The sequence below is a fragment of the Afipia sp. GAS231 genome (assembly GCF_900103365.1).
Classification (GTDB): Bacteria; Pseudomonadota; Alphaproteobacteria; order Rhizobiales; family Xanthobacteraceae; genus Bradyrhizobium.
In genome coordinates this window covers 7330896-7383601 of sequence record NZ_LT629703.1, presented here as the reverse complement: position 1 = coordinate 7383601, position 52706 = coordinate 7330896, and the positions used below count along the sequence as shown (strand labels likewise).

65 protein-coding genes and 2 tRNA genes (1 of these 67 only partly in view) are annotated in these 52706 nt (G+C 62.4%); 31 read left to right on the top strand and 36 right to left on the bottom strand.

Annotation, left to right across the window (positions count from 1 at the left end):
• From BLS26_RS34685 to BLS26_RS34665, 5 genes are all read right to left on the bottom strand, one after another.
• Positions 1–7092 carry the beginning of a leukotoxin LktA family filamentous adhesin gene (locus tag BLS26_RS34685; RefSeq protein ID WP_092517143.1) on the bottom strand. The gene continues 15456 nt to the left of window position 1, outside the view, so 7092 of the gene's 22548 nt are visible here — the first part of the coding sequence; the start codon lies at positions 7090–7092; its stop codon lies off the left edge, out of view.
• 66 nt (positions 7093–7158) lie between these two features.
• Positions 7159–7887: a hypothetical protein gene (locus tag BLS26_RS34680; protein WP_244541789.1), complete on the bottom strand. Its 729-nt coding sequence runs from the start codon at positions 7885–7887 to the stop codon at positions 7159–7161.
• Between the two features lie 512 nt (positions 7888–8399).
• The gene (locus tag BLS26_RS34675; RefSeq protein ID WP_371360721.1) at positions 8400–8669 is read right to left on the bottom strand and encodes a hypothetical protein; all 270 of its coding nucleotides are present in this window, start codon (positions 8667–8669) and stop codon (positions 8400–8402) included.
• Positions 8670–8784: 115 nt separating this feature from the next.
• Entirely contained in the window at positions 8785–10317 is a 1533-nt protein-coding gene (locus BLS26_RS34670; RefSeq protein ID WP_244541788.1) for a hypothetical protein, read from the bottom strand.
• Between the two features lie 378 nt (positions 10318–10695).
• Positions 10696–10887: a hypothetical protein gene (locus BLS26_RS34665; protein WP_092517139.1), complete on the bottom strand. Its 192-nt coding sequence runs from the start codon at positions 10885–10887 to the stop codon at positions 10696–10698.
• A 123-nt stretch (positions 10888–11010) separates the two neighbouring features.
• Between BLS26_RS34665 and BLS26_RS36445 the strand changes: the two genes are divergently transcribed.
• Both BLS26_RS36445 and BLS26_RS34660 read left to right on the top strand, forming a co-directional pair.
• Positions 11011–11175, top strand: coding sequence for a hypothetical protein (locus tag BLS26_RS36445; protein WP_172804758.1), 165 nt, complete (start codon positions 11011–11013; stop codon positions 11173–11175).
• A 222-nt stretch (positions 11176–11397) separates the two neighbouring features.
• Positions 11398–11814 (top strand): septal ring lytic transglycosylase RlpA family protein, encoded by a 417-nt coding sequence (locus tag BLS26_RS34660; protein ID WP_157676678.1) that lies wholly within the window; start codon positions 11398–11400, stop codon positions 11812–11814.
• Between the two features lie 694 nt (positions 11815–12508).
• On the opposite strand, the gene BLS26_RS34655 is transcribed toward BLS26_RS34660, so the two are convergent.
• Complete coding sequence (locus BLS26_RS34655) at positions 12509–12751, bottom strand: hypothetical protein (protein ID WP_157676677.1); 243 nt, start codon at positions 12749–12751, stop codon at positions 12509–12511.
• 204 nt (positions 12752–12955) lie between these two features.
• On the bottom strand, positions 12956–13150 hold the full coding sequence (locus tag BLS26_RS34650) for a hypothetical protein (protein ID WP_092517131.1): 195 nt from the start codon (positions 13148–13150) through the stop codon (positions 12956–12958).
• Positions 13151–13361: 211 nt separating this feature from the next.
• On the opposite strand from BLS26_RS34650, the gene BLS26_RS34645 reads away from it, so the two are divergent.
• Complete coding sequence (locus BLS26_RS34645) at positions 13362–13571, top strand: hypothetical protein (RefSeq protein ID WP_092517129.1); 210 nt, start codon at positions 13362–13364, stop codon at positions 13569–13571.
• Between the two features lie 87 nt (positions 13572–13658).
• Here the strand turns inward: BLS26_RS34645 and BLS26_RS34640 are convergent, their stop codons facing one another.
• Positions 13659–13841, bottom strand: a complete 183-nt coding sequence (locus tag BLS26_RS34640) for a hypothetical protein (protein WP_092517118.1) — start codon at positions 13839–13841, stop codon at positions 13659–13661.
• Positions 13842–13961: 120 nt separating this feature from the next.
• On the opposite strand from BLS26_RS34640, the gene BLS26_RS34635 reads away from it, so the two are divergent.
• The 5 genes from BLS26_RS34635 to BLS26_RS34615 all read left to right on the top strand — a co-directional run bounded on the left by BLS26_RS34635 (position 13962) and on the right by BLS26_RS34615 (position 17913).
• Positions 13962–14318 carry a DUF6481 family protein gene (locus BLS26_RS34635; RefSeq protein WP_092517116.1) on the top strand — a complete coding sequence of 119 codons (357 nt, stop codon included), beginning with the start codon at positions 13962–13964 and terminating at the stop codon, positions 14316–14318.
• A gap of 446 nt (positions 14319–14764) precedes the next feature.
• Positions 14765–15787, top strand: a complete 1023-nt coding sequence (gene dctP / locus BLS26_RS34630) for a TRAP transporter substrate-binding protein DctP (protein ID WP_092518987.1) — start codon at positions 14765–14767, stop codon at positions 15785–15787.
• Entirely contained in the window at positions 15784–16356 is a 573-nt protein-coding gene (locus BLS26_RS34625; RefSeq protein ID WP_092517114.1) for a TRAP transporter small permease, read from the top strand. The genes dctP and BLS26_RS34625 overlap by 4 nt, the downstream gene beginning before the upstream one ends.
• Positions 16353–17711: a TRAP transporter large permease gene (locus tag BLS26_RS34620; protein ID WP_092517113.1), complete on the top strand. Its 1359-nt coding sequence runs from the start codon at positions 16353–16355 to the stop codon at positions 17709–17711. The genes BLS26_RS34625 and BLS26_RS34620 overlap by 4 nt, the downstream gene beginning before the upstream one ends.
• Before the next feature lie 4 nt (positions 17712–17715).
• Positions 17716–17913, top strand: coding sequence for a hypothetical protein (locus BLS26_RS34615; protein ID WP_092517111.1), 198 nt, complete (start codon positions 17716–17718; stop codon positions 17911–17913).
• On the opposite strand, the gene BLS26_RS34610 is transcribed toward BLS26_RS34615, so the two are convergent.
• From BLS26_RS34610 to BLS26_RS34600, 3 genes are read right to left on the bottom strand one after another with little or no spacing between them, the layout of a single operon-like run.
• On the bottom strand, positions 17910–18821 hold the full coding sequence (locus tag BLS26_RS34610; protein ID WP_092517109.1) for a hydroxymethylglutaryl-CoA lyase: 912 nt from the start codon (positions 18819–18821) through the stop codon (positions 17910–17912). The two genes, BLS26_RS34615 and BLS26_RS34610, sit on opposite strands and share 4 nt — an antisense overlap.
• Complete coding sequence (locus tag BLS26_RS34605) at positions 18821–20833, bottom strand: acetyl/propionyl/methylcrotonyl-CoA carboxylase subunit alpha (RefSeq protein ID WP_092518985.1); 2013 nt, start codon at positions 20831–20833, stop codon at positions 18821–18823. Before BLS26_RS34605 ends, BLS26_RS34610 begins: the two co-directional genes overlap by 1 nt.
• A 5-nt stretch (positions 20834–20838) precedes the next feature.
• A complete protein-coding gene (locus tag BLS26_RS34600; RefSeq protein WP_092517107.1) occupies positions 20839–22443 on the bottom strand; it encodes a carboxyl transferase domain-containing protein in 1605 nt (534 codons plus the stop codon).
• Positions 22444–22874: 431 nt separating this feature from the next.
• Here BLS26_RS34600 and BLS26_RS34595 point away from each other — a divergent pair, with 431 nt between their 5' ends.
• Positions 22875–23567 (top strand): TetR/AcrR family transcriptional regulator, encoded by a 693-nt coding sequence (locus BLS26_RS34595; protein WP_092517105.1) that lies wholly within the window; start codon positions 22875–22877, stop codon positions 23565–23567.
• 11 nt (positions 23568–23578) lie between these two features.
• Complete coding sequence (locus BLS26_RS34590; RefSeq protein ID WP_092518983.1) at positions 23579–24076, top strand: Lrp/AsnC family transcriptional regulator; 498 nt, start codon at positions 23579–23581, stop codon at positions 24074–24076.
• A gap of 62 nt (positions 24077–24138) precedes the next feature.
• Here the strand turns inward: BLS26_RS34590 and BLS26_RS34585 are convergent, their stop codons facing one another.
• Positions 24139–24444 carry an ETC complex I subunit gene (locus BLS26_RS34585; protein WP_092517103.1) on the bottom strand — a complete coding sequence of 102 codons (306 nt, stop codon included), beginning with the start codon at positions 24442–24444 and terminating at the stop codon, positions 24139–24141.
• 276 nt (positions 24445–24720) lie between these two features.
• Here BLS26_RS34585 and BLS26_RS34580 point away from each other — a divergent pair, with 276 nt between their 5' ends.
• Positions 24721–25872, top strand: a complete 1152-nt coding sequence (locus BLS26_RS34580) for an OpgC domain-containing protein (protein ID WP_092517101.1) — start codon at positions 24721–24723, stop codon at positions 25870–25872.
• A 15-nt stretch (positions 25873–25887) separates the two neighbouring features.
• Here the strand turns inward: BLS26_RS34580 and BLS26_RS34575 are convergent, their stop codons facing one another.
• Positions 25888–27708, bottom strand: coding sequence for a carbamoyltransferase C-terminal domain-containing protein (locus BLS26_RS34575; protein WP_092517099.1), 1821 nt, complete (start codon positions 27706–27708; stop codon positions 25888–25890).
• 349 nt (positions 27709–28057) lie between these two features.
• Between BLS26_RS34575 and BLS26_RS34570 the strand changes: the two genes are divergently transcribed.
• Positions 28058–28339 (top strand): hypothetical protein, encoded by a 282-nt coding sequence (locus BLS26_RS34570; RefSeq protein WP_092517097.1) that lies wholly within the window; start codon positions 28058–28060, stop codon positions 28337–28339.
• Between the two features lie 139 nt (positions 28340–28478).
• On the opposite strand, the gene BLS26_RS34565 is transcribed toward BLS26_RS34570, so the two are convergent.
• The 3 genes from BLS26_RS34565 to BLS26_RS34555 all read right to left on the bottom strand — a co-directional run bounded on the left by BLS26_RS34565 (position 28479) and on the right by BLS26_RS34555 (position 31844).
• Complete coding sequence (locus tag BLS26_RS34565) at positions 28479–29579, bottom strand: amidohydrolase family protein (RefSeq protein ID WP_092517095.1); 1101 nt, start codon at positions 29577–29579, stop codon at positions 28479–28481.
• Positions 29580–29620: 41 nt separating this feature from the next.
• On the bottom strand, positions 29621–30397 hold the full coding sequence (locus tag BLS26_RS34560; RefSeq protein WP_092517093.1) for a cyclase family protein: 777 nt from the start codon (positions 30395–30397) through the stop codon (positions 29621–29623).
• 457 nt (positions 30398–30854) lie between these two features.
• The gene (locus BLS26_RS34555) at positions 30855–31844 is read right to left on the bottom strand and encodes a fumarylacetoacetate hydrolase family protein (RefSeq protein WP_092517091.1); all 990 of its coding nucleotides are present in this window, start codon (positions 31842–31844) and stop codon (positions 30855–30857) included.
• Between the two features lie 119 nt (positions 31845–31963).
• Between BLS26_RS34555 and BLS26_RS34550 the strand changes: the two genes are divergently transcribed.
• From BLS26_RS34550 to BLS26_RS34530, 5 genes are read left to right on the top strand one after another with little or no spacing between them, the layout of a single operon-like run.
• Positions 31964–32854, top strand: a complete 891-nt coding sequence (locus BLS26_RS34550; protein WP_092518973.1) for an ABC transporter substrate-binding protein — start codon at positions 31964–31966, stop codon at positions 32852–32854.
• 10 nt (positions 32855–32864) lie between these two features.
• Positions 32865–33563: a GntR family transcriptional regulator gene (locus BLS26_RS34545; RefSeq protein WP_092517089.1), complete on the top strand. Its 699-nt coding sequence runs from the start codon at positions 32865–32867 to the stop codon at positions 33561–33563.
• 34 nt (positions 33564–33597) lie between these two features.
• Positions 33598–34386: an ABC transporter ATP-binding protein gene (locus BLS26_RS34540; protein ID WP_092518971.1), complete on the top strand. Its 789-nt coding sequence runs from the start codon at positions 33598–33600 to the stop codon at positions 34384–34386.
• A complete protein-coding gene (locus BLS26_RS34535) occupies positions 34383–35147 on the top strand; it encodes an ABC transporter permease (protein ID WP_092517087.1) in 765 nt (254 codons plus the stop codon). The genes BLS26_RS34540 and BLS26_RS34535 overlap by 4 nt, the downstream gene beginning before the upstream one ends.
• Positions 35144–35911, top strand: a complete 768-nt coding sequence (locus BLS26_RS34530) for an ABC transporter permease (protein ID WP_092517085.1) — start codon at positions 35144–35146, stop codon at positions 35909–35911. Before BLS26_RS34535 ends, BLS26_RS34530 begins: the two co-directional genes overlap by 4 nt.
• A 4-nt stretch (positions 35912–35915) precedes the next feature.
• Here BLS26_RS34530 and BLS26_RS34525 read toward each other — a convergent pair whose 3' ends face one another.
• From BLS26_RS34525 to BLS26_RS34515, 3 genes are all read right to left on the bottom strand, one after another.
• Positions 35916–36158, bottom strand: coding sequence for a hypothetical protein (locus tag BLS26_RS34525; protein ID WP_157676676.1), 243 nt, complete (start codon positions 36156–36158; stop codon positions 35916–35918).
• A 161-nt stretch (positions 36159–36319) separates the two neighbouring features.
• Entirely contained in the window at positions 36320–36535 is a 216-nt protein-coding gene (locus tag BLS26_RS34520; protein WP_092517081.1) for a hypothetical protein, read from the bottom strand.
• A 166-nt stretch (positions 36536–36701) separates the two neighbouring features.
• Entirely contained in the window at positions 36702–37049 is a 348-nt protein-coding gene (locus tag BLS26_RS34515) for a hypothetical protein (protein ID WP_092517079.1), read from the bottom strand.
• Positions 37050–37750: 701 nt separating this feature from the next.
• Between BLS26_RS34515 and BLS26_RS34500 the strand changes: the two genes are divergently transcribed.
• On the top strand, positions 37751–37936 hold the full coding sequence (locus tag BLS26_RS34500; protein ID WP_092517073.1) for a hypothetical protein: 186 nt from the start codon (positions 37751–37753) through the stop codon (positions 37934–37936).
• A 155-nt stretch (positions 37937–38091) separates the two neighbouring features.
• On the opposite strand, the gene BLS26_RS34495 is transcribed toward BLS26_RS34500, so the two are convergent.
• The 5 genes from BLS26_RS34495 to BLS26_RS34475 all read right to left on the bottom strand — a co-directional run bounded on the left by BLS26_RS34495 (position 38092) and on the right by BLS26_RS34475 (position 40993).
• Positions 38092–38168 (bottom strand) — tRNA-Pro (locus tag BLS26_RS34495).
• 64 nt (positions 38169–38232) lie between these two features.
• On the bottom strand, positions 38233–38679 hold the full coding sequence (locus BLS26_RS34490) for a DUF192 domain-containing protein (RefSeq protein WP_092518969.1): 447 nt from the start codon (positions 38677–38679) through the stop codon (positions 38233–38235).
• Positions 38680–38913: 234 nt separating this feature from the next.
• Positions 38914–39576: a cold-shock protein gene (locus BLS26_RS34485; RefSeq protein ID WP_092517071.1), complete on the bottom strand. Its 663-nt coding sequence runs from the start codon at positions 39574–39576 to the stop codon at positions 38914–38916.
• Positions 39577–39781: 205 nt separating this feature from the next.
• Positions 39782–40540, bottom strand: coding sequence for a Sir2 family NAD-dependent protein deacetylase (locus BLS26_RS34480; RefSeq protein WP_172804757.1), 759 nt, complete (start codon positions 40538–40540; stop codon positions 39782–39784).
• 201 nt (positions 40541–40741) lie between these two features.
• Positions 40742–40993: a hypothetical protein gene (locus BLS26_RS34475; protein WP_092517067.1), complete on the bottom strand. Its 252-nt coding sequence runs from the start codon at positions 40991–40993 to the stop codon at positions 40742–40744.
• 184 nt (positions 40994–41177) lie between these two features.
• Between BLS26_RS34475 and BLS26_RS36440 the strand changes: the two genes are divergently transcribed.
• Positions 41178–41345, top strand: coding sequence for a hypothetical protein (locus BLS26_RS36440; protein WP_172804756.1), 168 nt, complete (start codon positions 41178–41180; stop codon positions 41343–41345).
• A gap of 53 nt (positions 41346–41398) precedes the next feature.
• Here BLS26_RS36440 and BLS26_RS34470 read toward each other — a convergent pair whose 3' ends face one another.
• The 4 genes from BLS26_RS34470 to BLS26_RS34455 all read right to left on the bottom strand — a co-directional run bounded on the left by BLS26_RS34470 (position 41399) and on the right by BLS26_RS34455 (position 43333).
• Complete coding sequence (locus tag BLS26_RS34470) at positions 41399–41683, bottom strand: hypothetical protein (protein ID WP_092517055.1); 285 nt, start codon at positions 41681–41683, stop codon at positions 41399–41401.
• 452 nt (positions 41684–42135) lie between these two features.
• Positions 42136–42321, bottom strand: a complete 186-nt coding sequence (locus tag BLS26_RS34465; protein WP_092517053.1) for a hypothetical protein — start codon at positions 42319–42321, stop codon at positions 42136–42138.
• A 234-nt stretch (positions 42322–42555) separates the two neighbouring features.
• Complete coding sequence (locus tag BLS26_RS34460; RefSeq protein ID WP_092517051.1) at positions 42556–42903, bottom strand: GrlR family regulatory protein; 348 nt, start codon at positions 42901–42903, stop codon at positions 42556–42558.
• Positions 42904–43090: 187 nt separating this feature from the next.
• Positions 43091–43333 carry a DUF2171 domain-containing protein gene (locus tag BLS26_RS34455; protein ID WP_172804755.1) on the bottom strand — a complete coding sequence of 81 codons (243 nt, stop codon included), beginning with the start codon at positions 43331–43333 and terminating at the stop codon, positions 43091–43093.
• A gap of 175 nt (positions 43334–43508) precedes the next feature.
• On the opposite strand from BLS26_RS34455, the gene BLS26_RS36165 reads away from it, so the two are divergent.
• From BLS26_RS36165 to BLS26_RS34445, 3 genes are all read left to right on the top strand, one after another.
• A complete protein-coding gene (locus BLS26_RS36165) occupies positions 43509–43655 on the top strand; it encodes a hypothetical protein (protein WP_157676675.1) in 147 nt (48 codons plus the stop codon).
• A gap of 180 nt (positions 43656–43835) precedes the next feature.
• The gene (locus tag BLS26_RS34450) at positions 43836–44030 is read left to right on the top strand and encodes a hypothetical protein (protein ID WP_092517049.1); all 195 of its coding nucleotides are present in this window, start codon (positions 43836–43838) and stop codon (positions 44028–44030) included.
• A gap of 125 nt (positions 44031–44155) precedes the next feature.
• Positions 44156–44386, top strand: coding sequence for a hypothetical protein (locus BLS26_RS34445; protein WP_157676674.1), 231 nt, complete (start codon positions 44156–44158; stop codon positions 44384–44386).
• 24 nt (positions 44387–44410) lie between these two features.
• Here BLS26_RS34445 and BLS26_RS34440 read toward each other — a convergent pair whose 3' ends face one another.
• On the bottom strand, positions 44411–44707 hold the full coding sequence (locus tag BLS26_RS34440) for a putative quinol monooxygenase (RefSeq protein WP_092517045.1): 297 nt from the start codon (positions 44705–44707) through the stop codon (positions 44411–44413).
• 214 nt (positions 44708–44921) lie between these two features.
• Here BLS26_RS34440 and BLS26_RS34435 point away from each other — a divergent pair, with 214 nt between their 5' ends.
• Positions 44922–45083 carry a Flp family type IVb pilin gene (locus BLS26_RS34435; RefSeq protein ID WP_092517043.1) on the top strand — a complete coding sequence of 54 codons (162 nt, stop codon included), beginning with the start codon at positions 44922–44924 and terminating at the stop codon, positions 45081–45083.
• A 46-nt stretch (positions 45084–45129) separates the two neighbouring features.
• Here BLS26_RS34435 and BLS26_RS36160 read toward each other — a convergent pair whose 3' ends face one another.
• Positions 45130–45285, bottom strand: a complete 156-nt coding sequence (locus BLS26_RS36160) for a hypothetical protein (protein ID WP_157676673.1) — start codon at positions 45283–45285, stop codon at positions 45130–45132.
• A gap of 112 nt (positions 45286–45397) precedes the next feature.
• Positions 45398–45637, bottom strand: a complete 240-nt coding sequence (locus BLS26_RS34430) for a hypothetical protein (protein WP_157676672.1) — start codon at positions 45635–45637, stop codon at positions 45398–45400.
• A gap of 85 nt (positions 45638–45722) precedes the next feature.
• On the opposite strand from BLS26_RS34430, the gene BLS26_RS34425 reads away from it, so the two are divergent.
• Positions 45723–45908, top strand: a complete 186-nt coding sequence (locus BLS26_RS34425; protein ID WP_244541785.1) for a DUF3072 domain-containing protein — start codon at positions 45723–45725, stop codon at positions 45906–45908.
• Positions 45909–45991: 83 nt separating this feature from the next.
• Here the strand turns inward: BLS26_RS34425 and BLS26_RS34420 are convergent, their stop codons facing one another.
• Positions 45992–46336 carry a DUF805 domain-containing protein gene (locus tag BLS26_RS34420; protein WP_092517039.1) on the bottom strand — a complete coding sequence of 115 codons (345 nt, stop codon included), beginning with the start codon at positions 46334–46336 and terminating at the stop codon, positions 45992–45994.
• 237 nt (positions 46337–46573) lie between these two features.
• Between BLS26_RS34420 and BLS26_RS34415 the strand changes: the two genes are divergently transcribed.
• Both BLS26_RS34415 and BLS26_RS34410 read left to right on the top strand, forming a co-directional pair.
• Complete coding sequence (locus BLS26_RS34415) at positions 46574–47026, top strand: VOC family protein (protein ID WP_092517037.1); 453 nt, start codon at positions 46574–46576, stop codon at positions 47024–47026.
• A 366-nt stretch (positions 47027–47392) separates the two neighbouring features.
• Positions 47393–48040: a glutathione S-transferase family protein gene (locus tag BLS26_RS34410; RefSeq protein ID WP_244541784.1), complete on the top strand. Its 648-nt coding sequence runs from the start codon at positions 47393–47395 to the stop codon at positions 48038–48040.
• A gap of 22 nt (positions 48041–48062) precedes the next feature.
• Here BLS26_RS34410 and BLS26_RS34405 read toward each other — a convergent pair whose 3' ends face one another.
• The 3 genes from BLS26_RS34405 to BLS26_RS36155 are packed head-to-tail and all read right to left on the bottom strand — an operon-like array spanning position 48063 to position 48823.
• Positions 48063–48314 carry a porin gene (locus BLS26_RS34405; protein WP_092517034.1) on the bottom strand — a complete coding sequence of 84 codons (252 nt, stop codon included), beginning with the start codon at positions 48312–48314 and terminating at the stop codon, positions 48063–48065.
• A gap of 31 nt (positions 48315–48345) precedes the next feature.
• Positions 48346–48606, bottom strand: a complete 261-nt coding sequence (locus BLS26_RS34400; protein WP_371360720.1) for a PilZ domain-containing protein — start codon at positions 48604–48606, stop codon at positions 48346–48348.
• 25 nt (positions 48607–48631) lie between these two features.
• Positions 48632–48823 carry a hypothetical protein gene (locus BLS26_RS36155; protein ID WP_157676671.1) on the bottom strand — a complete coding sequence of 64 codons (192 nt, stop codon included), beginning with the start codon at positions 48821–48823 and terminating at the stop codon, positions 48632–48634.
• A gap of 33 nt (positions 48824–48856) precedes the next feature.
• On the opposite strand from BLS26_RS36155, the gene BLS26_RS34395 reads away from it, so the two are divergent.
• The 4 genes from BLS26_RS34395 to BLS26_RS34380 all read left to right on the top strand — a co-directional run bounded on the left by BLS26_RS34395 (position 48857) and on the right by BLS26_RS34380 (position 51850).
• Positions 48857–48931 (top strand) — tRNA-Glu (locus BLS26_RS34395).
• 59 nt (positions 48932–48990) lie between these two features.
• Complete coding sequence (locus tag BLS26_RS34390; protein ID WP_172804754.1) at positions 48991–49338, top strand: nuclear transport factor 2 family protein; 348 nt, start codon at positions 48991–48993, stop codon at positions 49336–49338.
• A 26-nt stretch (positions 49339–49364) separates the two neighbouring features.
• A complete protein-coding gene (locus tag BLS26_RS34385; protein WP_092517030.1) occupies positions 49365–50597 on the top strand; it encodes a Zn-dependent hydrolase in 1233 nt (410 codons plus the stop codon).
• Positions 50598–50623: 26 nt separating this feature from the next.
• Complete coding sequence (locus BLS26_RS34380) at positions 50624–51850, top strand: MFS transporter (RefSeq protein WP_092517028.1); 1227 nt, start codon at positions 50624–50626, stop codon at positions 51848–51850.
• A 39-nt stretch (positions 51851–51889) separates the two neighbouring features.
• On the opposite strand, the gene BLS26_RS34375 is transcribed toward BLS26_RS34380, so the two are convergent.
• Positions 51890–52108 (bottom strand): DUF2061 domain-containing protein, encoded by a 219-nt coding sequence (locus BLS26_RS34375; protein WP_092517026.1) that lies wholly within the window; start codon positions 52106–52108, stop codon positions 51890–51892.
• Between the two features lie 224 nt (positions 52109–52332).
• On the opposite strand from BLS26_RS34375, the gene BLS26_RS34370 reads away from it, so the two are divergent.
• On the top strand, positions 52333–52623 hold the full coding sequence (locus BLS26_RS34370; RefSeq protein WP_157676670.1) for a hypothetical protein: 291 nt from the start codon (positions 52333–52335) through the stop codon (positions 52621–52623).
• Positions 52624–52706: the final 83 nt, after the last annotated feature.

Genomic DNA, 52706 nt, shown 5'->3' with positions numbered 1-52706 from the left:
AGCGAGCAACGCGTTGTAGCTGGCGAGATCATTCACACTCAACGCTTTCGGCGCGAACAGCGCCAAACCGCTGGCATTGAATGCGAAGGTGTTGTGGCCGAGGTTGCCGTTCTGGGTCAGGCTGCTGAATTCGGTTTGCGCGGCAGCGCGGATTTGCGCATCGGACAGGCCGATGCCGCTGGCACCGAGGGCGGCTCGATAGGCGACGATCCCCGCCGAACTCAATGTGATGGTCGTCGCCGCGGTCATGGCGTCGGCGCTCGACAGCGTACCGGAACCGTTGGCGTTGAGTTGCCCCGCGGCGTCGGCCGGCGCCGAGGTGCCGAGCAGGATGACCCCGATCGCAGCCCCGATGCCGGTGCTTCCGCCCGCGCCGACCGTTACGGTCTCGACGTCGATCGATTTGGTCGTGGTCGCCGTCACCGAAACCAGGCCGGGCGAATGGATGAAGTTGGCGCCGCCCTCGACGATCTCGGCGGTCAGACTGCTGCCAAGCACGGCGACGTTGGCGCCCGCGCCCAGTCCCTGTCCGACCAGGCCGAACCCGCCGGCCCCGGTGGTGGCATTGATGGTGATATTCTCGACCGCGTTGACGGTTACACCCGCAGAACCAGTGCCCGGCTGGGTCAGGTTGACATAGTAAAGGCCGGCGCGGGTGTCATTGCTGACCGCGATGACGTTGACCATGCCGGCCGTACCGTCGCCGCCGGCCCCCGCCGCGCCCACTGCAAGGCTCTTGAACTTGTTTTCGCTGTCGGCGGACACCTGCAAGCTGTCGCCGAGGTTCAACGTCGTCAGCTTGGTGCCGCTGCTGTCGCCCGCATAGGCGTACGTGGTGTTGGACGTGACTGCGACGATAAAGGACCCAGCCAGCGCGTTCGCACCACTCGCAGCTCCCGTGCCGGCTTCGGCGAAGAAGCCATTGGTGCTGGCCGCGGTCACATTGAGTTGCTGTGCGTTAAACGCTCCGCCAACGACGAAGGATTCGGTATCGGCGTTGAATCGATTGACAATGCCGGAGGCGGCGCCGCTGCCGCCAAGGGCTACGGCGACGCCGATCACCACGTCGGCCGCGGCCTGCGTGGACACCGATTTGACCTGGACATTACCGACCTTGGTGCCGGTGCCCACGGTTGAATCGGATATCGACGCGATGGTGTGGCGGTTCAACACATTGGTGGAAATGGCGCCCGCACCGCCGTAGGGCCCGCCCGCTGCCAGGGAGATGATATAATTCGCGCTGTAGGTGTGGCTACTGGCGGTAACATCGATCGCCTGCGAGCCCGAGCCGGCCCCGCGCGTGTCGATCAAGGCTCCGGTGATGGACGCTTCCGTCCTGCCGCCCATCACGTTGGTGATCGGCACCACGGCAAAGCCAACCGCGAGCGGATCGACTCCGAGGCCGGCGGTCACCGCATTCGCGACAATGGCCTGCCTCGCGGTCGCGACGACGGCGAGGCCATGAACCGAGGCTGTCGACTCGCTCAGGTTGGGCGTGGTCACGGTGGCGCCGTTTGCCGCGCTCGGATCGAGCGGCGTATTGAGATCGCCGCTGTCGACCGTAAGTGTGCCGGCGCCAAGCGCCAGTGCATCGACCTTGCTTCCGGTCCCTATCAGCGACTGTGTATTGCCACCGATGGTATTGACGACAATCGACAACCCGATGCCGGCTTCGCCGGGACCGATGGTGACGCCGAGGGCACCGGAGACGACGACGATGCCGTCGGTATTCAAAGACGCGATACCGACGTTGTTTTGCGCAATGATGTCCGAATTGACCACCGAGGCGATAACATCGGTGCTGACGGAATTCACCGCGACTGATCCGGCGGCACCCAGCTGCGAGGCGAAGGCCAGCCCGAACGCGGTCGTCAGGATGCTGGAATTCGATTTGGCGAATTCGGTGACGTCGCCCGCGGCCGTCATCATCGTGTTGACGATGGTTGCCGTGATGCTGTTGCCGATGCTGGCGTACACGATCGACAGCCCGACCGCGGCGCCGTCGGGGGAGACGCCACCCGCGGCCGCCGAGCCATTGATGCGCGAACTGTCGGAAGCCAGCACGGCGATACTGCCGGTGGACGCGGCTACTCTGGTCACGGCGCCAACCGAGATATCGCCGATCTGGGCGCTGATGTGGTTGCGGATCGTCGATACCGTCGTCGAAGCGACGCCCGCGAATTCACCGGTCGCGAGACCGAACCCGACGGCCACACCGAAGATCGACGAGTTGTCGTTCGCCGTCAGTTGAACGGAGCCCGCCGTCAGGTCGATATCGCCGATACTGACCGCATGCGTCGTGCCAATGGTATTGACGACCAGCGACATGCCGGCATTGCTGGCGCCGACCTGGACCGCGCCGGCGACCGCGAAGATGGCCGCACCGCCGTTGTTCTGGTTTCCGCCGGCGACCGCCGCGCCCGTGAAATCCACTCCGCCCGATCCGTTGGCTGCCGCTTGGCCGCCATTGGCCGCGAGCAACACGTTGGCAATCGAGTCGTCATAGCTCGCATTGTGGACGCTGTCGGCCGACACCGTGACGGTGCCGGAGACCAGGATGACCGCGCTGGTACCGCCGACCGTCCCTCCGATATAGGCGGTAACCGTCGGCGAAACCGAGTTGATGACAATCGCACCGGCGAGGCCGTCGCCGGCGCTGATGCCGCCGGCCGCGGCGCCCGACGAGATGCGGCTGGCGTCGTTGGCGACGACATTGAGCGTGTCGAACGAGCTGATCGAGGTCTGATAGACATGGGCATCGACGGCCGCATGGCCGGTCGGATCGCCGATCGACGCATAGGTGATCGAAAGGCCGAGGCCGCCATTGCCGCCGCTGATATAGAGCGAGCCGCCGCCGATGCCGATGTTGGTGGTCTGGTAGGCGTCGACATCGATCTGGCGCGCCGACGGCGCCGAAGAACCGGAGATCGTTGAATTCGAGATGTAGGCGGTGGCGCTGTCGCTGATGACGCCGGCCGAGCCGGCCAGCGCGAAGGCATTCGAGTCCAGGCCTACCGCCAACCCGATACCGACGGCGGTTTCATAACCACCGCTCATCGCCTGTACGGCAACGGTCTTGTTGTTGTTGATGGTGGTATGGTCGATATAGGCCTTGGTGGCGTTGCCGGATATCAACAGCGAAAGCGCTCCGGCCACCGCCGAGCTACCGGCCGACGTCTGCAGGCTGAGATTGAGCGCGGCCGAACCGGACGCGACGTTATTGGTCGTGTTGTTGATCGCCTGCACCACCGTCGCTGCCGTCGTGCTGGTCGAGGTGTAGCGGTCGATGCTGGTGCCGAAGATGTGCGCATTGGTGTCGAGCGAAACGATCGCAATCGAGGAACTGCCGGCGATGTCGATGCTGAAACCCGGGCTCGGCGCCTTGGACGCCTTCTCCACGGCGTCGGTGACACTCTTTATAATACCGCTGGAGGGATCTTCGCCAGCGAGGGCGACGACCGCCTTCAATTTGCTGAAGAAGCCGCCCGATGCCGTGCGGGAATCCGATTCGACCGCGGCGACCGATGCCGCCGTCAGCCGGCCCGTGGTGGTTGCGGTCACGTACAATCCATCGGCGTGAACGGAGCCGGCTGAACCGGTGTTCACCGCATCCCCGGCCAATCGATCATTGCTGATATCGCCGATATAGGCGTTGGTGTCGGTATTCGCGTTGAGGTACGAAACCGCAAGACCTATTCCGGAGCCGCCGCCGATCGCGATCGCGCCCGAGGTGGAAAACTGCGAGATGGTTTCGGCTGCGCTGATCGTTATGGTGGGCGCGCTGAGTATCGCGGTGTCGCTGACGGCCGCGTGCGTCGTATCGTCGATGAATCCGATCGACGTGATGCCGTTCAGCGTCAGCGATCCCGCCGAAGCTCCGGACGTCGGAGCAACTTCAAAAAGGAAGTTGCTGCTGGTCGCGGCGACCTTGAGCGCGCCGGCGCTGGAAACCGACGCAGCATCGCCGATGCCGGCGATGGTCTTGCCCGTGATGCCCACATAGCTCAGTGCGCCACCGACAGAACTTCCGCTGCCGCCGGTACCGTTGAGAATGCCCGCGGCGCCGGCATTGCCGCCGATATCGATCGAACTGACGTAGGACGACGCGACGATATTCAGGGCGCCCGTCCACGCTTGCGACGGCAACGTATGACCTGACACCGCCGGCGGGGCAGTAGTAACCATCGCATCAGAGGCCGTTGCCGTCAGGCTGGCGCCGCTCGATACCCAGGCGGTCGTCGCGGTATTGACCGCAAAGTACGACACCGCACCGGCGACTGCGAGCGAATCCGTGCTCGAGCCAGAGTCCGCCGAAGCACTGGCGTAGCTCGTGAGGATATCGTTGACGATCCCGAGATTGGTGTTGAGGTGGCTGAACACGGTGCCGATGCTGTCGCCGACAAGCCAGGTATTGGTGTTTGGCAGCTCCGTTGTCGCCGCCACGCCGATATGTGCGGCGTTGACGATGACGCCCTGCCCGATCGTGGCGGTCGAATTGTGCGTATAGGTCCCGTAGGCAACCGCGGCGCTGATCGCAAAGGCGGGATTGACGCTATCCTTCGAGGTGGCGCTGGCGCTCGAATTGGTGCGGATACTGTCGTCTACCAGATGGCTGACTGCGGCGACATCTCCGGTCACGTAGATCCGGGGCGCAGCAGCTTTACCGATCGACGCATTCGCAGATTGATTGCTCTCGGTCAGCGACAACGCGCCCGTAACGGTCAGCGGGAATTGCGACCCAAGCTTCGACGCCATGAAGGTCGTCATGAAATTGCCGGCGGCGCCAGGACCCGGCATAAGCGAGTTTACGATCAGGTTTCTGCCGAGCGAGGTGGACGAACTCGTTACGTTCCTTGACGTGACCGATGTCGCCGCAACCTGGAGCCCGCCCGCCATGCGGCTCGTGGTGCTGGTGCCGAGATTCGCGTCGAAGGTGGCGTCCGCGGTTGTGTGGATCATGCTGATGGCAATCGCAGCACCGATGCCGCCACCGGCGCCAGCCAGCGAAACCGACGTCGCCGACGCGGCAAAACTGTTGGTATTCGTCGCGGCCACCGTAATGCCGGCGGCTCCGCTCGACAGGCCCGCGCCCGACGCCACATTGGTGGACGTATGCACATCGGCCAACAGGTAGGCCACGTTGGCGGCAAATTGGGCCGTCGACGAGACCCCGACCGCCGATATGTCGGCGGTCGCGTCATTTACGGCCTTGATTTCGATCGCTCCGAGCGCATGGACGACGGCACCGGATACGACGTTGGTCGACACGTTTGCGGAAAGCTGACCGACCACCACTCCCGCCGACACCGGCGAGCCAAATCCGCCCAAAGCCAAAACTGAAGCGCTGACCACCGGATCCTCGGCATCCTGCTTGCCGATCGCCCTGATCGAGATGTCTCCCGACGCATTGAGGTTGGCGTGCGTACCGATCGAGACGGTTGCCGTTGAACTGGCCGCCACGTAGCCGCCGTTCAACCCCAGCAAGCTCGCCGCCAGCGTCTCGGCGATCAGCGCCATTGTGCCGGCAGTCGAGCTGTTGAAGTTCGAGGTCGCCTCCGACTTCGCTTCGATGGTGATGTTACGGCCGGTGATGGTGCCGTCGACCGTGATGCCCGTCGTGGCGCTAGCCGCACCGACGAACAGGGTTTGGCCGGAATAGGCCGTCAGCGAGACGTTGCCATCGGTCCAGGTGGACCCGCCGGTATTGATGGCCTTGGCGAGGATCTGCGAGCCCTGCATCAGCGTGATGGTTGGCGCAATCAGTTCGACGTTATAGGCGTTGGCGGTCGAATGCGTACCTGTCGCCGCATCGAGGCGACGGAGGTCGATGACGGCGTGCGCGTCCAGCGTAATGTAGTTCGGTGCCGTGAGCTGCCACAAGCCGGTATTGCCAAGGGCCGCGATAAAGCCGGCGATGGTGGCATTCGAGAACGTGACGCCGCTGTCGCCTTGGCTGGGATCGCCGATGACGATGTAGTCCGGATCTACCAGCAGCGTACCGGCCTTGCCGTTCGGGGCGCCAAGGTCGATCTTGATGCCGGTGGCGACGTCGAAAACGCCGTTCGCGCTCATCTCGACCAACCCGGCATTGCCGGTCTTCGAACTGGCATCGAGGCTGGCGCCGGCCTCCACGGTCAGATTGCCACCAGCCTTGAAGCGGATGTCGCCGGCGTCGGCGTTCTTGCTCGCCACGCTGAGTTTGGCGTTCTTGCCGACCACGATGTCTTTGCCGGCCACGACCGAGATCGTGCTCGGCGTGGTGGTGCGGCTGCGCGCGCTCAGGCGGCCGGAAATAGTGGCATTGTTGGCGGCCCCGATATGAATCGAACCGTTGCGGACGCTGATGCCGCTGGCGCTGCGCAATCCATTCGAATTGACCGACGCGGCGAACTTGACGGCGTGATCCGCATTGACACGTTCGCTCCAGTTCATGCCGGCGCCGCCGATGACGACGTTCTGGCCGGTCAGGCGCACGCCGTCCTCGGCATTGATGCGACCGAGGATCCGGATATTGCCGTCGGGCGAGATCGGGAACGAGCCGCTCATCAGGTTGCTGACAGCGCCGCCATTGATCGCGCCATTCGGGCCGATGATGCTGTCGGTGAACCCCTTCGACGGCGTCGAAACGTTCAGGCTGCCGACATTGACGGTGCCGCTCTTGCCGACCACGAAACCGTAGGGATCGGCGAAGTAGACGTTGCCGCCGATTTTGCCGTTGGCGTAGGAGTTGAGCGTGCCGTTGACGTAGGCCGGCGCGTCCCTGACGATGTTGATCAGGTTCTGCGCGCCGTTCGGCGTGTAGAGATTGACGGTATTGCCCTGCCCGACCCCGAACTGCGAAAACGAGTTGAAGGCGTTGGCGCCGGAGACGGTCGAGGTTGTGACGCTGGTGACATTGCCCGACGTCTGCACCGATGTCGCCGTGTGGCCATCGGTGACGATCTGGTTCGCCGTTATCGGCTGGGCCCTGAGGTCATAGCTCAGCACCGGCAGAAACAACATCTGCTCGATCGCCAGCAGCGATACCAGGCGCAGCCGCGCCAATCGCCGCAGGGTCAGATGATTCTCGCTTTTGGCTGAGAATGCGGACATTTCAAACCTGATCCACCGGGGTGATGATTGCCCGACGCCGATGTGCGATCGTCGGGCAATGGTGCATCAGAATTGACCTGGCGGCAGCTTGAAGACGTCGGGGCTCTTGGCATCCGCGACGTAGAACAGCAGCAATCCCGTCGGCGTCAGGATGCGCTGGTTGTTGTCCTTGGTTTCCATGGTGCCCTGGAGCAGCAGCATCACGGTGCGATCCTTGCTGTCGCTGCCGCGGAACATCAAAAGCCCGCCATTGACCGGCGTGTTCACGGCGATGCTGTCCGGCTTGAAGCCCTCGCTGAGGAAATGCGCGCGCAGGATGTTGGCGTTGGAGAAGATGCGCTCGGGCGTCAGCGCGGCGTCGGTCTGTTTCGACCAGACCACGCCGACCTGAATGAGGGTCTTGGATTTGTAGCCGAGGACGTAGGAGATTTCCGCGGTGCCGCCGTTGGCCAGCAATTCCGGCACCGTGACCAGCAGACTGCGGGTCAACTCGGCCGGGTTATCCTGCACCTTCACGGTGTCCGGCTTCGAACCGAAGTCCTTGGTGATTGCCGCGCGGAGATCGGCTTCATTCATGCCGAAGTTCGCCGAGCGGAAACCTTCAATCGCAGCCTTCGAGTCGGTCGGCGCCGCTGCGGGTGCCGCCGCGGCGGCCGCGGCCGGCGTTGATTCTGCGGCGGCGGCCGCGGGCCTCGGGATGGCGCCCTTTTGCTTCGTGCCTTGAGCAAAAGCCGGTGTGAGGGCCAGTACGCCAGCAACGCAGCAGGAGGCCCACCAGACCGACGCGCGTTGCATGGGATTTCGCCCGCTCGGGCAATTCTGATTCGTCATGTGCAAGTCAATCTCGTTGGGAGCTGCTGGAAATTTCACGGTTCGAACGATTTTCGGCCAATATTGTCGGACGGTAACGCATTTTTAACAATACTCACATCTATGATCGGTGCAATTAGCTCTTGATTTTCAAACGCTTTTCGTCCTCGCCGCCTTCTGCCGTCCTGCCTGCGCCAAGGTCGGCCCGAGGCGAAAACCGCCACATTCTGGGCAGTTCGGTGGCCGATTCACGACACCCGTGTGATTACGGGCTGCGTCGACTGAAGTCTGTAAATGGTGGTTCACACGGCTGACCATTTTCGGTGGCCGCCTTGGCGTTGACGCCAAGCGCCTACTGCCGGTTGCAATTCCGCATAAGAAAATCAAATAACGCGAGTATTGCGTGGCGCGACACCCGACGGGCCTCGGGCGTCATTCCTGAACGATTGCGGGGAAAGCTTGAGCGACGCGTGCCACCTGGTCCGGCTCGCCGTCCGTCAGCCTTGGCCGATCGCGCCCCACCTTTTGCCGAACACAGGCGAACTCGCCTGATCGATTTTCCAGTCGAAAAAGTCGTACTGGCCCGACCACGCGTGGACATTGCTCCCGCACACCTCGCAACTGAAGCTGCCGGAATGCTTGTCGGGGTGGTGCTCCCTGGTCGCGGTATAGGGTAACCCGCAATTGGGACAGCTAAAATATTCGGTGGTCCAGATGCCGCTTGCCATGACGCGATTATGCGAAGCATCGCGGACGTTTTCCAGCACAGCCGCTCGCCACCGTTAGCCCGCTCTTAACGTCGTGGATTCTTCCCCCATAATGGCCGTTAACGAACGGCGGCGCACAAGCCTTCCGCTGCCCAAGCCTGAGGCCTTCCCGCTCCTACGCCTTCCCGCACCAGGGCAGTTGCAGCAGCGGCAGGTACTGCATCCGCCATTCGCAGATGCCCTCGGGTCCCCTTCGCGCAAAGCCGTGTTTGACGGGTTCGGCCTGGCCGACCACGACATGCAGCGTGATCAGGATGGCGCCGATGGGAAACGCCAGCCGGTGAAATCGCAACGTATTCATCCGGTCCAGCAGCACGGCGCCGGCGATGATGATGAAGGGATCGGTGAAGATGAAATATTCGTCCTTGAGGCCGCGCCGCATGCCGACCGTATCGATAGCGAACCCTGACAGCATCAACACGGCGGCCTGCAACGCCGCCTGCTTCTCGCCACGGCGCCATGCATAGACGATACCGGGAACGACGAGCCAGATCAGGAAAACCGCCGTTCGCGGCGAACTGGAAAGGAAGAACGTGTAACGCAGCAGCACGCGGCCGCCGTCCAGCGCCAACAGGCCGAGCATGGCAAACGGTCCGCCACCGCCGCCGGACAGCGGCGACAGGTCGGCAAAGCCCAACATCCGCTCCAGCGGATTCATCACGGTGACCACGTTGGCGTCGTAGTAGGAGATGTCGAGCACCAGAAGTGCGGCACATAGCCCGATGACGAGCGCGAACATTCCCGCGACGCTCTCGGCAAAACTCACTTTCCAGACGGTGGAGAACGCCACCATGGCAACCACCGTCCACGCCAGTAAAGCTGCCTGATAAAGCCCTGGCGTGCCGGAAAACAGCGGCTTTGCAGGTAAGGTCGCGGCCATGGCGATCGGATCGAAGCCGGTTCGGATCAGGGGCAGAGTTACCCAGAGGATCACTAGCGCGGTCACGGCCAACGCCGTTGCCGCAAGCCATCGTCGCGGATCCTGCTTCCAGAATGACGTGCTGGTGCCCGTCGCGGATCCGAACGGCAGAATCATCAACGGGAGTGCGGCGATCGGCAGTATCGCGTGCACCTTGTTCTCCAGGCCCAGCATGCACAGGAAGGCGGCAAGCGCCAGCACCAGCGGTCGCCCGTTGGTGGCCCGTCTTGCCGCGAGGACCAGGATCAGGAATGCAAACAACACCAGCGGCGCCGCGATCAACTCGGTTCGCATGATCCGCATTTGCATGGCGAGCGCACCTGATGATGCAAAGGCGAAGGCCGCAATCATGGCAAGCCGCCGGTCGTGAACGATCCGGCGCATCAGCACCGCAAATATCAGCACGACCGCAATCGCCAGCCAAAACGACAACAGACGCCCGGCGCGGACGGCGCTGGTCATGGCTTCATCAAAAGCCGCCGCACTGGAAGATGGAATCGCAGACAGCTTCCACGCATCCAGCAAGCCGAATTGATGCAGAAACCGAAACCAGCCTTTGACCAGGAGGATCGTGAAATACGCCGGATGGTCGAAGTAAAACTGTGGCTGGCCGTCGTTCATCAGGAAGACGTTGTAGACGACCATGAAGTCCATATCGGCATTGCGCCAATAGACGATGAAATAACCAACCAGAAAAAACGACGCCGCCAGCAACGCGACGATGAGCAAGAGGCCTCCGTTCCAGCTGAACGGCGACAGCCTCCTGTAAGCATCAGATCCTTGGGAAGCCTCTATTTGATGAGCTTCGGGCCTATCGCAGGAATCCGGCTGGAATCGCGGACCGTTCGAAGCCTCGGCGTTCACAGGCTGTATGGCGACATACATAGAAACAAACCGGAAGGAGGCAGTAAAGCGGCGAAACTAGTCGAGAATTTTTGGCGTGTAAATCAACGCACGTGGGTAAGCCGCTTCTCGGCGCCCGCCTGTCCACTGCAAAAGCATGTCCACTGCAAGAGAAGCGGACTTCCTGAAACTGCCGCGTGTACCGAGGCATCCGTTGCGGTGCAGGACCGGCTGAAGCTACCGGCCTGCAAATGTCCAGCGCGCTCAGCCACCCTTCTTCACGACCTGATATCCGTTGGCCGCCAGATCCTGCAGGATCGCCCTGGTGATGTGCGCGCTCTGGTCCGGCGCGATCCTTTCGTAGTCGAGGTTCGGACCGCCGTCGCCCTCGGGATATTTGATGAAGGCGCTATGAATGGCGTTGGTAATCAATGTTTCGATAGCCTGCTCAGACATTTGGCCTCCCGTCTATGCGCCGAACATAGCACAACACGGCTTGGCTGACCGCGCTTTCTTCCGCGACGCCTTCAACGGAACCTACGTCTTGCAAACGGGTTGTTCTGACCAAAGGAGCCCCAGATGACAGACAACAAGAATCCGAACCAGACGCAGCCAGGCGAACATCCGGAAGGCGAGTACCACTACAATCCAGGCAATCAGTCGGGCAAAACCGCCAAGGTCGTTCCCAAGGAAGAAGCCAACGAGAACGACGCGCCGCACCGCGAGCGCCCTAAACGCGCATAGGCGTTTTTGCCGTCTTACCTGCGATCGACGCAGACCCGCAACGCCGGCCTCGCATCATCTTTCCCGCAAACTCCCGGCCTTCCGAACAGGACGCCGGGAGTTTTGTTTCCCGACTTGGCGCAATGCCGCCCAAACGCCGCCACGCCATCGCCAAGGTCGAAAGCGACTTTCAGCCAACCTCCGGAAGGGCCCATCGGGTCCGGCAACAGAATGTTGGGAGTCATGGCAGGGCATCGGCACGGCGAAGACAACGGCGTCTCGAAGCTGCGGCTTGCAGCCCTGGCGCTGGCATTGACCTCTTCCCCGGTCTACGCCGACACCTTTCAGGAGATGTGGATGGGCCGCGTCGCCCGGCCGCCCGCCGACAATGAGGAAGCCTCGGTTTACTGGGAAGACACCTGGGACGCACGCGGCAAACACTTCAAGGCCAACGAGGTTTCCTGCGCGCATCGCACCGAGGCGTTCGGCACCATCTTCGTCGTCACCAATCTCGATAACGGCAAGACGATCAAATGCCCGGTGCAGGATCGCGGCCCCTACGCCCGCGGCCGGGTGCTGGATTTCTCGCTCGGCGCGGCGCGCCAGATCGGCTGCGACGGACTATGTCGTGTCACTGTCCGGCGCGCCGGTTACGAATAGGCGCGCCCTGCGACAAAATAGCCCGACGGGCAAATCACCAAACGTCTGCCCGGACATTCATGTCCAGCCCTCCGCGCAAAAATATTTCCGTTGCAACGTCGGGCAAATCAGACGTTTAACTCCGCTTGTCTCCCGCGATGAGAGGGCGCTCGCGATCGTCACGACGTGCGGTGAGATGCGGTGGACGCAGGGTCACGACTGACGAGCGTGGCCACCAGCGTACGGCGAAATCGTTTGGGTCCGACGCCCCGGTGCTGGCGTCAAGTCGGCGGAAGCGAAAGCTGACGTCGATGATGGTGGCAAGAAAGCCGGTCACCAGGACGAAATCGTATAAGCCGTAAACCCATTGCGCAGGGAAGGCCTGGTGTTGCCAGCTGAACCTGTATGCTCATGTGCACATTCTTGTTTGCAGACACGCACATGAGACCGCGGGTGCAGCGCGCATCCGGTCTTCCCTGCGCCCTCTATTTTTCGAGGGCCAAGGTTTTCTTGCAAAACTCCGGGCGCATCGCGCCGCGAGATCGCGAAAGTGTATCTATTCGTCATTGCGAGGAGCGACTTGTCCGCCGTAGCTCGAAGAGCGAAGGCGGAAGCGACGCGGCAACCCAGCGTGCAGAAAGAGTGGATTGCTTCGCGGAGCCTGTCATCGGGCGGCGCTTCGCGCCGACCCGTTGGCTCGCAATGACGACAGCGCTCACACCCGCGGCCGGCGGCACTCCCGTGCCACGCGAACGATCGCGCGGTCGGCCTGCGACACCCGCCGGCAGATCGTGAACACGAATGCCAGCCGGCTGCACTGCCACTCCGGACCGAGCGTGGCGCTCTGGACCGGCTCCGGCGAAGTCAGTCCGATCGCAACCAAGGCTGCGACGCAGGCGAGCGAGATCAAAGCCAATGTGAAAACGAGGTGTTTGCGGGTCCACCAATTGTGGGGCATGGCGGTCCTCCTGTTCGGACCCCGCCAACATAGGATCGCGCGGCCCGCCCCGATGTGAACCGCATCACAGTCCGTTCGGTCTCCCGATTTCGTGATTTCGGCAGGCCCCACCAGGCATCAGGCCCCCGCCGGGCTTCAAGCTCCCGCCAGGCTTCAGGCCCCGCCAGGCCTCAAGACCCGCCAGGCCTCAAGACCCGCCAGGCTTCACTGGGCCGGCTGGATCACGTTGCAGTTGGTGCGGCCGGACATCAGGCAATCCTGCATCTTGCTGGCGGCGGTCAGGTCGTGCGCCAGCCACAGCCCGACGGCCAGCATGACAGCCGCGATCAACAGTCCGGCGATGGCACCGCGGCGGTTACCGCCCTCTTCCGGATCCGTCATGGTGTCATCGCCTTCCATAGCGTTTTCGAGCGAAGCATGGCCTCGGACTTGATCCGGGGGCGGATGCCGGTTCGCATAAAGAAAACGCGTCAAAACAAGAAACCGGCGCGCCGGCAACAGTTCGAAGAGAAGTTACATGCGCTCTGTATAACCGTCGCAAATCCGTTGCACGCGGACATGCCTTGATCGACACTCCGTTTTTGAGACTGAGCGTGCGCGGGGGCGTGCCATGAGTAAGCAGGAAGCGGGCTACGATTACCATCGTTACAAGCAATTGCTGGCGGAAGCGGTCGACGAGACCAAACGGCTCGAACTGATCGACCAGTTGATCAAGGAAAAGGCCCGCGACCGGCTGGAAGCCCAGCGGACCTCGGACCGGGTGGCGATGACGGCGGTGACGGTCGCGAGGATCCTCGGCCCATCAGCGCGCCCGCGATAATTCGGCACCAAGTAGCGCGGCCAGGGCAAGCCGGCCTGCCCGCTCCGGAACCGGATCGGGTGCGGTCGATGGCCGTTGCCACTCACCTCATTTCTCGGAAGCAGCCATCACGACCGAGCCGACCAGCCCGATCAGCGCACAGGCCAGCAGGCCATATTGCAGGATGGCGACCGCCTGCCGCGGCGCTTCGGTCGCGGTGGCGATGTCGTAGAGCAGCCAGGCCGACGTCAGCCCGCTCATCAGCATCACTTTCGGCCACTTGCCGTTCATGCAGATCTCCCCTGATTTCGCCATTGGACGCTGGCATTTTGCCTTCGGTTCACTTAACCAAGGCGCGAAACCGCGCCGCCGCGCGCCTGCCCCTAAAATGAAATCGACAAGGCCTCTTTTATGAGTGGATTCAAGGAACCGAGCTTCGCCGACCGCCAGAAGGCTGCGATGCAGGCAAAGCGGGATATTCTGAACAAGTTCAAGGCAGCACCCGGACCCGACGATCCCGAGGTGAAGCGCCGCCAGGCCGAGCGCGAGGCACAGGCCGCCGCCCGGGCCAAGGCCAAGGAAGCCCGCGACGCCGCCAAGGCCGAACAGAAGGCCCTTGAGGAAGCCGCCGCCGCCGAGGAAGCCGCCCGGCTCGCCCGCGAGAAGGAAGAAGAAGCCGCCCGCCAGGCTGCCCTGGAGGCCGAACAGAAGGCCAAGCGCGACGCGCGCTATGCCGCACGCAAGGGCGGCAAGGGCAAGAAGAAGTAAGCTGGCAAGATCTGCTCGGCGCTGACGCAAAAATTCAGACTGTCATTCCGAGGCGATGCGCAGCATCGAACCCGGAAGTTCGAACTTCCGGGTCTGGTCCTTCGGACCATCCCGGAATGACAGAACGACGGACGAAGACCTTCCCTCACCTCGCCCCATCATGCTTCGAGCTTGAACGCCGCATGCGACAAGCTGCCGCCCAAGCTTGGACGCATTGTTGACGGAGTCTTTTGCGAACCCTCGCCTTACCGTGTGCGCTGCAGCATGCCCGACCTCTCTCCGGGGTCGGGAAACGGCACTTCAGGAATCCAATCAGGACTTGCCGTCGCGCGCCGCCTCGACCTATCGAACTATCAGACTAGAGCATTTCCGGGCGAAGACCGGCTAAGATGGGCTCAACGCCGGCCAGCAAAACGCCGACCAAGAACAGCATCAGGGGAGACACCATGATCACACGCCGCCACATCCTCGCATCCGCGCTTGCCGCGCCCGCCATCCTGCGTCTCGGTACCGGTACCGCGCACGCCGCGACCACGCTGAAGATCTCGCATCAGTTTCCCGGCGGCACCATCGAAAAAGGCGATTTCCGCGACCGGCTGTGCCGGCTGTTCGCCCAGGAAGTCACCAAGCGCAGCGGTGGCGAAATCGTCGGCGAGATCTATCCGAACTCCTCGCTGGTCAAGACCAACGCGCAGTTCTCGGCGATGCGCAAGGGCGCGCTCGATATCAGCCTTTACCCGATGCCCTATGCCGGCGGCGAATTGCCCGAGACCAATATCGGCCTGATGCCGGGCCTGGTCGCGACCTACGATCAGGGCATGCGCTGGAAGAAGGAGCCGGTCGGCAAGGCCTTGACCGACTTCCTCGCCGACAAGGGCATCATCCTGCTCTCCTGGGTCTGGCAGGCCGGCGGCGTCGCCAGCCGCTCCCGCCCGATCGTGGCCCCCGAAGACGCCAAGGGTCTAAAGGTCCGTGGTGGCTCGCGCGAAATGGACATGGTGCTGCAGACCGCGGGTGCCGCCGTGCTGTCGGTGCCGTCGAACGAAATCTATGCCGCGATGCAGACCGGCGCCTGCGACGCCGGCATCACCTCCTCCACCAGCCTGATCTCGTTCCGTCTCGAGGAGGTCGCCAAGGCGCTGACCTCGGGCGCCGGCGCGTCCTACTGGTTCATGCTGGAGCCGTTGATGATGTCGAAGGCGATTTTCGACAAGTTGCCCAAGAACCAGCAGGACATCCTCGTTTCGGTCGGCGCCGAAATGGAAGTCTTCGGCCGCAAGGGCGCGCAGGACGACGACGTCGAAGTCGCCAAAGTCTATGCGAAGGCGGGCGCCAAGGTCGCAGCACTCGACGTCGCGACCGTCGGCAAGTGGCGCGACATTGCGCGCGATACCGCCTGGAAGGACTATGGTGCTAAGACGGCAACCTCAGCGACATTGCTGAAGCTCGCGAGCGACGTCTCCGCATGATGCATGGTCCGCTTCCGGATCAAAAAGACCTTCCCGGCACCGCCACGAGCAACCCGCTCGTGGCGGCGCTCGGACAGGCGTTGGCGCTTTGCAACAACGTCATCGTGTTCGGCGCTGCGCTAGCGCTGATCGCGGCCTGCGCGATCCTGAGCTACAGCGTGCTCGGCCGCGCCCTGTTCCACAGCGCCAATTACTGGCAGGACGAGGCGGCGGTGTTTCTGCTGGTCGGCGCCACCTTCATGACCGCGGCCTACGTGCAAGGTCAGCGCGGCCATATCGGGATCGAGGCCTTTATCGGCCTGATGTCGCCGCGCGCTAACCGGATCCGGCTTTGGCTGGTCGATGTCGCCAGCCTCTTGTTCTGCGCGTTTTTCGCCTGGAAGTCCTGGACGCTGGCGCACGAGGCCTGGGTCGACGGCCAGGTCTCGAACTCGATGTGGTCGCCGCCGCTGGCGATCCCCTACGTGCTGATGGCGCTCGGGATGAGCCTGCTTTGCCTGCAGTTGCTGCTGCAGATCATTATTCCTTTGGTGGGCAATACTGCTTTGGTGGATAAGTCGCGCCGATGAGTGTTCTCGGAATTGGCCTCAGCTACGGTTTCGCCACCCTGTTTGCGATGTTCTCGGGCATGCCGATCGCGTTTGCGCTCGGCGCCGTCGCCGTCGTCTTCATGGCGATCTACATGCCGGCGGCTTCCCTCGATACCGTGACGCAGAACGTCTACGAGGAAATGGCCTCGATCACGCTGCTGTCGATCCCGCTATTCATCCTGAAGGGCGCGGCGATCGGCAAATCCCGCGCCGGCCAGGATCTCTATTCGGCGCTGCACGCCTGGCTGCATCGCGTTCCCGGCGGACTAGGCGTCGCCAACGTGTTCGCCTGCGCGCTGTTTGCGGCGATGGCAGGCTCCTCGCCCGCGACCTGTTCGGCGATCGGGTCGGCCGGCATTCCCGAGATGCGCAAGCGCGGTTATTCCGGCGGCTTCGCAGCCGGCATCATCGCCGCCGGCGGCACGCTTGGCATTCTGCTGCCGCCCTCGATCACCATGATCCTGTTTGCGGTCGCAGCCGAAAAATCGCTGGGCCGCCTGTTCCTCGCCGGCATCGGGCCGGGATTGCTGCTGGTGACACTGTTCGGCATCTACGCCGTATTCCGGTTCCGCAAGGAATATGCCGCGGCGCATGCGCTCTACACCGCGACCGGCACGGAAGCCGCGATCCTGCATCATGACGATTTCACCATGGCGCAGCGCTTCAGCGCGCTGCCGCGGGTGCTGCCGTTCGTACTGTTGCTCACCGGCGTGATGATCGCGCTCTATGGCGGCTACGCCACGCCGTCGGAAACCGCGGGCCTCGGCGGCCTATTGGCGCTGGTGCTGATCGCGCTGATCTACAGCGTGTGGCGGCCTTCCGACCTGGCGCCGATCCTGAAATCCACCATCCGCGAATCCACCATGCTAATGATGATCATCGGCATGTCGCTGCTCTATTCCTACGTGATGAGCTATTTGCATATCTCGCAATCGGCGGCGGAAGCGATCGTCGCGATGCATCTGCCGCGCTGGGAATTGCTGGCGGCGATCCTGGTCATGGTGGTCGTGCTCGGCTTCTTCCTGCCGCCGGTGTCGATCATCCTGATGACCGCGCCGATTATCCTGCCGCCGCTGCGTGCCGCCAACTTCGACATCATCTGGTTCGGCATCGTGATGACCATCGTGATGGAGATGGGGCTGATCCATCCGCCCGTAGGCCTCAACATCTTCGTCATCCGCAACGTCGCCCCCGATATTCCGCTCAGCGAAGTGATCTGGGGCACGCTGCCGTTCGTGCTCTTGATGATGGTTGCGGTGCTGCTGCTGTGCTTCTTCCCGGGGATCTCGACCGCCCTGCCCGACCTGGTGATGGGCCCGGACGGGGGGAGATAAGCTCTTGTCGCCGGACGACCGAGATCAAATCGCGCGGGCAGCGCTTACGCTCACAGAGAAGCAAGGAGAGCCGGAAGAGGTCGATCCCGCGGATCTTGCCGCCGTGCTTGAGGGCTTGGCACAAGCCAAACGTCGTCAGTTTGCCAGCGTCGCCGAAGTAGAAGCCGCATTCCGTCGTTTTGACCAACATTCGGATGGCTAGGAGCGCGTCGCCTGCGCCTTCGCATTCAACGCCGACGCGACGCGGCTGACGGGCGCGCGGCCGATCAACCCGCTCACGACGTTGGTCGCGGCAAGCAGCTTTGGCATATCGACGCCGGTCTTAACTCCCATGCCTTCGAGCATATAGACCACATCCTCGGTCGCGACATTGCCGGTAGCACCGGGCGCGTAGGGACAGCCGCCGAGGCCGCCGGCGGCGGAATCGAGTGCGCGGCAGCCCTCCTCCATCCCCGCATAGAGATTGGCGAGCGCCTGGCCGTAGGTGTCGTGGAAATGCATCGCGAGGTTCGCCATCGGCACATGCCCCGCCACCGCCCGCAGCAACTGCCGCGCCTTCAAGGGCGTGCCGACCCCGATGGTGTCGCCGAGCGAGATTTCGTAGCAGCCGAGGTCCCACAGCACCTTGGCGACATCGACCACCGCCTGCGGCTTGATCTCGCCCTCATAGGGGCAGTCGAGCACGGTCGAGATATACCCGCGCACCCGGACGCCATCGGCCTTCGCACGGGCCACCACCGGCTTGAAGCGTTCGATCGATTCAGCGATCGAACAATTGATGTTGGCGCGCGAAAAACTCTCGGAGGCGGCGGCGAACACCGCGATCAGTTTGGCGCCGGCGGCCTGCGAGGCTTCATAGCCCTTCTCGTTCGGCACCAGCACCGGCAGTTCGCAATCGGTGTGGTGGCTGACGCCGCGCAGCACGGCGTCCGACCCCACCATCTGCGGGATCGCTTTGGGCGACACGAACGCGCCGACTTCGACTTCCCGCAGCCCGGCGCCGATCAGCGCCTCGATGAAGGCGATTCGGTCGGCAACACTGACCGGAGTCTTCTCGTTCTGCAGGCCGTCGCGCGGGCCGACCTCGACGATGCGGACCGTGTCGCTCATCAGGCCGCCGCCGGTTCGATTTCGGCCAGCTCAACGCCCTCGCCGACGATGTCGCCGACCTTGCACTTGATCTTCTTCAAGACGCCGGCATAGGGCGCGCGCAGGGTCTGCTCCATCTTCATGACTTCGAGCGTGAGGATCGCAGCCCCCTTCTCCAGGGTCGCGCCCTCCTCGGCCAGCAGCGCCACCACGGTGCCCGGCAACGGCGCCACGATCTTGTCCTCGCCGACCTGCTCTTCAGTTTCGCCGCCGAACGGATCGACCCAATGCAGGTCGAAGCGGCCGTTGCGGGTGCGCAGATAAAGTTCGTGGCCTTCGATCACGGCAACGACGTTCGACTTCACCCCGTCGATGGTGATGTCGAAGCCGCCACCGGCATAAGGCATGATGGAAAGAACAATCGGAGCGTGGTGATCGGCCAGCGACACGGTGAACCGGCCATCGCCGTAGTGCAGCGTCACCTTCTGCTCGGCGCCCGGCGCCTGCCGCAACTGGAATACCCGTGTTCGAAGGCCGACCGGCTGCCAGCCATAGGTGCGCCACGGCGAATGCGCTTCGTTTCGCGCCGCCTGTTGCTCATCGACGATGATGGCCGCGACGGCGGCGCAAAGCTCGAGTTCGCCGGCCGGCGGCGAGGTCTCGGTCAGGCCCTTCAATTCCCGTTCGATGAAGCCGGTATCGATGGTGTTGGCGCGAACTTGGGGGTGCGTCACCAGCGCCGACAGGAACGGAATGTTGGTAACGATACCGCGAACGTCGGTCTCCTCCAGCCCGCGGTTGAGCCGCTCGATCGCAGCTTCGCGGGTCGGCGCCCACGCGATCACCTTGGCGAGCATGGCGTCGTAGTAAGGCGACACCGCGTCGCCGCCGCGATAGCCGGCGTCGATCCGCAAGCCGTCCACGGCGTCAGGCGTGCGCCAGGTCTTGATCCGACCGACCGAAGGCATGAAATTCTTCTGCGGATTCTCCGCATAGACCCGCGCCTCGATGGCATGGCCGTTCAATTTGATCTCGTCCTGCGCCAGCGGCAGCTTCTCGCCGAACGCGACCCGCAACTGCCACTCGACGAGATCGATGCCGGTGATCAGTTCGGTCACGGGATGTTCGACCTGCAGACGGGTGTTCATCTCGATGAAGAACACCTCCTTGCCGTCGGAGACGAATTCGATGGTGCCCGCGCCGACATAGTTGACCGCGCCCGCGGCTTTGCGCGCGGCGGCACAGACGGCCTCGCGCTGGATGGCATTGAGCGTCGGCGACGGCGCTTCCTCGATCACCTTCTGATGCCGCCGCTGCAGCGTGCATTCGCGCTCGAACAGCGACAGCAGATTGCCGTGGCTGTCGCCGATGATCTGTACCTCGATATGGCGCGGGTTCTGGACGAACTTTTCGATCAGCATGCGGTCGTCGCCGAACGCCGCCTTGGCCTCGCGCTTGGCGCTGACGATCGCTGCCGAAAGCTCGCCGGCCGACTTGACCACGCGCATGCCGCGTCCGCCGCCACCGGCGGACGCCTTCACCAGCACCGGGAAGCCGATCTTGTCGGCGGCCTGCGCCAGGATCGCCTCGTCCTGGGCCTCGCCGTGATAGCCCGGCACCAGCGGCACGCCGGCCTTTTCCATCAATTGCTTCGAGCCCGACTTCGAGCCCATTGCAGTCATCATCGCGGCCGTCGGACCGACAAACACGAGACCGGCATCAAGACAGGCCTGCGCGAATTCGGCATTTTCAGACAGAAAGCCGTAACCGGGATGCACGGCCTCGGCGCCGGTCTTCTTCGCCGCTTCGATCACCCGCTCGATGTTGAGATAGCTGTCGCGCGCCCGCGCCGGCCCGAGCAGCACGGCTTCATCGGCCATCGCGACATGCATGGCGTCGCGGTCGGCCTCGGAATAGACCGCGACCGTGCGCAGCCCCATGGCGCGGGCGGAGCGGATCACACGACAGGCGATCTCGCCCCGGTTGGCGATCAGAAGCGTGCGAAAACGCCGGTAGAGTTTCGAGCGGTCCATCTGCATCACATCCTGAACAGGCCGAACTTCGTCGGCTCGATCGGCGCATTGGCCGATGCGGATAATCCGAGGCCGAGCACCAGCCGCGTATCGGCGGGATCGATCACACCGTCGTCCCACAGCCGCGCGGTGGCGTAATAGGGGCTGCCCTGGCTTTCATATTGGGCGCGGATGGGCGCACGAAACTTCTCGTCCTCTTCGGCCGACCAGGTATCTCCCTTGGCCTCGATACCATCGCGCCGCACCTGGGCCAGCACCATCGACGCCTGCTCGCCGCCCATCACCGAGATGCGCGCATTCGGCCACATCCAGAGGAAGCGCGGGCTGTAGGCGCGGCCGCTCATGCCGTAATTGCCGGCACCGTAGGAGCCGCCGATCACGACGGTGAATTTCGGCACGCCGGCGGTCGCCACCGCCGTCACCAGCTTGGCGCCGTCGCGGGCGATGCCGCCGGCCTCGTATTTCTTGCCGACCATGAAGCCGGTGATGTTCTGCAGGAACACCAGCGGGATATTGCGTTGGCAGCACAGTTCGATGAAGTGCGCGCCCTTCAGCGAACTCTCGCTGAACAGGATGCCGTTATTGGCGATGATGCCGACCGGATAGCCCCAGATATGGGCGAAGCCGCAGATCAGCGTGGTGCCGTACAGTTTCTTGAACTCGTCGAATTCCGAGCCGTCGACCAGGCGCGCAATGATGTCGTGGACGTCGAACGGCTTGCGGCCGTCGGCGGAAACCACGCCGTAGATTTCCTCGGCCGGAAACAGCGGCTCCCGCGGCTCGCGCATGTTCAGCACGGCCCGCGTCGGCGGTTTCAGCGTGGCGACGATGCGCCGGGCAATCCCGATCGCGTGGGCGTCGTTCTGCGCGTAATGGTCGGTGACACCGGATTGCCGGGAATGCACGTCGGCGCCGCCAAGTTCCTCAGCCGTGACGACCTCGCCGGTCGCGGCCTTCACCAGCGGCGGTCCGCCGAGGAAGATCGTGCCCTGATTGCGCACGATGATGCTCTCGTCGGACATCGCGGGTACATAGGCGCCACCTGCGGTGCAGGAGCCCATCACAATGGCGATCTGCGGAATGCCCTGCGAGGACATCTGCGCCTGGTTGTAGAAGATGCGGCCGAAATGCCGCTCGTCCGGAAAGATCTCGTCCTGCATCGGCAGGAAGGCGCCGCCGGAATCGACCATGTAAACGCAGGGCAGATTGTTCTGCCGTGCGATATCCTGCGCGCGCAGATGCTTCTTCACCGTCATCGGGTAGTAGGTTCCACCCTTGATGGTGGCGTCGTTGGCAACGATGACGCATTCGCGCCCCGAGATGCGCCCCACCCCGGTGATGACGCTGGCGGAATGGACGTCGCCGCCATAGAGGCCGTGGGCGGCGAGCGGCGACAATTCAAGAAAGGCGGTGCCCGGATCGATCAGCAGGTCGACGCGTTCGCGCGCCAGCATCTTGCCGCGCGAGGTATGCCGCGCCCGCGACACCTTGCCGCCGCCGCCGGCCACCACCTTGAGCTTTTCTCTGAGGTCGGCGACGAGGCCGCGCATGACATCGGCATTGCGGGCAAACTCTGATGATGTGGGGTCGATCGTGGAATGAAGCGGCATGGTCGGCGTCTTCTTTGAATGCTGGCGAGCCCTGAGATTGCTTCAAGACGACAGGCGCAGAGCCTCTCGCGAGGATGCGAACCGGCTGTACCATCTTTGCAGCAACGTGTCCCGGCGGTGGGAGTTATCGGCTCATTCTGAAGGGCGAGTTCGGGTCCGGCAATACCGGCACCCGGCGGTGAGGACTGCTGGCGTTCTCATGGATGCCTCCCTTTCAGCCTGCGCGGGTCATTGGATTCAACACGTCGACAGGCTTCAATGAATTAAACGATCATACGTTTTTTTAACTGGATCGCAAGCGACTTGAACGGATCGTCAAATACTGCATGCAGACCATTGAAATTACTGTAATTTCGGTGTAATAAACGGACGACCGTTTGCCTGTTTCATCGAACAGCAATATCAAGCAGACGCTGCCTTCCAGAGGACGCATGGCACGCACGATCGGCTCATCCGGACCGAAGACGATGGAGGCGATCCGCAAGGCGGGACTGCGCCTGATCTTTGAACATGGCTATTCGGCGATGAGCCTGCGGCAGCTCGCCGCCGCGGTCGGGATCCAGGCCGGATCGCTCTACAATCATATCAGCACCAAGCAGGAACTGCTGTTCGACCTCGTGCAGGACCACATCAACGAGTTGCTTCGTCAGCTCGATCTTGCGCTGGAGGGAAAACAGCGGCCGGCCGAAAAACTCTCGGCCTTCGTCGCGTTTCACGTCACCTACCACATGACCAAGAAGCGCGAGGTCTTCATTGCCAATTCCGAACTGCGAAGCCTCGAGCCGAAGAACTACGACGCGATCGTGAAGTTGCGCGGCGCCTACGAGCGTCGGCTGGCGGAGATTCTCGCGGAGGGCGTCTCGCAAGGCGTATTCGAGGTCGTCGATATCCAGGTGGCGACGTTTGCGATCCTGGCGCTTCTGACCGGCATCTGCACATGGTATCGGCCGGGCGGACGACTGACCCGCGAGGCCATCGTCGCTGCCCACGAGAAGCTGGTTCTGTCGAGCGTTACCCCCGGGGGGACGACGAGTTCCGCTCGAACGGGTCCGGCGCGAACAACTCCGGTTCGAAAGAAAAGCGGGCCTTCCCGAAACGTTGCGCCCAGCCAACCGCGCGATTGATCGAGGCCCACATGACAGAACAGACTGAGCTCGACGATATCGACCGGCGGATATTGTCCGAACTGCAGAACGACGGGCGCATCCGCAACAACGAGCTGGCGGACAGGGTCGGGCTCTCGCCTCCTGCCTCGAGGCGGCGGGTGCGTGCCTTGCGCGAGCGCGGCGTAGTCAAAACGATCCGCGCCACGCTGGATGAAAAGCAGCTCGGTTACGAGGTGACGTCCTTTGTGACGATCCAGCTACAGAGCCAGTCCCAGGCTACGGTGCAGGCGTTCCAAAGCGCGATTGCGGAGATTCCGCTGGTCCAGCAGTGCTGGAGCCTCTCCGGTGAAGCGGATTTCTTGTTGAAATGCGTCGCGTTCAGCGTCGAGGGCATGCACCAGCAATTGCTGCAGTTTGCGGCGATGCCCAGCGTCCGCAATATCAGGAGCTTGCCGGTGCTCGGCGTCGCCAAGGACGCGCCGTTGCCGATACCGGATTTTCCGGCGGCATCCACCCCCGTGGAATAGTGCCCGGCCCTGGTGGGTCGGGCCTGGTGGGTCCGACTTAATGAAACCTAATGGATCCAAACCTAATGGGTCCAAGGCTCGCCGCGGCGGAACGAGAAATTGTCGGAATAGGCGACCTGGCGCTGGATCGAATCCTTGGGCTCGATCACCTGGTAGGCGATGCCCTTGCGCTCGCAATAGGCCACCGCGTCTTCCCTGGTGTCGAAGTGCAATGTGAGCTGCTGTTTCATGTCGCCGGACGAGGTCCAGCCCATCAGGGGTTCGATCGCCCGGGGCTGCTCGGGCTCGTAATCGAGCTGCCACTCCCTGGTTTTGGCCCTCCCCGATTGCATCGCGTTTTTGGCGGGCTTAAAAATGCGTGCGGTCATGGATGGTAGGACCCCAAGGAGATGTGTAACGACATATGCGACACGGAAGCGTTTGGTGGAAACATCAGGGATAGTATAGAAACACCTTTCAGGGACTTGATCGGTGATTCCGTAACCCCGAATGTAGCAGTTCTGCACTGGTATAGTCATTATGCTGCACTGTGACAATCTTGGGCCGCAAGACCCTGAGCCACAAGAAGACCCTGAGCCACAAGGCGACCGAAGCCTTATCCAGCGGCTAAATCCTCTCGAAAGCATCATTTCGAAACGGCCCCTATGAAAATCAACGCCACCCTGCCCGAAAAAGGACGCGACCTCCGGCTCGACCTGTTTCGCGGGGTTGCGAACTGGGCGATTTTTCTGGATCACATCCCCGACAATGTCGTGAACTGGATCACGACCCGCAATTACGGTTTCAGCGACGCCGCTGACCTGTTCGTTTTCATCTCCGGCTATACCGCCTCCTTTGTTTATGCCCGGATGATGCTCGACCGCGGCTTCATTGTCGGCGCCACCCGGCTGACCAAGCGCGTCTGGCAGCTCTATGTCGCCCACATCATCCTGTTCGTGATCTATATCGCCTCGATCAGCTATCTGGCGCTGCGGTTCGGCGATTCCGAGCTGGTCAATGAGTTCAACGTCGTAGGACTGGTCGATAACGCGACCGAAACGCTGCGGCAAGGACTGTTCCTGAAGTTCAAGCCGGTCAATCTCGACGTGCTGCCGCTCTACATCGTGCTGATGGGACTGTTTCCGCCGGTGCTGTGGATGATGCTGCGCCAGCCCAACTGGACCATGGTGGCCTCGATCGCGCTGTGGCTGGTGTCGCGGCAGACCGGCTGGAACCTGTCGGCCTACCCGGCGGGCACCTGGTACTTCAATCCGTTCTGCTGGCAGGTGCTGTTCGTGTTCGGCTCATGGTGCGCGCTTGGCGGCGCCCGGAAGTCGATGACGGTGATCAATCACCCGGTCACGCTCTGGGTGTGTATCGGCTACCTGATCCTGGGCCTGGTCATGACCATGGCCGGCAAGTTTCCGGACTCGTTCGGCGCCTTGTTCCCGCACTGGCTGTATTCGACGTTCAACCCGAACGACAAGACCAACCTGGCGCCCTACCGTTTCATCCATTTCGTCGTCATCGTGATCATGGTGATCCGTTTCGTGCCCAAGGACTGGCCGGGCCTGGAGTGGAAGATGTTCGACCCGCTGATCGTCTGCGGTCAGCAGTCGCTCGCCGTGTTCTGCGTCGGCGTATTCCTGTCGTTCGTCGGCCACTTCGAGCTGTCGATGAGTTCGGGCTCGCTGTTCGCGCAGATCTTCGTCAGCGTCACCGGCATCGCCATCATGACGATCGTCGCCTACTACATTTCCTGGTCCAAGCGGCAGGACAAGCCGCTGCCGAAACCGCCGGTACCGAAGCCCGCCTGAGGCGGGCTGTCGGCTTCAACCCCTGCCCGCTCCCGGCGGCTGGGTCTGCGCCACCAGGGTTGCGACGTCGCTGAACGTATTGATGACGGGCGCCACCACCTTATGCATCGCCGACTTCGACACGATCGTGTCGTGCAGGATCAGGTTGTCGATCCCGGTGTTGAGGAAGCAGGCCACGGCATCCTCGGGCGTTTCCACGATCGGCTCACCCTTGATGTTGAATGAGGTGTTGATCAGCACGGGAACGCCGGTCAGCGCCTCGAACTCCTTGAGCAGACGATAGAGCATCGGATTGGTCGCCTCGCGCACGGTCTGCACCCGCGCGGTGCCGTCGACATGCACGATCGCCGGAATCTTGTCGCGCCATTCGGGGCGAACCGGTTTGGCGATCAGCATGAACGGCGAGTCCTCCTCGCCCTCGAAGACTTCCTTCATCCGCTCGGCCAGCACGATCGGCGCGAACGGCCGGAATGCCTGCCGGTGCTTGACGCGGCTGTTGAGGATGTCCTTCATCTCGGGCTTGCGCGGATCGGCCAGCAGGCTGCGGTTGCCGAGTGCGCGCGGCCCGAACTCCGAGCGGTCCTGGAACCAGCCGATCACCCGCTGGTCGGCGAGCAGTTTTGCGGTATCGCGGCAGACATTGTCGCTGCGCCTGGCATCGACCTGGATCCGCACCAGGAACTTTTGCAGTGCGCTGGCGGCCTCCTGTTCGCTGTAGGGCTTGCCGACATAGGAATGGTTCATGACGAAGCTGCGCCGCTGCTTCAGGATTTTGAGCCAGCCGTAATAGGCGCAGCCGATCGCGATGCCGTCATCGCCCGCCGCCGGCTGGATCCAGACATTGTCGAACCCGGCTTCGCGGGCGACCCGGCCGTTGGCGACGCAATTGAGCGCGACGCCGCCGGCCATGCACAGGTTCTTGGCGCCGGTGGTCTCGCGCAGCCAGCGCGCGCGGGCGAGCAGCACGTTTTCGGTATCGTCCTGCACCCGCCAGGCCAGATCTTCCCAGTGCCGCATCGAGGGGCTTTTCTCCCAGTTGCTGCCGTCGAAGATATGCGGTTGCTTGAAATCGTCGGTCCAGCGCGGCACCTGCAGCTTGCCGTCGATCATCTCCATCAGATGCTTGACCTGGTCGTGACGGCCATAGGGCGCGAGCCCCATCAGTTCGCCGCACTTGTTCCAGTCGCCGAAGATGTAGGTCGAGGCCCGGCTGTACAGCGCGCCGAGACCCGGCATGGTATAGAATTCATCGCTCAGAAAACCGCGGTCCGGCTCCATCCAGACCTTCTTCAGGCATTCGAGCTCGGTCCCCTTGAACTTGTAGTAGCTCTCGGATTCGCGCGCGAGCGGCGTCGCCGTGTCACCGGCCGGATAGGCTTCCATGACGTCGGACTGGTAGCTGCCGACGCCGTCGACGATCATGACGACGCCTTCGTCGAACGGCGACACCGCAAACGCGCTGTAGGCGTGCGCCAGATGGTGAGAGATCGTGACCACCCTGTCCTGCCCCGACCGGTACAGCGGATGCTTCGCCGCCTCGCCGCGCTCGAACTCGGGGAGAAAGCCCGGCGCATCGAAATAGACCAGCCGCTCCTCCATTTCCGGGACCGGCAGGATGTAGCAATTGCGCACGATCAGATCGACGTCATCGAGCGTGATGCCTTCGGCCTGCAGGCAATAATCGATCACCTCCTTGTAGAATCCACTCGCATGCTTGACTCGATTGATCCGCTCCTTGGCGATCGCGAACGCGATGGCGCCGTCGCGCAACAGGCAGGCGCTTACATCATGGTCATAGGTGTTCAGGCCGAGAACGTAGGTGTGTTGTTTGGGCATGGGGACTCGTTAAGGCGGGGATCGTGGTGTGCTGAGGGCCGGGAATCGTGTCGACATCAAGAAGCTGGCATGACCTCGCCGGATTTTTCCACCGCCTCAGAATTCTGCAGCGCACAATCAGCGACGTTCAGAAAAGCGACGTTCAGAAAGATGAACGGCAAAATCCGTAAATTCGCCGCAACCAGACTGTAACTTGACCTTATATTCCCTTCTCAATAAAGTCCCTAAAGCCCGCAAGAACCTTAGTAAAAATATTATGTTAGCGCATCTGAACCAAACGCTTTCTGAGGCGTCTAAGTGAGATAGTGCCGAAGTCCAAATGTTTTGGAAGTGACCGGGAGATCCTCGAATGGTTAAACGCTACAATATCCTGACGCGCTGCCTCGCGTTGGTGGCTCTGTTCTTCGTCTATGTCGTCGGCACGTCCGCGATTCTGGTCGGTGCGACCACATCGTCGGCACAAGCCTGGGTCGCCCGCGGTGGCGGCAGAGGCTGGGGCGGAGGACGCGGCTACTATCGCGGCGGTGGCCGAGGTTGGGGACGCGGTTATGGCTATTACGGCGGCCCGGTCGTGGTTGCCCCCGGCCCGCGTTGCTGGTGGAATGGCTACGCTCGCGTCTGCCGTTGGTAGTTTAGGCTCGATCGTCTAAGCGCGATCGCTGAAAGTTTAAGGCGTGCCGGGCCACCGGCACGCCTTTTTATTTGGGCGGATGCTCTCTTCGAACAGATCCGGATTTCCCCCCGCAACAACCGCGCTGTAGGCCATCCGACTAGCTTGCCAGCCGCGGGATCAGCTTGAGCGCATTGCCGCGTTCGATCGACGCGATTTGTTCGTCGGTGAATACATCAGCCTCGCGCAATCCCTTCACGTGATCGATGCCGTTGCGATACGGAAAATCGGTGCCGAACACGATCTGCGATGGCGGAATGATCGCGGCCAAGGCCGACATCGCGCTTTTGTTCGAGGTCTGGGCGGTGTCGTAGTAGAAGCGCCTGAGCTCGGCCAGCGTGCCGTCCGGCACGGTTGGTTTCGTCTTCGGCTCCAGCAGGGGATTACGGACAAAGCGCTCGATCAGGAACGGCATGGTTCCGCCGGCATGCGAGAAGATCCAGCGGATGTCGCGAAACTTCTGCGCGTTGCCCGAAAAGACGATGTCGGCGATGGTCCGCGTCGTGTCGGTGCCGAACTCGATCATGACAGGCTGCTGCGTGGACACGAGATTGACGCAGCAATTGGCCGCGGTCGGATGGGTGTAGACCAGCGCCTTGCGGCGATTGAGTTCTTCCATCACCGGCAGGAACAGGGGATCGCCGAGCCATTTGTCGTTGTAGCTCGTCATCAACGCGATGCCGTCGGCCTTCAGCGTATCGAGCGCGTGTTCGATTTCGCGCAAACTGCCTTCGGCATCCCGGAGCGGCAGCATCGCAAAATTGCCGAACCGCCCGGGATAATCCGCGACCAGTTTGGCGGCATATTCATTGGACTCTCGGCACAGCCGCCGCGCCACGTCTGTTTTCACCGGGTTGATGCCGGGGGTGGTAACCGACAGCATCGCGGTGGCGGTGCCGGCCTTGTCCATGTCATCGAGCGATTTCTCGATGGTCCAGCTCCGCATCAGGCCTTCGCCGAACCCGAGGTCCTTTGACGCCGTGATGTAACTCGGCGGCGACAGATGATGATGGACGTCGATGCGAAACGGCTTTGCCTCCGGCGTGGCCTGCGCCACGGCGCGACCGCCACCCGTGGCCGTCGCCAGCGCCAGCGCGCCGGCACCGAGCATGAAGCCGCGCCGCGACGGCGCGGAAGATGACGGAATGTCCTGATCGCAGCAGAAACATCCCCGCAGCGCGGGCGCACGCATTTCCGTCATGCCGTTCTCTCCCTGATTTTGTTTTTGTTTATGTGCAGGCCCTAGCCGTCGAGAATCGCCACCGCCCGGGTCCAGCCCGCCGAGGCGCGCTCGATCTTCACCGGGAAGCACGACACCGTAAACCCGGTCGACGGCAGCTGCTCGAGATTGTGCAGCTTTTCGATGTGACAGTAGCCGATATGACGGCCGGCCTTGTGGCCTTCCCAGATCAGGCTGGCGTCATGGGTCTCGGCGTATTTCTTCGCGGTGTAGACGAACGGTGCGTCCCAGCTCCAGCCGTCGATGCCGGTCAGCCGCACGCCGCGCTCCAAAAGGTACATCGTCGCCTCGTAGCCCATGCCGCAGCCCGAGGTGACGTAGTCCTGCCTTCCGTATTTGACGCCAGCAGAGGTGTTGACCACCACGATTTCCAGCGGCGACAGCGTGTGCCCGATGCGCTTGAGTTCGGCTTCGACGTCCTTGGCGGTGGCGACATAGCCGTCCGGAAAATGCCGGAAGTCGAGTTTGACGCCGGGCTGCAGGCACCACTCCAGCGGCACTTCGTCGATGGTCCAGGAACGCTCGCCGCGGTTCATGGTGGGATGGAAGTGCCAGGGCGCATCCAGATGCGTGCCGTTATGGGTGGAGAGCTGCACCTGTTCGACCGCCCAGCCCTGCCCGTCAGGCAGATCCTCGGCTTTCAGTCCGTCGAAGAACTGCAGCATTCGCGGCAGGCCCTGCTGGTGATCGATGTACTGGATGGTCGGGTGTCCGCCCGGCGGATCGGCGGGCACGTCGTTTTGCAGGGGAACGGAGATGTCGATCAACTTGCGCGCCATGGCGTTTTCCTCGTTTCGTCTTGTTTTGATTGCCTGCCCTCGCGGGCGAAGATTTTAGCTCAGCTCACTCCCTGCGCTCGGTGCGTCATGTGCGTAAAAACGCTGGGAAAGGTTTGCCGCGCGAGTCGGAAAACTTCGACTCCGTCATGGTAAATAGACTCTTTCACTTTCATCAACATCTTGATTTCGAACTAGAATAAAATTGGCACGCAGGATGCAAATACCTTGTCGTGACCGTGCGGTCACGATGTTGCAACCTGTCACTTGGGACCACTGCCATGTTTATCAGCCTCCTAGAAGAGGTGGCTTCGTTTGCCGCTATCTTTCTGTTCGTCACGGCGCTCGCTTTTTTGTCGAACATTCTTTCGACGATCTAGCGTGACCGCGGCGCTCCGGGCGGTTCGGGGGGCTGAAAGCAACCCGGACGCCCGCGAAGAGATCGCTCGCATCCAATGCCCTAAGCCTGTTGCCGCTCGACCCGGTTCTTCAAAATTCCGATCTTCTCGACTTCAAGCTCGATGCTGTCGCCATCTTCAAGGTACCAGCCGAGTTCCAGTCCGCAACCGTTGCCGACGGTGCCCGAGCCGATGAACTCGCCGGGCATCAAGGTCTCGTCCTTGGTGACGTGGGCGATGATTTCCTCGAACGGGAACAGCATGCCGTCGGATACGCCTTGCGAGCGCATCTTGCCGTTCACCCGGACCTCCATCTTCAGTTTGTAGGGGTCGCCGATCTCGTCTGGCGTGACGATCCAGGGCCCCATCACATTGCCGCCGTCAAAGCTCTTGCCCTTGGCGGGGCCGAGCCGGCCTTCCATCTCGATCCTCTGGGCATCGCGGGCCGAGAAATCGTTGAAGATGGTATAGCCGAAGATGTGGTCTTTGGCCTTGGCGGCCGTGATATTGGCGCCCTTGTTCTTGGTAATGACGCCGTATTCGCATTCGTAATCCATCACCTGGCTGTAGCGCGGCCACTTGACGGTCGTATCGGTGCCGCGGACGCTGAAGCGGTTGGTGATGTAGTAGATCGGTTGCTTGCGATAGATCTCCGGCAATTCGCCGAGCGGTTCGGCGTTAAGCCGCGCCAGTTCCGCCATATCGTTGTTGGCGCGCGCCGCAAGCTTCAACTGCCCCCGCGGGGCCTGCAGGATATGCAACGGGAACGACATGCCGTCCCGCATCTGCCGCGGCTCAGGGATCGGCGCGAGGATGTCGGCGCCATCAACAGACACCGACAGGGACTCGTCTTTGCCGTGCTTGTCGAACACCTTCGCGGCCTGTTCGAGCGCGGCGTCGCCGGCATCGATCAGGGCCAGCATCGAAGCGAAGGCCGGATTGGCGCCGCTATCGCGGCTGGCGGCGGCGGCAAGATCGAACAGGCGACCATCGCCGGAATGCACGATGGCGACCTTGTCCTGACTGCCGGATTTGAATGTTGCGAGTTTCATCTGATCACCCCTTGCTTTCGGATGAGATATATGATCAAAGAAAATATCGATAATCAAGCATTAAAAATGTAAACGGGGAAACCGCAGTGAAAAAGATCATCGCGACGTTTGCCATCAGCATGGCGCTGACGGGCGCTGCCCTGGCGCAAGCCAAGATCCAGGTCGGCTGCACCGCGACGTCGGATTGCGCCTCCGCCATGGTCGCGGTCGACGAAGGCATCTTCAAGAAACACGGGCTCGAGGTTGAGATGACGCCGATCGGCATCAACTCGAACATTCCGGCGGCAATCCTGTCGAACTCGATCCAGATCGGCGGGCCGACCTCGACCGTATTCCTGCAGGCCGTCGACGGCGGGCTGGACCTCGTCGGCATCGCCGGCGCCTCGGTGATGAATCCGGTGTCGAACGGCAACATCACTGCCTTCGTCCGCAACGGCATCACCATCAAGGAGCCAAAGGATTTCGTCGGCAAGAAGGTCGGTGCGCCCGGCCTCAATGCCTTCCTGCATGTGCTGTTCGTGAAATGGCTGGTCGAAAAGGGCGTTGATCCCAGGAGCGTCAATTTCGTCGAGGTCACCTTCCCGACCATGTCCGACATCATCAAGTCCGGCGGCGTCGATGCGGTGCTGACGGCCGAACCGTTCGTGACGCGCATGACCAATGCGGGCCTAGGCTCGGTCGGCGCGCGCTACGCGGTCGAACTGGCGCGGACCGATCCGATCATCTTCTATGCGGCCTCGCGCGAATGGGCCGACAAGAACGCGGGGGCGATCAAGAAATTCCGCGACGCGATCGCCGAATCTGCCGAAATCGTCAACAACGATCGCGAAAAGGCCTCCGCCTCGATTTCCAAGTTCACCAAGCAGGCGATCGAGCTGGTCAAGGCGACGCCGCCGAACCGTTCCGAACCGGCGCTGAAGCCCGAGCAGCTCGGATGGTGGATCGAGGTGATGTCGTCGCAGAAGATGTTGCAATCCAAACTCGAACCCAACAAGCTTGTCCTGAAATGAGGGTCTGGCAATGCCGGCTGACGAGCGCACTGCGAGCCGACCGGTGATCGAAGCCGCGACCTTGAGCGAGCGCGCCGCAACGCTGGTCGAGCAGGACATTCTCGCCGGCTTGCTCGCGCCGGGATCCCGGCTCGGCATCGTCGATCTGGTGCAGCGCTACGAGATCGGCGCGACGCCGCTGCGCGAGGGCCTGTCTCGGCTGATGTCGCGTGGGCTGATCATCGGCACCGGACAGCGCGGCTTTCGCGTCGCCGATATCAGCCGCGAGGACCTGCTCGACATTACCCTGATGCGCACCGCGATCGAGATCGAGGCGATCCGGCTCGCGATCAATAACGGTGACGATGCCTGGGAAGCCGGCATCGTCAGCGCGCTGCACCAGATGCGCCGCCACATCGAGCGGACCGGCGACGAATTCCGCGAGGGCGCGGAGGATTTCGACCGCCTGCACAAGGGCTTTCACACGGCGTTGCTGGCCGCCTGCGGCTCCAAACGCCTGCTGGCCGCTCATTCCGATCTCTACGACCAGGCCTATCGCTACCGCCGCGTGATGATGCGCTCGTTCGACAGCGGCAAGAAATTCGTCCGCGCCCACCAGTTGCTCGCCGACCGCGTCATCGGACGTGACGTTCCGGGCTCGCAGGCGATGCTGTCAGCACATCTGCGTTCGACCATGGACATCGTTTATCCCAGCGGCAACGGGAGCTGACGTCATGAAAGCCCAAACCATGGCGAACGCCCAGATGCGGCTCGATCCCGTCCCCGGCGCTCCCGCGCCGCAGATCGCGTTTACCGATGCGACGCTCGAGCTTGGCGGCAAGACCATCATCGAGAATCTGAGCCTCGGCGTCCAACCCGGCGAATTCCTTTGCATTGTCGGCGCGTCGGGCTGCGGCAAGACCACGGCGCTGCGGCTGGCGGCGGGGCTCTATCAGCCGACAAGCGGCAAGGTGACGTTCGACGGCCAGCCGATGCGCGAGCCACGCCGCGAGATCGCGATCGTGTTTCAGGACTACGGCAAGGCGCTGCTGCCGTGGCGCACCGCCGCCGGCAACGTCTCGCTGGCGTTGGAGGCCGCAGGCATGCCCGCCGCCGAGCGCCCTGCCCGGATCGAGGAATTGCTGCGCACCGTCGGCCTGCCCGGCCACGCCGGCAAATATCCGGCCGAGATGTCCGGCGGCATGCAGCAGCGCCTGCAGATCGCCCGCTGCCTGGCGCAGGAACCGAAGACGCTTTTGATGGACGAGCCGTTCGGCGCGCTGGATGCGATGACGCGGCAGGGATTGCAGGACGAAGTGCTGTCGCTGGTGGCGGCGAGCGGCGCCACCGTCATCTTCGTGACCCATGACCTCGACGAGGCGATCTACCTCGGCGACCGCGTCATCGGCCTGTTGCCGCATCCCGGCCGGATCGGCATCGAACTGCCGGTCAACCTGCCGCGCCCGCGCGACCAGTTGTCGACCCGCGAGCATCCGGAATTTTTGCGGCTGCGGCGGCAATTGTTCGACTTCATCAAGGCAACCGAACAGTGAGCCGAGACTCGGCAAAGGCGCTGGTGCTGCCGGTCGCGGTGCTGGTGGCGTTCGAGGTCTGGGCGCGCGCCACACATCTGCAAAGCGACAGCCTCGCCCCGCCAAGCCAGATCATGCTGGCGCTCGCCGAGGCCTTTGCCGATTTCTCAATCCTGACCGCCACGCGCGACACGTTGTTTGCAGCCTTCGCAGGCCTTGCGATCGGCAGCATCATCGGTCTGGCGCTCGGGATCGCCTTCGGGCTTTCCAACACGCTCAACCGCCTGATGGAAGTGACGGTCGAGGCGATCCGGCCGATCCCCTCCATTGCCCTGCTGCCGATCGCGCTGATCGCGCTCGGCTTCGGCTACCGCATGGAAATCGTCATCGTTGCCTTTGCCTGCGTCTGGCCGATCCTGATCCTGAGCCGCGCCGCCGTGTGCAGCATCGAGCCGCGGCTGATGGAGGTTGCGCGTGCGCTGCGACTGCCGCCGGCGCAGCGGGTCTGGAAGATCATCATCCCCGCCGCCCTGCCGCGCATCTTCGTGGCGTTCCGGCTGGCGGCCGGCATCGCGCTGATCGTTGCCGTCACCGTCGAAATCGCGATCAATCCGATCGGCCTCGGCGCCGGCATCATGCTGGCGCAGCAGGCGCTGCGCGCCGACCTGATGCTGGCCTATCTGGTCTGGATCGGCGCGATCGGCTACGCGCTCAATATCCTGCTGGTGGTGGCGCAGCGCCGCCTGTTCGGCCGTGCCGCGTTGAGCGGAGACAGCGCATGAAATCGACCGCTCTTCTCTGGCGCCTGGCGAGTTTTGCGGTGGCCGCCGGCTTCATTGCGCTCTGGCAACTGATCGCCAGCCTGAAACTGGTGTCGCCGGTATTCCTGCCCGGGCCCGACCGCGCCTGGGCCTCGCTGGTACGCGGATTGTCGACCGGAGACCTCGCAACCAAGCTCGCGGGCACGATCGAACACATGGCCTATGGCTGGCTCGCCGCGTCCATTGCCGGCATCGCTCTCGGCGCCCTGATCGGATCGTCGCCGAAGATGCGGACCTATGTGGCGCCGTCGCTGGAGTTTTTACGGCCGCTGCCGGTCTCGGCGATCATCCCGGTTGCGATCGCGATGCTCGGGCTGACCCAGGCGATGGCGCTGTTCGTGATTTCGTTCGGCGCGATCTGGCCGATCATGCTGGCGACCATTCATGGCTTCGCCGCGGTGGAACCGCGCCTCTACGAAGTCGCGCGGTCGCTGCAGATGTCAAAGCTCGCGGTGATCTTCAAGATCGCGTTGCCCTCGGCGAGCCCAGACATTCTCGCCGGCATGCGCCTCAGCCTGACAGTGGCGCTGATCCTGGCCGTGGTCTGCGAAATCCTGGCCGGCCTCGACGGGCTCGGCCACTGGGTGCTGCTCTCGGCGCGGGCCTTTCGCTCCGCCGACCTGTTCGCCGGCGTTATCCTGCTCGGCGTCACCGGTTACGTCACGTCGGTGGCGATGTCGTTCGCGGAGCACCGGCTGTTGGCGTGGCAGTCCTCTCAGCGCTGAAGACTCAGGGCTGCGAAGCGCTTTCCGGCACGGTCGAGGGGTCGACGTCCACGCCCAGCCGCTCCGGCACGCGTTGCAGCCACGCAAGCCGCCGCTTGCCCACACCCGCAAGATCGCCGCGCACCAGTCCGATCGAGCGGCCGAGCGCACCGAGGCTGAAGGTCATGAGCACCTCGTGATGCCGCATGCCCTTGCCGCCCTTGACCAGCCCGAGATCGCGGATGATGCAATACGTCCCGCTGCTCATGCGGGAAAGTTTTGCATCCTTGAAATGATTGCGCACGCGCGACAACATCCGCGCAGCATGCACCGCCCGACGATTCCGTCAATCTTGACGGACGGCGAATCGACCCAACCGAAATGTGGCGCCGCGATCTGCGCGATCAATCGCGTCGCGACTGCTGCCGGCTAGGCGACGAGCCTGATATGCGTGGGCCTACGACCGGGCTGAATGGACGCGCGCTCCATCACCGCGCGGCGCTCGTCGAGGCGCGTGTCGGAGACGCACTCGCTCTCCGCGAAGCATTGAAGGATCTGAATCCGGATTTCCTCAGCGAGCGGGCCTTCGACCCGGCGCATCCGATTCCAGAGCCGAACGATTTCCCGTTGTTTTTCGACGTCCATTGGCCACCTCCGAGAGAATGACCAATGAGAACATATCAAGAACAAATTTGCAAGCCGATTTGCGTGCGCTGTCCAGAGGCCGTGTAACGCAGACGTCGGACCAACGGCACGGCCGCATATGTCTCGCCGTTGACTTCGGTCTGAACCGTGCCGACGAGAGCGTCGGTCAATTACGTTGCCCGGCTTCATCGATGAAGTCTTGTAGCTCTTCAGAAAATCGAACCGTCTGCTTTTTGTCCAGCGCAAGCGACGCGGCAGGTTGAAAGGGGTGCGAGGCCACAACGGAAAACCCGCCCTTATTCGGAAAAAATTTCGCTTTCCACGGCGCAATGGTCCCGCACACGTCGGCTGCGGGCGGAAAGCCACTCTCCAGCAAACTGGCAATCTGAATTTTGAACTCAATAGCATCGTCGAAAGATAGCGGGATCTTTTGGCCGCCGACTTCCAGCGTAATACGACAATCACGTTGAAGCTTTTCGAGTTTGGTGACCCAGCTATACAGCTCTTCCTTCATGACAGGCTATGAGCAGCAGCAAGAGCGGGCCGAACATCAAATTGAAGTTGGTCCGCATCGGGGCTCGACGCCGCGGCAAAGGCGATGACTGCGGTATTGTATCCCTTCGTGGGGATATAGCGTTCTGCCATGATGATGGGTGCCAGCTGTCTCTCGGCGCTCAAGGCGCGCACTTGACTCGCAGGTTGGGTGAATCGTGTCAAATCGAGCCGGCCTCGCTCGCGGCGCGCAAGCATACCCGCCAACGTGAGTTTTTCATTTATCGAGGAAGTGCGTACCTGACGGTCATGCCCGCCTGATTATTCGCGGCAACCAGCACCACGTCGCCAATGCCCATTTCAGACCGCATGGCCAAACGGCAGGTCATCAACCCATCATTCGGATTTGGCAAGTTCCCGACGGAGGCGTGGAGATCGCTCACGTTAATGAGGACGTGGTTAGCACCCCGCAACGATGCCCTACCCAGTTGGGCCTGCAGCTCTCGCCGGAAGTGGTCATGCATCAGCATGGCGGCGGTCTAGCACGCTTCTGAGGCCGCCTTTGAACCTTTGGCCTTAACCTTCCGACATACTTAAGCTGGTGGATTATGAGGGACCAGTGATTAGCGCAACGTCGCCGAGCATCATTCAGCTCTGGCGGCGTTGTTGTTGGTACCGAGGAAGTCCTGTTCTCTTTTCATGCAATTGCCTGCATAGTGGCACATGGCAAAAGCAAAAGTGACCTTTAAGACCCTCCGGATCGCAGACGATAACTGGACTATCCAGGCGGACTATCCGGAAACCGAACAACGCGAAATTGTAGGCCTGACCAGCAAGGCGGATGCGGACGACTGGATGAACGGAAACCGCAAGGTCGCTTGGCTCCGCTCACAGGGCTACGCCAAATGACCCGATAGCTTCCAGCGGCTGGTCCTTCGGCTTTGCCGATGCTGGCACCGTCCCACCCGGTCTGGGTTAAACCCCCGTCCTGATACTGCCCCGGCCTGCCCAGGCGCGGCCATCGGCCGGTCGTCAAATTTAAGTAGACAATACAATAGGTTGATTGGTCGGGGCAGCTGGATTCGAACCAACGACCTGCAGTACCCAAAACTGCCGCGCTACCAGGCTGCGCTATACCCCGATCTGTTGGGAAATGCGTCGATACACGCATAAACCGCCGCCAGCAAGGCGCCGGACGGTTTCGCTCAGTGCTTGGCAAACAGCGGGTGCGCCACCCGGTCGCCGGGCTGGATGCCGTATTTCTGCGCCGTGCCCGCGATCACCTCCAGCACGCCCTTGGCAAGCCCGCCGGACGAGATGATCGCGGTCGAGAGCGGTTCGGTATTCTCGGCAATCCGCAGGATCCGGCCGTCGGCGCGGATGAAAATCATGTCGAGCGAGATGTAGGTGTTCTTCATCCACATCGAGACCTGCTGCTCCGGCGAAAAGTCGAACAGCATGCCTTTACCGTCGGCCAGTTCCTTGCGGTACATCAGCCCGGTGGTCTTCTCCTCCTCGGTTGTCGCCATCTCGACCGAGAACACCTGCACGCCCGACTTGGTGACGATCTCGAGCGGCGCAAAGCTCGCCGCCTGCGCCACGGGACTGGTGCAAAGGACGGCGGCCACACCGATCGCCGCGAGCAGTGACATGATCGGCCGGCTGCGGCCGAACGCGTTGACGATAGAAGCGAATTTCATGGAGCACTCACGCCGGACGTTGAACATTTCCGGCAGACCCTAACCTGATGACGGCCAAAAACGCCAGAGGCCGCTGGGAACACCCGCGGCCTCCAACTCACGATCTCGTCAGGTGATGGACGGTCAGAGCGTTTTCCAGCGAAGTGGAAACCGGTTCGCGTCAAGAAAACGCGTCAAAACAAAAAGCTAATGCGACGACAGCGCCGACGGCCCGGTCTCGGGATGGATCTCGGCCGCCATCATGCCCTTGGACCCCGGCCCGAACCGCACCAGCACATACTGGCCCGGACGCAGCTCGGTCATGCCGAAGCGGCGCAGCGTCTCCATATGCACGAAGATGTCGGGCGTGCCCTCGCCGCAGGTGAGGAAGCCAAACCCGCGCAGCCGGTTGAACCACTTGACCTGCGCCCGCTCGAGGCCGCTGGTCGGGGTGACACTGACATGGGTCCGTGGCGGCAGCATCTGTGCCGGATGGATCGCGGTGGACTCATCCATCGAAACGATCCGGAACGCCTGATAGCCCTTCTGGCGCTGCACGCATTCGACCACCAGCCGCGCACCTTCATAGGCGGTCTGAAAGCCATCGCGCCTCAGCACGGTGACGTGCAGAAGCACGTCGGGCCAACCGTTGTCGGGCACGATGAAGCCGTAGCCCTTCGAGGCATCGAACCATTTGATGACGCCCGAGATTTCGACAAGGTTGGCTGCCGCATCGCCAAGCCCGGACAATGCGTCCAAGGCCGCGTCGCGCTCCGCGCTGGCAGAGTATTCAACTGGTCCAAGCCTTTGCCCTGTCCCGCCTGACGGCGGCCCCCCGAGCTTCTTGGACTCAAATCCGTCCGACCCCATGACCCCGGACCCCACACATTAAAAAAAAATACGGTTCGCCACCGCCGTGACGGAACCGGAACACGCGCCCATCCATGACCACTCATGACAACGCCGCGCGAATCTCTTGACTCAAAAGATAACACTCCCGCTTGCGGCGCATAGCTAAAAAACAAATCAGACGGGAACTATGAACAGGCTTGCACAGCCACGAATCAATTTCAGATCAATTGCCCACGAACGGTCCGAGCGTCTCCCCGATGTCGTAGCGGATCACCAGATCGGCGACATCGTCCTGTTCGGTCGGCTCATTGTTGATGATGACGAGCTTCGCACCGCAGTTTTTGGCCATCAGCGGAAAGCCCGCGGCGGGCCACACCACCAGCGACGATCCGATTGCCAGGAACAGGTCGCATTGCTGCGCGAGTTCCGTGGCGCGACGCATCTGGTCTTCCGGCATCGCTTGTCCGAACGAGATGGTCGCGGTCTTCACCGGCTCATCACACACCGTGCAGTCCGGCGCGCCGTTCTCATCGAAGCGCGCCTTAACCCAAGCAAGATCATAGGCATGACCGCAACCGATGCAGCGGGCATAGGTGGTGTTGCCATGCAATTCGACCACGTCGCCAGCCTTGAAGCCTGACATCTGATGCAGGTTGTCAATGTTCTGGGTGATGATCGCGGGAATCTTGCCGGCCTTGTAGAGCGACGCCAGCGCGCGATGACCGCGGCCGGGCCGCGCTGCCGCAAAGGTCGGCTCCATCGCAAAGCGACGTCGCCATGACTCGTCGCGCGCATCCGGGCTCGAGACGAATTCGTCGAACGCGATCGGGCGGTTACGGGTCCACAGCCCGCCCGGCGAGCGGAAATCGGGAATGCCGCATTCGGTCGAGATGCCGGCGCCGGTGAACGGAACGATCGAGGACGCCTCGGCAATCATGTTGCCGAGCGTTTCGACGCCGTTGCGCAGATCCGGAGCGATCACTGGGATACCCGCCCTTGCAAGATAGCGTTTTCAAGCGACGTGCGGTGCGGTTCGCTTGAAGAAAACGATCAAAGGCAAAAGATAGAGCCTTCGGTTCTGGTTTACCAGAACAGAAGGCTGGGCCGACGATAGCATGGCCGTTTGGATCGGACGCAACGGCCCGTCGGCGCCGAATGTCGACGCATTATCAAGCCGATCCGATCACGCGGCCGCTAATGCCGCCTTGGCGACCGGCTCCTTCGGCTCGCGCGCTTCTTCCGTCTTCTTGACCTTGGCGACGGGCGCGGCGGCTTCCGACTTCTTCACCGGCTTGCCGTACTGGGCGAGCTTTTCCAGCTCGGCTTCGAGTTCGGCGCGGCGCGCGGCGACCTTCTCGAATAGTTTGTCGGTGGCGTGCTCTCGCAAGCCAGCGAGTTCTTCGATGCTCAGTGAATCCAGATCGATCTTTGCCATTGGAACCTCCCGTTTCAAGTTCGCTACCGGGAAGGCATGCCTGCGACAAGAATGCCGCTGGCCTTATCCACCGGCTTCGTTGTGCAAAGCTGCGCGATCACAATCCCGCAACGCCGTTTCCCAATTCGCGCCCCATTCGCGACCGCCAATGACTGGGGACACGAATCAAGAAACGGGATGGGCGATGACGGAACAGGAAGAACGGCTGGCGCGTGAGCGCGCGGAAATTGCGGCGCGCGTGGCAAGCTTCAAGGAAACCCAACAGAAATTCGAACGGGAGCGCGAGGAATATTACGCGACGACCCTGGGCAAGGCGTGGAGCGGCTTCAACCGTCCCTCGTTCTGGACCTGAGCAGGCTCGCATCGCGACAAAAAAGCCCGGAGCAAAGCTCCGGGCCTTTCACGTCACCAGTGGCGATAGTAGTAGCGGTGCCGGTAATACGGCCCGCCGTAGTAGGCATAGGGTCCGGGTCCATAGTAGGCCGGCCCGTAATAGCGGGGACCGTAATAACCATAGCCGGGCCCATATCCGTAATACGGACCGTAGGCGCCGGCGACCCCGGCGGCGATCGCGCCCGCAGCCAGACCGAACGCGAGGCCCGGGCCGATACCGCGCGCCTGTGCCGGCGCAGCGATGGTGGTGGCGCCCACCGTGGCGACCACAGCCAGGATGGCAAGTGCCCTTTTCATTTGCACCTCCTTGCATTGTCGTGGGGAGATAACGCTGGCGCTTTGCGTTAGTTGCAGGGCGCGCCCCGCAGATAGAGGGAACCGGCGGCGGACCACGGGCAAAAAAATCTTGAAACAGCGGGGAACGCAACCGCAGGTCCTGCGTTCTCTTCTCAAGTGCAGCAACCTTGCGAGAGGTGAAAGCATGAAAGACCCCGTCGGATATCTTCGGATTCCGGCGGGGTTTTCATGCGCGATTGGCGCGCGAAAGTTCCGGGCCGATCTTGTTGCGCGAGCCGCCACCGCAGCGCGGAACGAACGGCGGCCTTAGGGATTCTCTTCCCGGGAGATCGCTGATGCCGCCATGGATGGAAATTCTGCTCAACCTGATCGGCTATGGCGGGTTCATCGCCATCGCGAAATATCACAAGCCTTCAGGTCAAAACGCGAGGGAGCGCTAGGCGCGTCGGGCTTCAGTTCGCCCGGTGCGGCTCACCGGCGGTGCGCACCAGCCGGTCGGCCTTGACCAGCACATGCCCGTTATCCGGCTGCGGCCGCAGCGAAAAGCTGATGACGACGAAGGTCAGGCAAAACAGCACGCCAACCACCATCACGCGGCGGTGGGTCGGTTGATCGGCATTGTGGAACGAAGGGACCATGGCTGTTTTCCTCAAGCCATCCCTACGCCAAACGCCAACACGCACAACGCGAATTGGGTCTTAACCTAACTGAATAGGGTTATCCGAAACCTTGAGCGGAAGCGTTAGCTCTCCACAGCCGCGCTTCACTTATCCGCAGCAAATCCACAGCGTGTACATCGCAAATTCCCTCGCCGTCCCCAACGCTTGCTGCGCAGCGATCCACAGTATCCACAGGCACTGCGCCTGCCCGCTTCAGGCATCCGCAAGCCGCTTCAAGGTGGCGTGGAAACTGAGGCTGCGTTGGCCTACCAGAACCGTGCCGAATGCCTCCGCCGCGTCGTCGGTAAAGGTCCCGGAAAATCCGCTGGCGACCGCCTCGCCGGCAAACAGCGGACGAACGAACGGGTCGGCAAAACTCGTATGCTGATCGGTGCTCAACTGGCCCTTCCAGGTGCCGTTACCGACCGTGTAGGAGCCGATCGACCAGAAGTGCGGCCCGCCGCCGAGCAGCACGCCGTCGCGCAGGATCAGGACGCCGCTGTCGCGGCCCTTCACCCCGTCGAGCATATGCATGTGGATCGAATAGAGCCCGTTCTTCATCGCTTAACGTTTCCTCGGCCAAGCCCGAGTTTAGCGCAATGCAACGGGCCAGATCGATGGAATTGCTGATGTGACGCGCGACGCGGTTTGCCGCATCCTGGGCTGATACGGCAAGCCAGACTCCTTTTGTTCCTGGGGAACGAACAGGGGGTGCGTTTTCCGTCCCCCATATGCACTTAACAAGGCGTTACGCTTCCTGCTCCATCGTAACGGCAACGTCGGCGTTGGCCGAAAGCCGAACCTTGTTGCCCTCGATGTCGGCGACCAGGCTGCCGTCGATGAAATGATGATGGCCCTTGTGATGGCCTTCCCCGCTGTCCTTTTTGGTCAGCTTGATCCGGCCGCCCTCGACCTTGTCCACGGTGCCGACCGGCACGCCATCGGCCCCGATCACCTGCATATGCTCCTTGACGCCGCTGATGCCTGCCATTTGCTGTTCCTTTGCTGCTGGGAACACTTAACGCGCTGGATCGCCAAGAGTTCATCGCCAAGAGCTCATCGCCGAGGGTTCAGGGCCCGATCCACCCCGAACACGAATTCGAGACCAGCTCAGCCGGTTCGAACCTTTTGGGGGCGGTCGGTACATATCTCTGAAAGGTGCTGCCATGACCCAAGCCGATCACTACCGCGACCAGTCCAACCGGGCCAAACGCCTCGCAAAAGCCGTCAAGGATCCCGAAGCTTCCCAGAAGCTCAACGAGATGGCCGAGGAATTCCGCCTCTACGCCGAGCGTCTGGAACAGACACACTGACGCTTCACACCGCGCCTCGCGCGGACGACTGGCACGCGTGCCCTTCCGGTGCCGCCAGCTTCGGAGCGGGCGTTTTAAGCTTCCGTTTACCGCGTGTTATTGAAACGGCCCGCCGTTAACCCAACCTCTTTACAAAGCGTAAATGGCCGCCTGACAGATTTTCGTCAGGAGGTTACTCCCATGGTCATTTATCCCGTACCTGTTGAAGTGACACAGGCAAGAATTCAGCTCCTGGTCGACCAGACCGCCAAGGCGCCGCCAAGAACCATCAACGACGATCTGAACGCGGTCTACCAAGCCAAGGCGGTCGCCGAGGAAGCGGCGCTGCAGGAAGCCAGGACCGAAGAAACGTCCATGGTGGACGTCAAGGTCTAGCGACCAAAAGCCCAAACGAGAGCGCGACACCGGAGCGAAGACGATCGCTAGCCCGATCGTTCGCACGCGCCATTGAGGTGATTTGCGTCACGCACGCCGGCCGGGACCGCTGCTAGCGTCGTCCCATGATGACGCTTCAAGCCATCGCAATCTGGCTCGTTCAGGCCCTGCTTTTTCTCGTCGGTATTGGTACCGCGGGACTGGCAGCCCATCTGGGCGGCCCCCTCATCGCCGGCGCTTTCAACGTCGACGATTTGATCCCCAGCGCCATCATCTTCTTTGCCGTGGCGGCCGCGCTCGGCTGGATCGGAAACAAGTTCTGGCCCGAGGACTGGCTCTACAATCCCTTCCTCTAGACGGGATGAGCACCGCCGAACCAGTTATCTCGCAATCTCTTCGGTGCGATAGATCTTCGTTCCCGATGTCTCGACGATCCGGCCTTTCAGCGATTTCACGAACGCCTTCGATCCCTCGACCGCGAAATGGGTCCGCAACGCGGCTTCATCCGCCCATTGCTCGAAGAAGAACAGCCGCATCGGGTTCTGGCAGTCGACATGCACGTCGTGCGAGATACAGCCGGGCTCCTGGCGCGAGCGCTCGACGTGCTCGATGCAGGAGCGAAGCACCTCGTCGAAGCAATCCGCGCGCGCCAAAATACTGCCGGTAACCAGAATCATGCCGTTGCCCCCTGCTCGCGCGACAGCCGACCGCGACCGACCGGCAAAGCACGCAACGACTGTTAGGGCATCAAGCGCGGCACGACAACCGACGCCGCCAACACCAGACCCAATTTGCGCAGGGCCTTCTGCCACTACAATTTTACGCATTTGATTTTATATACGGCAACTTGGGCGTGCGACAACGCTCGCGCCTCGTTCGGGAGAGAAATAAATGCTTCGGAAGTTTCTGCGCGATGAGAACGGCGCCACCGCCATCGAATACAGCCTCATCGCCGCGCTTATCGCGTTGGCCATCATCGCCGCGGTCGGACAGACCGGCCAGGGACTCGTCGCACTATTCCAGAGCCTGATCCCCGCGCTGACGCTCACTTAGGCGCTACCCGAAACGCGTAACGGCCATATGCCGACGCGCGCTTTCGTCAGTGCATCAAGCGCGGCACGACAACGGATAACGCCAGCAGCACGCCGAGGCAGCTCACGACGGACATTTTCATCCGCACCGTCCGTGCGTCGGTCATCGGGAGCGCGAAAAAGAACGTCATCACAACGACGATCAGGCCATCGATCAGGTACATGTTTGATCCCTCCGTTTGATCGAGATTTAACGGAGGGCGCGCGCCGAATATGTGTTCGTGGTCACGCTGCCGAAGCGACGCTGCGGCGCGTATCTGTTCGGTCCCCCAACGGTCAGCGCCGCGCGTAGCGCGGCTTGCGGAGATCCGGCAGACCGATCGGTGTCAGGTCTCCCAGAGTCCTGCGCTCAGCCACCAGTTGGGCCAACTCGGCACGCAGCAGCATCAGCCTGGTCGAGGTCGCGACGCAGTCCAGGCCGTCGCCGATTTCCTTGCGCATGGCGCGCTCGGTCTCGCGCATTTCCAATCTCAAGGCACTGATTTTCTTACGGATTTTATTAACTCTGTTGTCCATGGCGCGACCTCTTGCGGTTGTCACGCAAAGAGAACGAATATAGAACATAATTGCAAGTGGCAGTTTTGCCGAAATGGAGGTTTCGATGACGTATGACCGCTATCCCGATCGCCTGCAGGGCCCGATGAGCCATGGCCAGGCCTCTACCCTACGCTCGCTGTCGATCGAGGCGTACCAGCCCAAGCAGTTTGCGGAGGATCTGACGGCCGAGGAAGCCGCCAGACGGATCGACGCGCTGCGGCAGGAGATCGAACTGGCGAACTCGTTCTGACGGCCCCGTCCTCGGAGCCGTCAGAGCGCATCCATCCCTGATGGAGCGCCGAAGTTGAGCGTTGGCTTAGCGCTCGGCCCGCCTCAGAGCGGATCGGCGCCGAACCGGTTGGGGCCGGCTGTACCGCGCTGGCAAGCCCAATAGATCAGGACGAGCGTACCGATGATCGTGAACGCGAGCAGCACCCACCAGAACGTCCGATCGATATCGTGCAGGCGGCGGGCGCTGACGGCAAGGCCCGGCAGAAACAACCCCAGCCCGACAATGCCACCAACAAATCCGAGGCCGAGCGTCGCATCGATGATGTTGGCGACAATGCTCGCGATGATGACGAACAGCGTCCAGTACCAATATTCGGACCGGCAGGCGCGGCCGCCGAATTGAACATACTTGCTAAAGCCCGACGAAATCGCCTCTGCAAAATTCATGTGATGCTCCCCCCGTGTCTGACGCGAGATTTCAACCTCGGGATTAGGTCACAATATCCGGTGCTTTTCCAGCTTGGCGTTGGCACCTCGAGGCTCGCGAAGTGTTGAATTTCCGAACGACGCAAGGGGCCATCGTGCCGCCCATACCCCTGCCCCATGGTGCAATTTGCTGCTATTGAAGCCCCGTCACGCCGAAATGGCCAACAACCTCACGACGTTCCCAGGGAGCCAAGAAACATGCGTTATCTCCACACCATGCTGCGCGTCCGCAATCTCGATGCCGCGATGAAGTTTTATCGCGACGCGATGGGGCTGAAGGAAGTACGCCGGGTCGACAACGAAAAGGGCCGCTTCACGCTGGTGTTCCTGTGCGCCGCCGAGGACGAGGGCCTGTTCAAGGCCGCCCCGCAGAACCGCGGCGCGCCGCTGGTCGAGCTCACCTACAACTGGGACGAGGAGAAATACGGCGAGGACCGCTATTTCGGCCACCTCGCTTATGAGGTCGACGACATCTATGCGACCTGCGATCGCCTGATGAAGGCCGGCGTCACCATCAACCGCCCGCCGCGCGACGGCAACATGGCGTTCGTCCGCTCGCCGGACCTGCATTCGATCGAGCTGTTGCAGAAGGGCGAGCCGAAGCCGCCGGCCGAGCCGTGGGCATCGATGCCGAACACCGGCCACTGGTAAGCCCGGTACGAATTCGTCGTGCACATTCCGAAACTATAAAGCGCGCGCCACGCGGAGATTCCGGTTTCCATCCGGGAACGGTATCGTCCTTCAAAAGTTCTCCTCTTGATTACATCTTGAGGAGGCTGCGATGGGACGAGGAATTTTACTTTGGTTGTTGGGTGTGCCTATCCCGGTGATCATCCTGCTGTGGTTGTTCTTCGGCCGCTGAGCGGTCGAGTCAACCTGCCACTTACGAAAGATCAGGCTCTGCCGTTACCGCGGCGGGCCTGATTTTTTTTGTTGGGCATGCCTCATCTGAACGCGCGCTTTTTCGCTGATCTTCGGCTATCAACGCTGCAAGAAGATCAACGGGAGCGACAACGCGTGGCCGACAACAACAAACAACAACTGACCATCTGGGGCCGGGCCAATTCGGTCAACGTTCAAAAAGTGCTGTGGTGCTTGCGCGAGCTCGATCTCGGCTACGACCGGATCGATGCCGGTCTCCATTTCGGCAAGAACAACGAGCCGCCTTATCTGGCGATGAATCCGAACGGCCGGGTGCCGACGCTGGTCGACGGCGACTTCGTCCTGTGGGAATCCAATTCGGTGATGCGCTATCTGTGCATGGCCTACGGCCAGAATTCGCCGATCTATCCAAAGGAGCCGAAAGTGCGCGCCGGCGTCGACCGCTGGCTCGACTGGACGCTGTCGACGCTGCAGCCGGTCGACCGGCCGGTGTTCTGGGCGCTGGTGCGCACCCCGCCCGAAAAGCGCGACATGGTCGCGATTCAAAAGGATGCCGACGCCGAAGGCGTGGTGTGGCGGGTCGTCGAGGCGCAATTGGCGACACGGCGCTTCATCGAAGGCGATCAGTTCACGATCGCCGATATCGCACTCGGCGCCTACGCAAGACGCTGGCTCGGCGTCGAAGGCGTTACCAAGCCTGACCTGCCGAACCTGGAACGCTGGTTCGCGCAGTTCGCGGACCGGCCCGGCTTCGTCCAGTTCATCGCGCCGCCGATGACATGAGCTAAACTTACGAGATCGACAGTCAGCGCGCGCCCCTATAGGCGCTCGCCCCGGCGCTGACGGCACCACCGATCTTCACGCAGGTATCGGAGCCTTCGACCCTGACGAAGCCGGCGCCAAACGCCGCGCATGAATGGGCCGAAGTTGCGCCCTTCACCGGCAGCAACTTGCCCGGCTTCGCGGTGTTCTCGGATTTTGGAAAAGCCGGCTGTTCGGCCAGTGCGGTCAGCGCTGGCAAGGTCGCCACAACGATCGCAAGCAGGAATTTTCGCATCCCGTCTTTTATCGCCTGCCGTCTTGCAACGCTAGCGGACGAACTTGACGCCGACGGATTTGCCGCGGCGCCAGACCACCTCGCAGGGCCGTCCGGTTCGCGCATCGCGCGAAAACGCCAGCCGCAATTTAGCCGGCAGCGTGTTGGAATCGTCGATCGTGACCTTCGCGCCGGAGATGGAAAGATCCTGCACGACGCATTGGCGCGCCGCGAAGCCGCCTTCGAGCGTGATCCAGCCGGCTTGGCTCACTGATTTGCGCGCCGCGCGCTTCTTGTCGCTACCCAAGGCCATGTCAGAAGTTCCCCTGCTCACAGGCCTACGCCATGCGGCTTAAAAAGCCGTTGCGGAATACCCCGCTTTTCAGAGTCTCGCGGGACCGGGAAGCGGGCGGGAAAATCGGCCCGAAAAAGGGGTTTTCGGGCGGCTTGCCCGCCCGGCCAAACGCCACTATACGTTCGCCCGTCGCCGCCTTGATGGTACCTGTCAGCCGGCGACCAACGCGGCCCATCAAGCCTCTAAAGCATTGATTTCCCGTTGTTTTGCTCCCTTCGTCTATCGGTTAGGACGCCACCCTTTCACGGTGGAGAGAGCGGTTCGATTCCGCTAGGGAGCGCCATCATCCCCAAAATTGGGTATGGATGGATCATGGTCCCCTCACCCGACGAACGAGACGAGTTGTTCAAGCGCTTCGCACGCGCGCTCTTCCGGGGCGACATGGACGCGCTGTATCAGGCCGTCACGCCGGACTTCCTGTGGAGTTTCCACGACGGGCTTGCCGTGACGAAGTCACTGCGAGGTCCCGCCGCTATCGCCGCGCACCTCACCGAGCAAAAGGCACACCTCTCGGCACAACGTTTTCACGACGTCGTCTATCATCACGCCGGCGATATCAGCTTCATGACCTTCCGCGTCAGCGAGACCGTGCGTGCAACCGGCGAGCAACGCGAACAACGCGGCATCGAGCGCTACAGTTTTGCAGACGGCAGGCTCGCGACCAAGGACGTCTATCGCAAGCCGGTCTGATTTGTGAATTACAGCAAGGGCCCCTCATGTCTGACAACAACTCACGCGCCGACGGCGCCCGCGTCCTGGCCGATCTCAACGCGCTCCGTGCCATCGGCGCCTACAAGACCGGCGTGCACAAGCCGACCTTCTCCGAGCCGCACATCCGCTCGCTGCAGTGGCTGGCGCAACGGCTGCCGGACGCCGGGCTGACGGCCGAGATCGACGGCATCGGCAATGTGCTTGGCACCAGCGCAAGACCGGGACCGAAATTGCTGGCCGGGTCGCACCTCGAAAGCCAGAATTACGCAGGCTGGCTCGATGGTCCGCTCGGCGTCATCTACGCGCTTGAAGCCGCCCGCATCATCAATTCCGATCCCGCTACACACGGTGCGATCGAAGTCGCGTCCTGGTGCGACGAGGAAGGCCATTTCGGCAGTTTTCTCGGCAGCCGGTCCTATACCGGCGGCGTCACGGAAGCGGAGATCGACGCCGCGCGCGACCGCTCTGGCGGCCAATCCATGCGCGATGCGCTCAGCGAAGCGGGTCTCGCCGGCCGGGCGCGTGCGGTTTGCGAACGCGGACGCCATATCGGATATCTGGAGGCGCATATCGAGCAGGGTCAAACGCTCGAAGGTAACGCGCTCAAGATCGGCGTCGTCACCTCCATCGTCGGCATCTGGCAATACCGGATCAGCTTCACCGGCGAACAAAATCACGCCGGCACCACAAGGATGGCCGTTCGCAGGGATGCCGGGCTGGCGCTCGCGAGATTCTGCGTCGAGATCGACGATCGTTTTCCGGCACACTGCGGACCGCGTACGGTCTGGACCACCGGCCGCATCACCCTCGATCCCGGCGCCCCGAGCATCATCCCGGGCGCTGCCGAAATGCTGTTCCAGATCCGCGACGATGATTCCGCCGTCATCGCGCGCCTTGAGGAATTGCTGCAAAGCATGGCCGCCGACGTCAGCGCGCGGGGCCCGTGCACGGTCGCGGTGGAGCGTATTCGCACCGGCGCGCCGGCGCTGATGGATGCCTCGTTCCAGAATGCCATCGAGGCGGCGAGCGCCGCCTTTGCCGGCGGCAAATCCGTCCGCATGCCGAGCGGCGCCGGTCACGACGCCCAGGTTCTCGCCACCGTCATGCCGTCAGGCATGCTGTTCGTGCCTTCGATCGGCGGCATCAGCCATCACTGGACCGAAAACACTGCTGATGCGGATATCGTCACCGGCGCCGAGGTCTTTGTTGACGCGTGCCGGCGCCTGCTGAAGGGTTAAAGCGCGAAAGCACTGCGAGCGTCCCAATGCCAGCCGACACCAGGCCGACCGGTTCAATCAGAAATATTCCGATCGGCGTCTGGACATTGGGCTTTGTCTCGATGCTGATGGACATCTCGTCGGAGATGATCCACGCCTTGCTGCCGGTCTATCTCGTAACGGCGCTCGGCGCATCGATGGTGACGGTCGGCGTCATCGAGGGGATCGCCGAGGCGACGGCATCGATCACCAAGATATTTTCCGGCGCGCTTTCGGATTGGCTCGGCCGGCGCAAATGGCTTGCGGCGTTTGGCTACGGTCTCGCCGCGTTGACCAGGCCGGTCTTTCCTCTCGCATCGACCGTGGGCTGGTTGGTGGCGGCGCGCTTCGTCGATCGGATCGGCAAGGGCATTCGTGGCGCGCCCCGTGACGCGCTGGTCGCCGACCTCGCACCATCAGAGCTGCGCGGTGCCAGCTTTGGCCTGCGCCAGTCGCTCGATACGGTCGGCGCGTTCATCGGCCCGCTGCTCGCCATCGGACTGATGTGGTGGACGGCTGATAACTTCAAGGCGGTGTTCTGGTTCGCCATCATTCCCGCCTTGCTGTCGCTGGCGCTGATCAGTTTCGCCGTGCGCGAGCCGGGTCGGCCGCAAGGCCGGCGCCGCGTGCGCAATCCGGTCAGCCTTACGGAGATCAGGAATCTCGGCGCCGACTACTGGTGGGTGGTGGCGGTTGCGACCGTGTTCACGCTGGCGCGCTTCAGCGAGGCATTCCTGATTCTGCGCGCCCAGAATGTCGGACTGCCGATCACGCTGCTGCCGGCCGTGCTGGTGGTCATGAACGTCGTCTATGCCCTGGCGGCCTATCCGGCCGGCGCGCTTTCGGATCGCTTCAGCCGCGTGCCGCTGCTCGCGATCGGCATTCTGTTGCTGGTTGGCGCCGATGTCGCATTGGCGCTGTTGCCTTCGCTCGGCGGCGTTGTCCTTGGCGTGGTGCTGTGGGGGCTGCACATGGGGCTTACCCAGGGATTGCTGGCCGCGCTTGTCGCGGACACGTCGCCCGCGGAGTTGCGTGGCACCGCTTACGGTTTCTTCAACCTGCTGGGTGGGCTGGCGATGCTCGCAGCGAGCATCATCGCCGGCGGGCTGTGGGACATCGCCGGCCCCCGAGGCACCTTCCTGGCCGGGGCCGGTTTCGCGATCATCGCACTGGCGGGCTTGCTCGCTGTGCAAGGCAAGGTTGGAGCCAATGCCACCGGCAACGACGCCGGCTAACTGGCTTCCGGGCCAAGGCGGCGATTACGCAAACCGGACTCACCGGCGCCGCCCCCACGAAATTGCGCTCCAGATCCGTTCGTGCAGGTAATACCAGCCGATCTTGGTGATGATCTCGAGCGCAGCGATCGAACCGGCAATCTCGACCTTGCCGGTCAGGAACCAGCTGATGGCAAACGTGTCGAGCGTTCCGAGCGTCCGCCAACTGACAGCCTTCAGAACCGATCTCGTATGTGTCTCCGCTCCGCGAAACAGCACCCGGCAATGCCTCCTGTATGGCGTCGGGCCGAATCTACCACGCCGGCGTACCAAGCCGCTCCACCGTCCTCGGTTCCCCGCCGACTTTTCGATTCCGACGCTGCCGCACAACGGTCCAAGATGTGCGCTTCTTGGACGGGCGAACGTGGCTCTGATATGCCGGCAGCGCCGGCGCGCGATACGCGCTGACAGCCGGACACCTCTGGATCGGACGTGGAGTTGAAATGCGATTGGTTGCCGCCCTCGGCGCGATCTGCGCCCTGACCCAAACCGCCTCTGCCGAGATCGGCGACTGCAGTTCGATCGCGGATGCCGCCGCAAAGCTCGCCTGTTACAACAATGAGGCGCCGCCCAAGACTTCACACGCCACGCCCGTGCGCTCGTCGGCTGCCAAGCGCCCCGGCGGTGCACGGCCTCCGGCTGCCGTCGCTGATAGCCCCAAAGGGATTGATCGGCCCACAGACGAGGACGCCGCCGTCGACGCCAAGGTGCGGGGCCTTTGCCGCGGCTGCTGAGCGGCGCGTAGCGACATCGCGCGCGACGGCCTCGCCGCCGGTCGCAACAATTCCCCTACACAGCAAAAAGCCCCGGCAATGCC

What these genes read in the sequence shown, in the direction of transcription:
- BLS26_RS34460 (WP_092517051.1), bottom strand. Translation starts at nt 42,903, where the DNA reads ATGAAGAACGGGCTCTATTCGATCCACATGCATATGCTCGACGGGGTG.
- BLS26_RS34660 (WP_157676678.1), top strand. Translation starts at nt 11,398, where the DNA reads ATGGCAGGGCATCGGCACGGCGAAGACAACGGCGTCTCGAAGCTGCGG.
- BLS26_RS34570 (WP_092517097.1), top strand. Translation starts at nt 28,058, where the DNA reads ATGGTTAAACGCTACAATATCCTGACGCGCTGCCTCGCGTTGGTGGCT.
- BLS26_RS34605 (WP_092518985.1), bottom strand. Translation starts at nt 20,833, where the DNA reads ATGGACCGCTCGAAACTCTACCGGCGTTTTCGCACGCTTCTGATCGCC.
- BLS26_RS34415 (WP_092517037.1), top strand. Translation starts at nt 46,574, where the DNA reads ATGCGTTATCTCCACACCATGCTGCGCGTCCGCAATCTCGATGCCGCG.
- BLS26_RS34405 (WP_092517034.1), bottom strand. Translation starts at nt 48,314, where the DNA reads ATGCGAAAATTCCTGCTTGCGATCGTTGTGGCGACCTTGCCAGCGCTG.
- BLS26_RS34680 (WP_244541789.1), bottom strand. Translation starts at nt 7,887, where the DNA reads ATGCAACGCGCGTCGGTCTGGTGGGCCTCCTGCTGCGTTGCTGGCGTA.
- BLS26_RS34440 (WP_092517045.1), bottom strand. Translation starts at nt 44,707, where the DNA reads ATGATTCTGGTTACCGGCAGTATTTTGGCGCGCGCGGATTGCTTCGAC.
- BLS26_RS34540 (WP_092518971.1), top strand. Translation starts at nt 33,598, where the DNA reads ATGCGGCTCGATCCCGTCCCCGGCGCTCCCGCGCCGCAGATCGCGTTT.
- BLS26_RS34600 (WP_092517107.1), bottom strand. Translation starts at nt 22,443, where the DNA reads ATGCCGCTTCATTCCACGATCGACCCCACATCATCAGAGTTTGCCCGC.
- BLS26_RS36445 (WP_172804758.1), top strand. Translation starts at nt 11,011, where the DNA reads ATGACAGACAACAAGAATCCGAACCAGACGCAGCCAGGCGAACATCCG.
- BLS26_RS34430 (WP_157676672.1), bottom strand. Translation starts at nt 45,637, where the DNA reads ATGGACAACAGAGTTAATAAAATCCGTAAGAAAATCAGTGCCTTGAGA.
- BLS26_RS34560 (WP_092517093.1), bottom strand. Translation starts at nt 30,397, where the DNA reads ATGGCGCGCAAGTTGATCGACATCTCCGTTCCCCTGCAAAACGACGTG.
- BLS26_RS34520 (WP_092517081.1), bottom strand. Translation starts at nt 36,535, where the DNA reads ATGGACGTCGAAAAACAACGGGAAATCGTTCGGCTCTGGAATCGGATG.
- BLS26_RS34425 (WP_244541785.1), top strand. Translation starts at nt 45,723, where the DNA reads ATGACGTATGACCGCTATCCCGATCGCCTGCAGGGCCCGATGAGCCAT.
- BLS26_RS34470 (WP_092517055.1), bottom strand. Translation starts at nt 41,683, where the DNA reads ATGAAAAGGGCACTTGCCATCCTGGCTGTGGTCGCCACGGTGGGCGCC.
- BLS26_RS34515 (WP_092517079.1), bottom strand. Translation starts at nt 37,049, where the DNA reads ATGAAGGAAGAGCTGTATAGCTGGGTCACCAAACTCGAAAAGCTTCAA.
- BLS26_RS36160 (WP_157676673.1), bottom strand. Translation starts at nt 45,285, where the DNA reads ATGTACCTGATCGATGGCCTGATCGTCGTTGTGATGACGTTCTTTTTC.
- BLS26_RS34575 (WP_092517099.1), bottom strand. Translation starts at nt 27,708, where the DNA reads ATGCCCAAACAACACACCTACGTTCTCGGCCTGAACACCTATGACCAT.
- BLS26_RS34530 (WP_092517085.1), top strand. Translation starts at nt 35,144, where the DNA reads ATGAAATCGACCGCTCTTCTCTGGCGCCTGGCGAGTTTTGCGGTGGCC.
- BLS26_RS34400 (WP_371360720.1), bottom strand. Translation starts at nt 48,606, where the DNA reads ATGGCCTTGGGTAGCGACAAGAAGCGCGCGGCGCGCAAATCAGTGAGC.
- BLS26_RS34450 (WP_092517049.1), top strand. Translation starts at nt 43,836, where the DNA reads ATGGTCATTTATCCCGTACCTGTTGAAGTGACACAGGCAAGAATTCAG.
- BLS26_RS34445 (WP_157676674.1), top strand. Translation starts at nt 44,156, where the DNA reads ATGATGACGCTTCAAGCCATCGCAATCTGGCTCGTTCAGGCCCTGCTT.
- BLS26_RS34420 (WP_092517039.1), bottom strand. Translation starts at nt 46,336, where the DNA reads ATGAATTTTGCAGAGGCGATTTCGTCGGGCTTTAGCAAGTATGTTCAA.
- BLS26_RS36440 (WP_172804756.1), top strand. Translation starts at nt 41,178, where the DNA reads ATGACGGAACAGGAAGAACGGCTGGCGCGTGAGCGCGCGGAAATTGCG.
- BLS26_RS34490 (WP_092518969.1), bottom strand. Translation starts at nt 38,679, where the DNA reads ATGTCACTGCTCGCGGCGATCGGTGTGGCCGCCGTCCTTTGCACCAGT.
- dctP (WP_092518987.1), top strand. Translation starts at nt 14,765, where the DNA reads ATGATCACACGCCGCCACATCCTCGCATCCGCGCTTGCCGCGCCCGCC.
- BLS26_RS34555 (WP_092517091.1), bottom strand. Translation starts at nt 31,844, where the DNA reads ATGAAACTCGCAACATTCAAATCCGGCAGTCAGGACAAGGTCGCCATC.
- BLS26_RS34500 (WP_092517073.1), top strand. Translation starts at nt 37,751, where the DNA reads ATGGCAAAAGCAAAAGTGACCTTTAAGACCCTCCGGATCGCAGACGAT.
- BLS26_RS34550 (WP_092518973.1), top strand. Translation starts at nt 31,964, where the DNA reads ATGGCGCTGACGGGCGCTGCCCTGGCGCAAGCCAAGATCCAGGTCGGC.
- BLS26_RS34655 (WP_157676677.1), bottom strand. Translation starts at nt 12,751, where the DNA reads ATGCCCCACAATTGGTGGACCCGCAAACACCTCGTTTTCACATTGGCT.
- BLS26_RS34640 (WP_092517118.1), bottom strand. Translation starts at nt 13,841, where the DNA reads ATGAACGGCAAGTGGCCGAAAGTGATGCTGATGAGCGGGCTGACGTCG.
- BLS26_RS34475 (WP_092517067.1), bottom strand. Translation starts at nt 40,993, where the DNA reads ATGGCAAAGATCGATCTGGATTCACTGAGCATCGAAGAACTCGCTGGC.
- BLS26_RS34665 (WP_092517139.1), bottom strand. Translation starts at nt 10,887, where the DNA reads ATGTCTGAGCAGGCTATCGAAACATTGATTACCAACGCCATTCATAGC.
- BLS26_RS34650 (WP_092517131.1), bottom strand. Translation starts at nt 13,150, where the DNA reads ATGGAAGGCGATGACACCATGACGGATCCGGAAGAGGGCGGTAACCGC.
- BLS26_RS34635 (WP_092517116.1), top strand. Translation starts at nt 13,962, where the DNA reads ATGAGTGGATTCAAGGAACCGAGCTTCGCCGACCGCCAGAAGGCTGCG.
- BLS26_RS34455 (WP_172804755.1), bottom strand. Translation starts at nt 43,333, where the DNA reads ATGGCAGGCATCAGCGGCGTCAAGGAGCATATGCAGGTGATCGGGGCC.
- BLS26_RS34625 (WP_092517114.1), top strand. Translation starts at nt 15,784, where the DNA reads ATGATGCATGGTCCGCTTCCGGATCAAAAAGACCTTCCCGGCACCGCC.
- BLS26_RS34590 (WP_092518983.1), top strand. Translation starts at nt 23,579, where the DNA reads ATGACAGAACAGACTGAGCTCGACGATATCGACCGGCGGATATTGTCC.
- BLS26_RS34380 (WP_092517028.1), top strand. Translation starts at nt 50,624, where the DNA reads ATGCCAGCCGACACCAGGCCGACCGGTTCAATCAGAAATATTCCGATC.
- BLS26_RS36155 (WP_157676671.1), bottom strand. Translation starts at nt 48,823, where the DNA reads ATGGGCCGCGTTGGTCGCCGGCTGACAGGTACCATCAAGGCGGCGACG.
- BLS26_RS34370 (WP_157676670.1), top strand. Translation starts at nt 52,333, where the DNA reads ATGCGATTGGTTGCCGCCCTCGGCGCGATCTGCGCCCTGACCCAAACC.
- BLS26_RS34645 (WP_092517129.1), top strand. Translation starts at nt 13,362, where the DNA reads ATGAGTAAGCAGGAAGCGGGCTACGATTACCATCGTTACAAGCAATTG.
- BLS26_RS34385 (WP_092517030.1), top strand. Translation starts at nt 49,365, where the DNA reads ATGTCTGACAACAACTCACGCGCCGACGGCGCCCGCGTCCTGGCCGAT.
- BLS26_RS34620 (WP_092517113.1), top strand. Translation starts at nt 16,353, where the DNA reads ATGAGTGTTCTCGGAATTGGCCTCAGCTACGGTTTCGCCACCCTGTTT.
- BLS26_RS34565 (WP_092517095.1), bottom strand. Translation starts at nt 29,579, where the DNA reads ATGACGGAAATGCGTGCGCCCGCGCTGCGGGGATGTTTCTGCTGCGAT.
- BLS26_RS34585 (WP_092517103.1), bottom strand. Translation starts at nt 24,444, where the DNA reads ATGACCGCACGCATTTTTAAGCCCGCCAAAAACGCGATGCAATCGGGG.
- BLS26_RS34435 (WP_092517043.1), top strand. Translation starts at nt 44,922, where the DNA reads ATGCTTCGGAAGTTTCTGCGCGATGAGAACGGCGCCACCGCCATCGAA.
- BLS26_RS34610 (WP_092517109.1), bottom strand. Translation starts at nt 18,821, where the DNA reads ATGAGCGACACGGTCCGCATCGTCGAGGTCGGCCCGCGCGACGGCCTG.
- BLS26_RS36165 (WP_157676675.1), top strand. Translation starts at nt 43,509, where the DNA reads ATGACCCAAGCCGATCACTACCGCGACCAGTCCAACCGGGCCAAACGC.
- BLS26_RS34595 (WP_092517105.1), top strand. Translation starts at nt 22,875, where the DNA reads ATGGCACGCACGATCGGCTCATCCGGACCGAAGACGATGGAGGCGATC.
- BLS26_RS34545 (WP_092517089.1), top strand. Translation starts at nt 32,865, where the DNA reads ATGCCGGCTGACGAGCGCACTGCGAGCCGACCGGTGATCGAAGCCGCG.
- BLS26_RS34465 (WP_092517053.1), bottom strand. Translation starts at nt 42,321, where the DNA reads ATGGTCCCTTCGTTCCACAATGCCGATCAACCGACCCACCGCCGCGTG.
- BLS26_RS34525 (WP_157676676.1), bottom strand. Translation starts at nt 36,158, where the DNA reads ATGAGCAGCGGGACGTATTGCATCATCCGCGATCTCGGGCTGGTCAAG.
- BLS26_RS34580 (WP_092517101.1), top strand. Translation starts at nt 24,721, where the DNA reads ATGAAAATCAACGCCACCCTGCCCGAAAAAGGACGCGACCTCCGGCTC.
- BLS26_RS34485 (WP_092517071.1), bottom strand. Translation starts at nt 39,576, where the DNA reads ATGGGGTCGGACGGATTTGAGTCCAAGAAGCTCGGGGGGCCGCCGTCA.